This is a genomic window from Variovorax sp. M-6 (genome assembly GCF_052114385.1).
GTDB lineage: Bacteria > Pseudomonadota > Gammaproteobacteria > Burkholderiales > Burkholderiaceae_C > Variovorax.
Genome location: NZ_JBFREQ010000004.1, coordinates 221,645 through 278,485, shown reverse-complemented (window position 1 = coordinate 278,485; position 56,841 = coordinate 221,645). Strand labels below are relative to the sequence as shown.

At 69.5% G+C, this 56,841-nt stretch carries 49 protein-coding genes and 1 tRNA gene (1 of these 50 running past the window's edge); 37 read left to right on the top strand and 13 right to left on the bottom strand.

Annotated elements, in window-relative coordinates:
- From AB4Z46_RS07165 to AB4Z46_RS07140, 6 genes are all read right to left on the bottom strand, one after another.
- Positions 1–1,918: the 5' portion of an acylase gene (locus AB4Z46_RS07165; RefSeq protein ID WP_442282783.1), read on the bottom strand. 479 nt of this gene lie to the left of the window's left edge; the window shows 1,918 of its 2,397 coding nt (coding positions 1–1,918); it begins with the start codon at positions 1,916–1,918; its stop codon lies off the left edge, out of view.
- 76 nt (positions 1,919–1,994) lie between these two features.
- Positions 1,995–2,753 (bottom strand): glutamine amidotransferase, encoded by a 759-nt coding sequence (locus AB4Z46_RS07160; protein ID WP_442282782.1) that lies wholly within the window; start codon positions 2,751–2,753, stop codon positions 1,995–1,997.
- Positions 2,754–2,783: 30 nt separating this feature from the next.
- On the bottom strand, positions 2,784–4,184 hold the full coding sequence (locus tag AB4Z46_RS07155; protein WP_442282781.1) for a GTPase/DUF3482 domain-containing protein: 1,401 nt from the start codon (positions 4,182–4,184) through the stop codon (positions 2,784–2,786).
- Positions 4,181–5,563: a DUF2868 domain-containing protein gene (locus AB4Z46_RS07150; RefSeq protein ID WP_442282780.1), complete on the bottom strand. Its 1,383-nt coding sequence runs from the start codon at positions 5,561–5,563 to the stop codon at positions 4,181–4,183. Before AB4Z46_RS07150 ends, AB4Z46_RS07155 begins: the two co-directional genes overlap by 4 nt.
- Before the next feature lie 320 nt (positions 5,564–5,883).
- On the bottom strand, positions 5,884–7,755 hold the full coding sequence (locus tag AB4Z46_RS07145) for an ABC transporter ATP-binding protein (protein ID WP_442282779.1): 1,872 nt from the start codon (positions 7,753–7,755) through the stop codon (positions 5,884–5,886).
- Positions 7,756–7,844: 89 nt separating this feature from the next.
- Positions 7,845–8,732 carry a LysR family transcriptional regulator gene (locus tag AB4Z46_RS07140; protein ID WP_442282778.1) on the bottom strand — a complete coding sequence of 296 codons (888 nt, stop codon included), beginning with the start codon at positions 8,730–8,732 and terminating at the stop codon, positions 7,845–7,847.
- Positions 8,733–8,823: 91 nt separating this feature from the next.
- On the opposite strand from AB4Z46_RS07140, the gene AB4Z46_RS07135 reads away from it, so the two are divergent.
- Both AB4Z46_RS07135 and AB4Z46_RS07130 read left to right on the top strand, forming a co-directional pair.
- On the top strand, positions 8,824–9,645 hold the full coding sequence (locus AB4Z46_RS07135) for a DODA-type extradiol aromatic ring-opening family dioxygenase (RefSeq protein ID WP_442282777.1): 822 nt from the start codon (positions 8,824–8,826) through the stop codon (positions 9,643–9,645).
- A gap of 57 nt (positions 9,646–9,702) precedes the next feature.
- Positions 9,703–10,581 (top strand): alpha/beta fold hydrolase, encoded by an 879-nt coding sequence (locus AB4Z46_RS07130; RefSeq protein WP_442282776.1) that lies wholly within the window; start codon positions 9,703–9,705, stop codon positions 10,579–10,581.
- Here the strand turns inward: AB4Z46_RS07130 and AB4Z46_RS07125 are convergent.
- The gene (locus AB4Z46_RS07125; RefSeq protein ID WP_442282775.1) at positions 10,578–11,513 is read right to left on the bottom strand and encodes an aldo/keto reductase; all 936 of its coding nucleotides are present in this window, start codon (positions 11,511–11,513) and stop codon (positions 10,578–10,580) included. The genes AB4Z46_RS07130 and AB4Z46_RS07125 overlap by 4 nt on opposite strands.
- A gap of 154 nt (positions 11,514–11,667) precedes the next feature.
- Here AB4Z46_RS07125 and imuA point away from each other — a divergent pair, with 154 nt between their 5' ends.
- From imuA to AB4Z46_RS07110, 3 genes are all read left to right on the top strand, one after another.
- A complete protein-coding gene (imuA, locus tag AB4Z46_RS07120) occupies positions 11,668–12,468 on the top strand; it encodes a translesion DNA synthesis-associated protein ImuA (RefSeq protein ID WP_442282774.1) in 801 nt (266 codons plus the stop codon).
- 184 nt (positions 12,469–12,652) lie between these two features.
- On the top strand, positions 12,653–13,930 hold the full coding sequence (locus AB4Z46_RS07115) for a DNA polymerase Y family protein (protein WP_442282773.1): 1,278 nt from the start codon (positions 12,653–12,655) through the stop codon (positions 13,928–13,930).
- The gene (locus tag AB4Z46_RS07110; RefSeq protein ID WP_442282772.1) at positions 13,923–17,288 is read left to right on the top strand and encodes an error-prone DNA polymerase; all 3,366 of its coding nucleotides are present in this window, start codon (positions 13,923–13,925) and stop codon (positions 17,286–17,288) included. Before AB4Z46_RS07115 ends, AB4Z46_RS07110 begins: the two co-directional genes overlap by 8 nt.
- 23 nt (positions 17,289–17,311) lie before the next feature.
- Here AB4Z46_RS07110 and AB4Z46_RS07105 read toward each other — a convergent pair whose 3' ends face one another.
- Positions 17,312–17,872, bottom strand: a complete 561-nt coding sequence (locus tag AB4Z46_RS07105; protein WP_442282771.1) for a methyltransferase family protein — start codon at positions 17,870–17,872, stop codon at positions 17,312–17,314.
- 57 nt (positions 17,873–17,929) lie between these two features.
- On the opposite strand from AB4Z46_RS07105, the gene AB4Z46_RS07100 reads away from it, so the two are divergent.
- The 11 genes from AB4Z46_RS07100 to AB4Z46_RS07050 all read left to right on the top strand — a co-directional run bounded on the left by AB4Z46_RS07100 (position 17,930) and on the right by AB4Z46_RS07050 (position 26,821).
- On the top strand, positions 17,930–18,973 hold the full coding sequence (locus tag AB4Z46_RS07100) for a dialkylrecorsinol condensing enzyme (RefSeq protein ID WP_442282770.1): 1,044 nt from the start codon (positions 17,930–17,932) through the stop codon (positions 18,971–18,973).
- Positions 18,963–20,099: a beta-ketoacyl-ACP synthase III gene (locus tag AB4Z46_RS07095; protein ID WP_442282769.1), complete on the top strand. Its 1,137-nt coding sequence runs from the start codon at positions 18,963–18,965 to the stop codon at positions 20,097–20,099. The genes AB4Z46_RS07100 and AB4Z46_RS07095 overlap by 11 nt, the downstream gene beginning before the upstream one ends.
- A 2-nt stretch (positions 20,100–20,101) precedes the next feature.
- Positions 20,102–20,497, top strand: coding sequence for a hypothetical protein (locus tag AB4Z46_RS07090; RefSeq protein ID WP_442282768.1), 396 nt, complete (start codon positions 20,102–20,104; stop codon positions 20,495–20,497).
- Positions 20,494–21,474, top strand: a complete 981-nt coding sequence (locus AB4Z46_RS07085; protein WP_442282767.1) for a BtrH N-terminal domain-containing protein — start codon at positions 20,494–20,496, stop codon at positions 21,472–21,474. The genes AB4Z46_RS07090 and AB4Z46_RS07085 overlap by 4 nt, the downstream gene beginning before the upstream one ends.
- 10 nt (positions 21,475–21,484) lie before the next feature.
- The gene (locus AB4Z46_RS07080) at positions 21,485–22,396 is read left to right on the top strand and encodes an ABC transporter ATP-binding protein (protein WP_442282766.1); all 912 of its coding nucleotides are present in this window, start codon (positions 21,485–21,487) and stop codon (positions 22,394–22,396) included.
- A 39-nt stretch (positions 22,397–22,435) separates the two neighbouring features.
- Positions 22,436–23,563, top strand: coding sequence for an ABC transporter permease (locus tag AB4Z46_RS07075; RefSeq protein WP_442282765.1), 1,128 nt, complete (start codon positions 22,436–22,438; stop codon positions 23,561–23,563).
- On the top strand, positions 23,560–23,835 hold the full coding sequence (locus AB4Z46_RS07070; protein ID WP_442282764.1) for an acyl carrier protein: 276 nt from the start codon (positions 23,560–23,562) through the stop codon (positions 23,833–23,835). Before AB4Z46_RS07075 ends, AB4Z46_RS07070 begins: the two co-directional genes overlap by 4 nt.
- Entirely contained in the window at positions 23,832–24,917 is a 1,086-nt protein-coding gene (locus AB4Z46_RS07065; RefSeq protein WP_442282763.1) for a beta-ketoacyl synthase N-terminal-like domain-containing protein, read from the top strand. The genes AB4Z46_RS07070 and AB4Z46_RS07065 overlap by 4 nt, the downstream gene beginning before the upstream one ends.
- Positions 24,914–25,432: a hypothetical protein gene (locus AB4Z46_RS07060; RefSeq protein WP_442282762.1), complete on the top strand. Its 519-nt coding sequence runs from the start codon at positions 24,914–24,916 to the stop codon at positions 25,430–25,432. The genes AB4Z46_RS07065 and AB4Z46_RS07060 overlap by 4 nt, the downstream gene beginning before the upstream one ends.
- A gap of 119 nt (positions 25,433–25,551) precedes the next feature.
- Positions 25,552–25,812 (top strand): hypothetical protein, encoded by a 261-nt coding sequence (locus AB4Z46_RS07055; RefSeq protein ID WP_442282761.1) that lies wholly within the window; start codon positions 25,552–25,554, stop codon positions 25,810–25,812.
- A gap of 94 nt (positions 25,813–25,906) precedes the next feature.
- Entirely contained in the window at positions 25,907–26,821 is a 915-nt protein-coding gene (locus tag AB4Z46_RS07050) for a hypothetical protein (protein ID WP_442282760.1), read from the top strand.
- Positions 26,822–26,860: 39 nt separating this feature from the next.
- Here the strand turns inward: AB4Z46_RS07050 and AB4Z46_RS07045 are convergent, their stop codons facing one another.
- The 3 genes from AB4Z46_RS07045 to AB4Z46_RS07035 form a co-directional block, all read right to left on the bottom strand.
- Entirely contained in the window at positions 26,861–27,436 is a 576-nt protein-coding gene (locus AB4Z46_RS07045) for a hypothetical protein (RefSeq protein WP_442282759.1), read from the bottom strand.
- Positions 27,417–27,818 carry a GreA/GreB family elongation factor gene (locus AB4Z46_RS07040; protein WP_442282758.1) on the bottom strand — a complete coding sequence of 134 codons (402 nt, stop codon included), beginning with the start codon at positions 27,816–27,818 and terminating at the stop codon, positions 27,417–27,419. The genes AB4Z46_RS07045 and AB4Z46_RS07040 overlap by 20 nt, the downstream gene beginning before the upstream one ends.
- 328 nt (positions 27,819–28,146) lie before the next feature.
- Positions 28,147–29,250: a glycosyltransferase gene (locus AB4Z46_RS07035; protein WP_442282757.1), complete on the bottom strand. Its 1,104-nt coding sequence runs from the start codon at positions 29,248–29,250 to the stop codon at positions 28,147–28,149.
- A 462-nt stretch (positions 29,251–29,712) separates the two neighbouring features.
- On the opposite strand from AB4Z46_RS07035, the gene AB4Z46_RS07030 reads away from it, so the two are divergent.
- The 5 genes from AB4Z46_RS07030 (at position 29,713) to AB4Z46_RS07010 (ending at position 38,676) form a co-directional block, all read left to right on the top strand.
- Positions 29,713–29,786 (top strand) — tRNA-Gly (locus AB4Z46_RS07030).
- Between the two features lie 61 nt (positions 29,787–29,847).
- Positions 29,848–30,831: a response regulator gene (locus AB4Z46_RS07025; RefSeq protein ID WP_442282756.1), complete on the top strand. Its 984-nt coding sequence runs from the start codon at positions 29,848–29,850 to the stop codon at positions 30,829–30,831.
- A complete protein-coding gene (locus AB4Z46_RS07020; protein WP_442282755.1) occupies positions 30,828–34,943 on the top strand; it encodes a PAS domain S-box protein in 4,116 nt (1,371 codons plus the stop codon). The genes AB4Z46_RS07025 and AB4Z46_RS07020 overlap by 4 nt, the downstream gene beginning before the upstream one ends.
- An 89-nt stretch (positions 34,944–35,032) precedes the next feature.
- Entirely contained in the window at positions 35,033–37,657 is a 2,625-nt protein-coding gene (alaS, locus tag AB4Z46_RS07015; protein WP_442282754.1) for an alanine--tRNA ligase, read from the top strand.
- 35 nt (positions 37,658–37,692) lie between these two features.
- The gene (locus tag AB4Z46_RS07010) at positions 37,693–38,676 is read left to right on the top strand and encodes a 2-dehydropantoate 2-reductase (protein ID WP_442282826.1); all 984 of its coding nucleotides are present in this window, start codon (positions 37,693–37,695) and stop codon (positions 38,674–38,676) included.
- Here the strand turns inward: AB4Z46_RS07010 and AB4Z46_RS07005 are convergent.
- Both AB4Z46_RS07005 and AB4Z46_RS07000 read right to left on the bottom strand, forming a co-directional pair.
- Complete coding sequence (locus AB4Z46_RS07005) at positions 38,673–39,425, bottom strand: transporter substrate-binding domain-containing protein (RefSeq protein ID WP_442282753.1); 753 nt, start codon at positions 39,423–39,425, stop codon at positions 38,673–38,675. The two genes, AB4Z46_RS07010 and AB4Z46_RS07005, sit on opposite strands and share 4 nt — an antisense overlap.
- Before the next feature lie 41 nt (positions 39,426–39,466).
- Complete coding sequence (locus tag AB4Z46_RS07000; protein ID WP_442282752.1) at positions 39,467–40,774, bottom strand: MFS transporter; 1,308 nt, start codon at positions 40,772–40,774, stop codon at positions 39,467–39,469.
- A gap of 292 nt (positions 40,775–41,066) precedes the next feature.
- Between AB4Z46_RS07000 and AB4Z46_RS06995 the strand changes: the two genes are divergently transcribed.
- From AB4Z46_RS06995 to AB4Z46_RS06920, 16 genes are all read left to right on the top strand, one after another.
- Complete coding sequence (locus tag AB4Z46_RS06995) at positions 41,067–42,050, top strand: Bug family tripartite tricarboxylate transporter substrate binding protein (RefSeq protein ID WP_442282825.1); 984 nt, start codon at positions 41,067–41,069, stop codon at positions 42,048–42,050.
- A gap of 9 nt (positions 42,051–42,059) precedes the next feature.
- Entirely contained in the window at positions 42,060–42,875 is an 816-nt protein-coding gene (locus AB4Z46_RS06990) for an SDR family oxidoreductase (protein WP_442282751.1), read from the top strand.
- A 25-nt stretch (positions 42,876–42,900) separates the two neighbouring features.
- Positions 42,901–43,446, top strand: a complete 546-nt coding sequence (locus AB4Z46_RS06985) for a cupin domain-containing protein (RefSeq protein WP_442282750.1) — start codon at positions 42,901–42,903, stop codon at positions 43,444–43,446.
- 106 nt (positions 43,447–43,552) lie between these two features.
- Positions 43,553–44,425 (top strand): alpha/beta fold hydrolase, encoded by an 873-nt coding sequence (locus tag AB4Z46_RS06980; protein ID WP_442282749.1) that lies wholly within the window; start codon positions 43,553–43,555, stop codon positions 44,423–44,425.
- Between the two features lie 31 nt (positions 44,426–44,456).
- Positions 44,457–45,302: an IclR family transcriptional regulator gene (locus AB4Z46_RS06975; RefSeq protein WP_442282748.1), complete on the top strand. Its 846-nt coding sequence runs from the start codon at positions 44,457–44,459 to the stop codon at positions 45,300–45,302.
- A 24-nt stretch (positions 45,303–45,326) separates the two neighbouring features.
- Positions 45,327–46,160 carry an SDR family oxidoreductase gene (locus AB4Z46_RS06970; protein ID WP_442282747.1) on the top strand — a complete coding sequence of 278 codons (834 nt, stop codon included), beginning with the start codon at positions 45,327–45,329 and terminating at the stop codon, positions 46,158–46,160.
- On the top strand, positions 46,153–47,850 hold the full coding sequence (locus AB4Z46_RS06965; RefSeq protein WP_442282746.1) for a thiamine pyrophosphate-binding protein: 1,698 nt from the start codon (positions 46,153–46,155) through the stop codon (positions 47,848–47,850). Before AB4Z46_RS06970 ends, AB4Z46_RS06965 begins: the two co-directional genes overlap by 8 nt.
- Before the next feature lie 14 nt (positions 47,851–47,864).
- The gene (locus AB4Z46_RS06960; RefSeq protein ID WP_442282745.1) at positions 47,865–48,674 is read left to right on the top strand and encodes an aspartate dehydrogenase; all 810 of its coding nucleotides are present in this window, start codon (positions 47,865–47,867) and stop codon (positions 48,672–48,674) included.
- Positions 48,675–48,688: 14 nt separating this feature from the next.
- Complete coding sequence (locus AB4Z46_RS06955; protein ID WP_442282744.1) at positions 48,689–50,164, top strand: aldehyde dehydrogenase; 1,476 nt, start codon at positions 48,689–48,691, stop codon at positions 50,162–50,164.
- 14 nt (positions 50,165–50,178) lie between these two features.
- Positions 50,179–51,150: a VOC family protein gene (locus AB4Z46_RS06950; RefSeq protein ID WP_442282743.1), complete on the top strand. Its 972-nt coding sequence runs from the start codon at positions 50,179–50,181 to the stop codon at positions 51,148–51,150.
- 11 nt (positions 51,151–51,161) lie between these two features.
- Positions 51,162–52,157, top strand: coding sequence for a Bug family tripartite tricarboxylate transporter substrate binding protein (locus tag AB4Z46_RS06945; RefSeq protein WP_442282742.1), 996 nt, complete (start codon positions 51,162–51,164; stop codon positions 52,155–52,157).
- Positions 52,158–52,174: 17 nt separating this feature from the next.
- Entirely contained in the window at positions 52,175–53,323 is a 1,149-nt protein-coding gene (locus tag AB4Z46_RS06940) for an FAD-dependent monooxygenase (protein ID WP_442282741.1), read from the top strand.
- A 59-nt stretch (positions 53,324–53,382) separates the two neighbouring features.
- Positions 53,383–53,601: a recombinase-like helix-turn-helix domain-containing protein gene (locus AB4Z46_RS06935; RefSeq protein WP_286531539.1), complete on the top strand. Its 219-nt coding sequence runs from the start codon at positions 53,383–53,385 to the stop codon at positions 53,599–53,601.
- A 23-nt stretch (positions 53,602–53,624) separates the two neighbouring features.
- A complete protein-coding gene (locus AB4Z46_RS06930; RefSeq protein WP_442282740.1) occupies positions 53,625–54,647 on the top strand; it encodes a Rieske 2Fe-2S domain-containing protein in 1,023 nt (340 codons plus the stop codon).
- Positions 54,648–54,713: 66 nt separating this feature from the next.
- Entirely contained in the window at positions 54,714–55,682 is a 969-nt protein-coding gene (locus AB4Z46_RS06925; protein WP_442282739.1) for a PDR/VanB family oxidoreductase, read from the top strand.
- Between the two features lie 34 nt (positions 55,683–55,716).
- Positions 55,717–56,823: a porin gene (locus tag AB4Z46_RS06920; RefSeq protein WP_442282738.1), complete on the top strand. Its 1,107-nt coding sequence runs from the start codon at positions 55,717–55,719 to the stop codon at positions 56,821–56,823.
- The last annotated feature ends 18 nt before the right edge of the window (positions 56,824–56,841 follow it).

The window sequence follows — 56,841 nt, the reverse complement described above, 5'->3', positions numbered from 1 at the left end:
CGAAGGGCACGCGCCAGACCTTCGGCACCTCCTTGGCCTTGCGCCAGAACTCGCGGAACAGCGGTGCGCCCTTCGACGCGCTGTTGCTGGTGCGATCCCAGGATGCCAGCACGCGGCAGCCCTGCGCCTGGTCCGGCGCCAGCGCCGCGGCGTTGGCGCTGCAGGCCGCGGCGAGGTCGTCCATCACCAGCATGCCGGCCAGGTTCTTGTCGCGGAAGATCACGCTGCGCAGCTCGGCGCCGCCCATCCTGTTGCCCGGAAGGCCGTCGCTGCCGGCCAGCCGGCCCTCGATTTCCATGATGCCGCTGCGGGTGCGCAGCCGCTGCGTCGTGCCGGTGAAGCCGACCAGCGGCGAGATGCCGGCCGGCGGCGCGATCCGCGGGTTGCTGAGCCAGAAGCTGTCGTTGCTGTTCTGCACCCAGTCCGGCGTCACGATCACCGGCATGCGCGCCGGCGGGATCGCGCCGGGCATCGCGGCGGCGCTGTCGCGCGTCCAGGCGCAGGCCGAACGCGAGCCGTCGAGCACCGGCAGGCCGGCCGCGGCGAGCAGCGCGGCGGCGGCCGGCGAGGGTGCGCAGGACTTGAGCAGCTCGGCCGACACGTCGGGCACCACGGACAGGTCGGCGTACATCGCATTGCCCTCGCGGTCGGCCGCGAGGGTGTTGATCCACGGAATGCCCTGGTTGCCCATCGCGGCGCGCAGCTCGGCCACGTTGCGGGCCAGCGCCATCTGCATCCAGCTCTGGGCCGAGCGCGTGTTGAGGGTGTTGACGTCGCGGATCGCATAGGCCTTGGTGGCGCTCCAGTCGAGGCCGGCGCGCGGCATCGAGATCACCGGACCCCACTCGGTGGAATAGAAGGTCTTCTGCGCCGGCGGCGTGCCGGCCTTGGCGGAAGCGGCCGGAAGCACGATGGTCCTGGCGGTCATCTTGCGCGGCTGGCCATCCACGAGGTAGACGGTCGGGTCGGCCGGGTCGAGCTTCAGCTCATAGAGCGTGAAGCGCTTGCCGGTCGAGACGGTGTGGGTCCAGGCCACGTCCTTGTTGAAGCCGATCGACACCACCGGGCTCAGGCCGCCGGTCGCGCCCATCACGTCGAGCTTGCCCGGGATCGTGAGGTGCAGTTCCCAGAAGCGGTTGGTGCCGGTCCACGGGAAGTGCGGATTGCCGAGCAGCAGCCCGCGGCCGTCGGGCGTGGCGTTGCGGCCGAAGGCCCAGCCGTTGGAGCCGAACTCGCCGCCCTCGGGGTTGGCGTTGAAGCTGTGGCGCGAGATTTCCGCCACGGCCTGCGGCAGGTCGACCGGGGCGGCCGAGGTCTTGGTTCCCGGCGCGGGCGGCGCCGCAGCGAGCACCGCGCCGGCCAGCGCGCCGATGCCGCCCTGGATCATCGACATCTCGGTGGTGCGCGCCAGGTCGGCCTGCGTCATCGGCCGCACCCAGGGCTTGCCGCGGCAGGCCTCGGGCAGGCCGTTCGGACCGGCGTCCTGCAGATAGCGGTTGTAGCCGGCGACATAGCCGCGCAGCGAGGCGCGCACGTCGGGCTTGAGATCGGCGGCGGCGCGCGCGAGCGCGGCGTCGTCCATGTGCGCGCGGATGAACAGGTCGATCTGCGCATTCGGCGCGCGGCCCAGGCCGAGCTCGCCCGTGCCTTCGGCGCCGAGGAATTGCGAGCGCTCGCCGCGCACGGTCAGCAGGTGCTCGGCGGTCTGGCAGACGTTGTCCTGCGCATGGGCGTAGCCCACGCCGTAGGCGACGCCTTCGTAGTCGGGCGCGGTGATGTGGGCGATGCCGTAGGTCGTGCGTTCGATCGTCACGCTGCGCGTGCCGGGGGCCGGCGTGCTGGCGCAACCGGCGAGCAGGGCGGCGAGCGCGAGGGCAACGGCGCTGGAGGCGCCCGGGGCGCGGCGCGGGCTTGTCATGGCATTCATGTATCGAGGCTTCGGAGTGGAAACGAGCCGTCGATTACATGTTGCGGGCCCTGGACTGCGATGCGTGCTAACCCGGGGGCGCTGTCGCCAAGGCGTCGTGTTCTTCGGCGATCCGGGCGAAGCGGCCGAGCAGCTGCGCCGCCGCCGCGGTGGCGGCCACGCGTTCGCGCAGCGCCGCCGGGTCGCTGCCCTCGGCGCGCAGCGCATCAGCCAGATGGTCGACGTAGCCGCGCATGATCTCGGCGTCGAACTCGGGGTGGAACTGCAGGCCCCAGGCGTTCTCGCCGACCCGGAAGGCCTGGGTCGGCTCGAAGGCATTGCCCGCGAGCCGGACGGCGCCCTCGGGCAGCCGCAGCGCGCTTTGCCGATGTACGACGTGGGCCTCGAAGCGGGCCGGCAGGTCGTGCATCAGCGCGTCGGCGGCGGCTTCGGGCCGGAGCTCGACCTCGACCGTGCCGATCTCGAGGCCGCCCGGGTGATCGCCGGCTTCGCCGCCCAGCGCATCGGCCAGCAACTGGTGGCCGAAACAGATGCCCAGCGTCGGCGTGCCGTGGGCGACCAGTTGCGCGAGCCAGGCGCCCGTGGCCTCGCTCCAGGGCTCGCGGTGCGAGACCATCGCATGCGAGCCGGTCACGATGGCGCCCGAGATCTCGGTCGGCGAGGGCAGCTGGTCGCCGCGGCGCGGGTCGAGCACCACCACCGGCAACCGGGTGTCGCCGAGGCCGGCCGCCATCCAGTGCTCGAAGTCGCCGCGCTGTTCGCGCAGGGCGTCGAAGGTTTCGCCGACCTTGATGATCGCGAGCGGGCGGGGAGGGATGTTTTCCATTCCGCGATGATGCCGGATTCCGTCCGTGCGTCAGGGCGCATCGATGGCGGGCGGAACGCGCCGCGCGACCTCCGCCACCAGCGCCTGCCGCTGTGGCGCCTCGCGCCAGCGCAGGCGCGTGCCGGTTTCCCATTCCGGGTGGCTGCGCGCCGGCTGCGCGGCGCGCACCAGGTCCGCGAGCGCGCGCTGGGCCGCCGCCGCCGGTTCGCCGGCGCCGGCGGCGATGCGGTCGACCGCGGCATGGCCGCGCTGCTCGAGCGCGCGCAGCAGTTGCAGCTGCCAGGCCGCGAGCACGAACAGCACGCGGTCCTCGACCGTCAGCTCGTGGAGGTCGCGCAGCTTGTTGGCCAGCTTGCGGCCCAGAGGCCCGAGGCCCTGGGAGACCGCGCCGCCGATGGCGCCGCCCAGCGCCGCACCGGCGCCGAGAGAGAGGCCGGCCAGCGCGAGGTCCGCCACCACCCCGACCGCGGCGCCCACCGCCACACCTTTGCCGAGCAGGATCCCGGCATCCTTCATCGCCTCGGGATGGAAGAAGTCCATCGCCCACCGTCCTTCCACCAGCGGCAGCGGCGACTCGTCGGCGTCGCCTTCGCGGAAACCGTAGAGTGCCAGCAGGTCGTCGGCGCAGCGCTGGGCCTTGTCGAAGACGGTCTTCTGCAATGCCACGATGAGCCGCTGACGTGTCGACGGGTCGGCGAACTCGCCGGCCGAGACGGTGCGCCGCATCGATGCGGCGTCGACCAGCAGTTCGGCGATGCGCCGGCCCGCGGCGGCGCGGCGCTGCGCGAACTCCGCTTCGAGGAAGGCCGCCACGCGGTCGAGGGCAGCCCGCCGGTCGCGCAGCAGGGTCGCGAGGTCGCGGTAGAGCTCGCGCTCGGCGCCGACGAAGGGCGCCGCCGCATCGAATCGCACCACCACGTGCAGCCCGTAGGCCGACAGCAGTTCCTTCCACCCGGCCTCGCGGCTGGCGCCATCGCGCACGAAGTTCAGCACCGGCAGCACCGGCCGCGCGCAGGCGTTCAGCAGTTCGATCTCGGCGCGGAACTTGGGCAGCACCGGCTCGCGTGCATCGATCACCAGGAAGGCGGCATCGACCTCGAGCAGGGCGCGCAGCACCTTCGCTTCCTGCTCGAACACGCCATGCGCTTCGGGTCCCCCCAGGAACAGGCGGATGCGCTCGGGCGGCGTCGCGGCCTTGTCGAGCGCGTCGATGTGTTCGCGCAGCGCGACGGCATCCTCGAGGCCCGGCGTGTCGAGGAAGCGCACGGCCGCCGCGCCATCGACCTGCAGGTCGACGGCTTCGACATGCCGCGTGGTGCCGGGGCGTTCCGAGACCTCGCCGAAGTCCACCCGGCGCGTCAGCGTGCGCAGCAGCGAGGTCTTGCCGGCGTTGGCATGCCCGACCACGGCGATGCGGATCGGCGTCGTCATGCCCAGCCGTGCAGCACGGCCTCCGGTGCATCGTCGGCGCACAGGCCGTCCAGGCCGACGTCGGCGAGCCAGGCCTGCCAGCGCAGGCGGGCCGCATCGTCCGCCGCGGTGCCGAGCAGCCACAGCCGGCATTCGCCGCACAGGGCCATCACCTCGCGCACGAAGCGCTCGGTGCCGCGGTCCGGACTGGTCGCCGCGCGGCAGCCGATGAGGACGCGGCGTGGGCGCACGCGGGCCAGGGTGTCGAGCAGTTCGCGCCGCTGGGCCGCACTGCCGTCGATCCGCAGCGCGCGCGTGCCGGGGATGTCGAGCCCGGCGGGTGGCCAGTGCTGTTCCGGGTGGAGTTCGAACCCGATGGCGATCAGGGTGTCGGTGGTGTCGCCGGCCGACAGGTGCGCCGGCGCGCCGTGAGGGATGCTGCCGGGGTCGGCATCGACGATCTGCCTTGGCTCCAGGGCTTCGAAGCGCGCGAGCAGCCGATGGAAGTAGGGCTCCGACAGATCGGGCCGCAACGCCTTCCTGCGCGCCAGCCAGACGGCCGCGCTCAGCAGCGCGAAGGCCAGCCGCGGCAGCAGCCCGTAGACCACGAGGCAGCCCGTGAGCCAGAGCGCCCAGGCGCGCTGGCCCGACGCCGCGGCGAGCGGCGACAGCACGGCTTGCGCATCAGGCACCGGGAAGCCCAGCCAGGCCGGCGCCCGCCCCAGCCACTGCACGCCGTGCACGAAGAAGTCCGGATCGAGGATGGTGGTCTCCCAGTTCAGCGTGTAGCTGCGGAATGCGAGCGCGAACAGCATCGCCGCGAGCACCACGGCGAACGAGAGCGTCCAGATCGCATGGCTCACGAAGCCCAGTGCCCAGGGCAGCAGCCGGGCGCGGGCCAGCACCCGTGTCACGGCGCGCAGCAGCACCGGGGCCTGGCCGCGCCGGCCCCCGGCCACCCGGGCCGTGAGCGAGAGCCAGAGCCAGCCGAAGGAGCCCTGGAAGGCGCCGAGCGGCACGACGAGCCCGAGGAGCCACAGCAGCAAGGTGAGCAGGTGCAGGCCCAGCAGACTGGCCAGCGCCACCACGACGTTGATCCGCCGCTCGCCGCCACCCAGCACATTGCCCGCGAGGCTGAGGCCGGCGACGACGATCAGCGCCACCAGGCCCAGCAGCACCCACGGCGCCCAGGCGCGTGCGCGAGACAGCTCGCCCTGCAGCCCGATGCGCAGGCCCAGGATGCGCGCGCGTTCGGCGATGCGGCCCGCGGCGTCGGGTCGCAGGCGCATCGCCTCGCGCACGGCTTGCGCGTCGTCGAGCGGGCCGGACTCCTCGATCAGCTTCACCGCCTCGGTGATCGCCGCGTCCTGCAGCGAAGAGTGGGGCGCAACAGGATTCAACGGCTTCCTTCAGATCGGGGAACGGTCCGGCGCACCGGGGGGGAGCGCGAAATTATGCCCGGCGCTGCACGGCCCCCGCCCCATGAAGAACGGGGCCGCAAGCGACCCCGTGGACCCCCGCAGGAGAGCGGAAAAGAGGAAGCGGCGTTTTCAGCGCAGACCGAAGAACGAGAGTACGGCGACCACGACCACGACCAGACCGACGATGTAGATGATGGAATTCACGGTGGACACTCCTCTTGATTGAAGACCCGTTCACTGTGCCGGTTCGCCGCGATTTCGATGTCGGCGGCCGTCACGGCCCGCTGTAGGACTCCGGGTCAGACCGTCGACGGCTCCTCGATGGCGTCGCTTTCCTCATCGTCGCCGTCGCCCAGGAAACCCCCGCTCTGGTGTGCCCAGAGCCGTGCGTAGAGTCCGCCCTTGGCCAGCAGCGTCCGGTGATCGCCTTCCTCGACCACCCGGCCGTTGTCGAGCACGATCAGCCGGTCCATCGCCGCGATGGTCGACAGCCGGTGCGCGATCGCGATCACCGTCTTGCCCTCCATCAGGCGATAGAGGCTGGCCTGGATCGCGGCCTCGACCTCGGAGTCGAGCGCGCTGGTGGCCTCGTCGAGCAGCAGGATCGGCGCGTCCTTCAGCATCACCCGCGCGATCGCGATGCGCTGGCGCTGGCCGCCCGAGAGCTTGACGCCGCGCTCGCCCACGTGCGCCTGGTAGCCGCGCCGCCCGGTCGCGTCGCCCAGCGTCTGGACGAAGTCGTGCGCCTCCGCGCGCTCGGCGGCGGCGCGGATCGCGGCCTCGCCGGCATCGGGCCGGCCGTAGGCGATGTTGTCGGCCACCGAGCGGTGCATCAGCGAAGTGTCCTGCGTCACCATGCCGATGTGCGCGCGCAGGCTGTCCTGCGTGACGTGGGCGATGTCCTGGCCGTCGATCAGGATGCGGCCGCTCTCCAGGTCGTGGAAGCGCAGCAGCAGGTTGACCAGCGTCGACTTGCCGGCACCCGAGCGGCCGACCAGGCCGATCTTCTCGCCGGGCCTGACGGTAAGGCTCAGATCGTCGATCACGCGGCGGCCGGCGTCGCCGTAGCGAAAGCTGGCATGGTCGAAGCGAACTTCGCCGCGCGGCACCACGAGCGTCTTCGCATCCGGCGCGTCGAGCACGGTGCGCGGCCGCGACAGCGTGTTCATGCCGTCCTGCACGGTGCCGATGTTCTCGAACAGGCTGGTCATCTCCCACATGATCCAGTGCGACATGCCTTGCAGCCGCAAGGCCATCGCGGTGGCGGCGGCCACCGCGCCGACACCGACCGCGCCCTGCGACCAGAGCCACAGCGCCATGCCCGCCATGCCGGCGGTCAGCCCCATGCTCAGCGTGTGGTTGACGATCTCGAAGGCGCTCACGAGCCGCATCTGGGCATAGCCGGTGCCCATGAATTCCTTCATGGCCGAGCGCGCGAAGCCGGCCTCGCGCTGGGTGTGCGAGAACAGCTTGACGGTGGCGATGTTGGTGTAGGCGTCGGTGACGCGGCCGGTCATCGAGGCGCGTGCATCGGCCTGCGCCTTGCCGACCTTGCCGAGCCGCGGCACGAAGAAGACCAGCGAGCCGATGTAGAACACCAGCCAGACCAGGAAGGGCAGCATCAGCTGGCGGTCGAGCACGGCGGCCAGCACGATCATGGTCGCGACATAGACGATCATCGCGACCAGCACGTCGGCCAGCACGAAGATGGTCTCGCGCACCGCCAGCGCGGTCTGCATGACCTTGGCCGTGATGCGGCCCGCGAACTCGTCCTGGTAGAAGGCCATGCTCTGGCCGAGCATCAGGCGATGGAAGTTCCAGCGCAGCCGCATCGGCAGGTTCACCGCCAGCGTCTGGTGCTTGACGATGGTCTGCAGCCCCACCACGCCGATGCTCGCGACGAGCGCGATGCCGAGCCACATCAGCGTGGTGCCGCGCTCCTCCCAGAGCCGGTCCGGCACCTGGCCGCCGAGCCAGTCGACGATGCGCCCGAGCATCGCGAACAGCAGCGCCTCGAAGGCCGACATCGCGGCCGTGAGCGCGGCCATGGCGGCGATCTTGCCGCGCAGGCCCTGGGTGCAGGCCCAGAGAAAGGCGAAGAGGCCGCGCGGCGGCAGCGCGGGTTCGGCGGTGGGGTAGGCGGGAAGAAGTTTTTCGAAGTAGCGGAACAAGCGGGAAGTCTCCAGTGAGGCGTCACTGTACCGGCGGGCACCGCATTGCGCACAAAGAAGGGATTTGCGGCGCGCCCTTCCCGGTGGGTCTAGGAGGCGCCCAGCCGCTCGCTGACGAAGTCGATGAAGCTGCGCAGCTTGGGCGCCATGTACTGCCGGCTGGTGTAGACCGCGAACAGCGTCACGGCCGGGGCCGCGTAGTCCGGCACCAGCCGTACCAGCCGGCCCTGGGCCAGGTCCTCGTCGACCAGCCATTCGGGCAGGAAGGACATGCCGATGCCGGCCCGCACGGCATGCAGGGTCAGCGTGGTGTCGTCGGACCTCATCACCGGCTGCAGCCGCAGCGGCGCCTGGCGACCCTTGCCGTCCCTGAGTGCCAGGCCCTCGATGCTGACGTAGCTCGGCACGATGGCGTCGAGCTTCGCGAGATCGGCGGGCCCCGCGGGCATGCCGGCCCGCGCGATGCAGTCCGGCGATGCGACCAGATGGAACTGCAGGCGGCACAGCGGGCGGGCGATCAGCGCCGGGGAGGGCTCCTGCGTGGCGCGCAGCGCGAGGTCGTAGCCATCGGCGGCGAGATCGACCTTGCGGTTTTCCAGGTGCATGTCGACCAGCACCTCGGGACAGCGTTCGCGGTAGCCGGCCAACACGTCGGCGAAGCGCGGCGTGGCGCACCACACCGGCGCGCTGACCTTCAATTGCCCGCGCGGCGCGTCGTTCTTCTGGCCGATGGCGTTTTCCGCGGCATCGAGCAGGTCGAGCGCGCGGCGGCTCTGTTCGTACCAGGCCCGGCCGGCCTCGGTCAGGCTCAGGTGCCGGCTCGAGCGATGCAGCAAGCGTGCGCCCAAGGATTTTTCGAGCTGCGCCACATGCTTGCTGGCCATCGGTGCCGAGATCGCGAGCCGCTCGGCGGCGGCGACGAAGCTGCCCGACTCCACCACTTCCCTGAAGACGCGAAGACTGGTCAGGCGGTCCATCGATGATTTCCTCCTGGGAAATGAATCAATGAATCCTAGCTTATCGATTTCTTGAAGGGAAATCCTTAGACTGACGTTCAAGGAGCATCCCATGAGCACCATTTCCACCCTGCCCACCTATTTCATCTCGCACGGCGGCGGCCCCTGGCCGTGGATGAAGAAGGAGATGGGCCACGCCTACGACCAGCTCGAAGCCTCTCTGGCCGACATGCCGCGCCAGATCGGCCGCACGCCGGCCGCGATCCTGATGGTGTCGGCGCACTGGGAGGAGCCCGCGTTCACCGTGATGGGCAACCCGCGCCCGCCGATGATCTACGACTACGGCGGCTTCCCGGCGCACACCTACCAGGTGCACTACGACGCTCCCGGCTCGCCCGAACTCGCTCGCCGCGTGCAGTCGCTGATCGAGGCGGCGGGCCTGCCCGCGGGGCTCGATGCCGAGCGCGGCTTCGATCACGGCACCTTCTCGCCGATGGCTGCTATCTACCCGAAGGCCGAGGTGCCGGTGGTGCAGCTGTCGTTGCGGCGCGGGCTCGATCCGGCCGAGCACATCGCGCTGGGCCGTGCCATCGCGCCCTTGCGCGACGAGAACGTGCTGATCGTCGGCAGCGGCCTGAGCTATCACAACCTGCGCAACTTCGGTCCGCAGGCGCGCGATGTGTCGAAGGCCTTCGACGACTGGCTCGACGAGGCGGTGGTCGATGCGGCGCCCGGCGATCGCGTCGAGCGTCTGCTGCACTGGTCGGCGGCGCCCGCGGCGCGCATCGCGCATCCGCGCGAAGAGCACCTGATCCCTCTGATGGTCGCGGTCGGTGCCGCCGAAGGCGAGGCCGGCGAGCGCATCTATCACGAGGATGCGTTCATGGGCGGCATTTCGGTGTCGAGCTTCCGCTTCGGCAAAGCCGCAGCATGAGCCGCCCGGCCGCTTGCGAATGAACGCCGAGGGGGCGACGCGCGGCACAATCCGCGGGTGCCCTATTTCTCGACCTTCGATCCCCAGGCGGAAGCCGACGCTCTCGGCCTGATCGCGCGCATCGACGCGCTGTCCACCCACCACGATGCCGTGCACGACGGCGTGCGCGTGCGCTGGCGCCGCTTCGGCGACGACGCCACGCAGCCGCCGCTGGTGCTGCTGCATGGCGGCCACGGCAGCTGGATGCACTGGCTGCGCAACGTCGAGGCGCTGTCGGCCTCGCGCACGCTGTGGCTGCCCGACCTCCCGGGCTTCAATGAATCCGACGCGCCCTCAGAGCCGCTGGCAGGCCAGGCGGCGGTCGATCCGTTGCTCGACGCGCTGTCCGGAACGCTGGACGGCCTGGTCGGTGCGCAGGCCGAGATCGACCTTGGCGGCTTTTCGTTCGGCGGCCTGATCGCCGCCAGGTTCGGCCAGCGCCGCGGCCGCATCCGGCGCCTGGCGCTGGTCGGCAGCGGCGGTCACGGCACGCTGCGGCGCATGACGGTGGAGATGGTCAACTGGCGCGCCGCCGAGGACCGCGACCAGGAGCGCGCCGCGCTGCTGCACAACCTCGCCGCGCTGATGCTGCACGACCGGGCCGCGATCGATGCGCTGGCTTTCGCGATCCACGACATCTCCTGCCACGGCACGCGTTTTCGCAGCAAGGAAGTCTCGCTGGCCGGTGGGCTGCAGGCCGCGCTGGATGCGATCGGCGGGCGCCAGTTGCTGTTGTGGGGCGAGCACGACGTGACCGCCGAGGCGCGGTCGGTGGTGGCGCAGCTCGTCGCGGGTCATCCGGGGCGCGAAGGCGTGGTGATCGAGGGGGCGGGGCACTGGGCCCAATTCGAGCGGGCGGACGAGGTCAACGCGGCGTTGCTGCGATTCCTGGCTTAGGGTCGCAGCGAAGCTTCATGGCGCAGCCAGAAGGCCGCGTCCGGAAACGAACCTGATCCGGCCGCGGCGTTGTCCGCCATGTGCTCCGGCCGGCTGGTGCCGGGAATCGTGCAGGTCACGGCGGGGTGGCTCAGCACGAACTTGAGCAGCACCTGCGCCCAGCTCGTGCAGCCGATTTCGGCGGCCCAGCCGGGCAGGGGTTTGTCGCGCAGTTGGCGCAGCAGGCCGCCGCCGCCAAAGGGCAGGTTGACGACCACGGCCACGCCGCGCTCGGCCGCCAGCGGCAGCAAGCGCTGGGCCGCCTCGCGCTGATCGAGCGAATAGTTGATCTGCAGGAAGTCGAGCTTCTCGGCGCGCAGCACCGCCTCGACCTCGGCATAGGCCGATGCGGTGTAGTGCGTGACGCCGATGTAGCGCACGCGACCCTGGTCCTTCCAGCCGCGCAGGGTCTTGAGGTGGATGCGCCAGTCGAGCAGGTTGTGCACCTGCATCAGGTCGATGCGATCGGTGCGCAGGCGCTCGAAGGACTGTTCCATCTGCGCGATGCCGGCATCGTGGCCGGGCGTCCAGACCTTGGTGGCGAGGAAGGCCCTGGCGCGCCGGTGCGACGCGGCCAGCAAGTCGCCGGTCACGGCCTCGGAGCGGCCGTACATCGGCGAGCTGTCGAGCACCGTGCCGCCGGCGGCGAACAGTGCATCGAGCACGCCCGGAAGGCGCTGGTATTCGGCGCTGGCGGGCGGGACGTCGAAGCCGATCCAGGTGCCGCAGCCGACCACGGGCAGGGCTTCGCGGGTGGCGGGGATGGGGCGGGTGTTCATGCGCTTGGCCTCCTGGGTTTGCGCTGCTGCGCGCATCGGCAACGTGGCACAGAACGACAGCGCGACGCCCAGGCGCAGCAACTGGCTGCGGGTGAGGACGGGCGCGGTGGACATGGGGAAGGCTCGGGCCGGCTGACATCTGTGGGCGGACATGGTGACCGATTGACTGGAGACTCGCGCCAATGCCCCTGCGCGCAAGTCAGCATGAAATAAAAAACGCTGGCGGACCGCAAGAATACTGTATAAAAATACAGTTATCCGATCCATCATGGGCCTTCCTTCCCTCGACTCTTTTTCCTCTTCCGCGCGCCACAAGATATGGCGCGGGGATGAGCTGGGCGTGGCCGACGCGCAGGTCGTCGGCACCGGCCATGCCGCGCTCGATGCCCAGTTGCCCGGTGGCGGCTGGCCGGTCGGGGCGATGACCGAGCTGCTGCAGTCTTCTCCCGAGGCCCATTCGTGGCAACTGCTGCTGCCTGCGCTCGCACAAGCCGTGCAGGGCGCCAGCGGCCCCGTGGCGCTGATCGGCGCGCCCCACGAGCCCTTCGGCCCTTCGCTGGCGGCGGGCGGTCTCCCGGTCGAATCGCTGCTATGGATCCGCTGCGAGGCGTCGGCCGCGCGGCTCTGGGCCTGCGAACAGGCGCTGCGCTGCGCCGACGTCGCCGCCGTGCTGGCATGGCTGCCGCAGGCCCGGGTGGGCGAGTTGCGGCGGCTGCAGTTGGCGGCTGCGCAGCACGAGTCGCTGCTGTTCGTGTTCCGGCCTGCAACGGCGGCCGCGTCCACCTCGCCCGCACGATTGCGGCTGCAACTGGCCACCTGCGAGGAAGACCGCGCGCAGATCGACGTCCATATCCTCAAGCGCCGCGGCCCGCCGCTGGCCTCGCCGATTCAGCTGCCGGCGCGCAGCGAGCGCATGACGGCGCTGCTCGCCGCGAGCCAGTTGCGGCGCAAGCTGCGCCGGCTGCAGGAGGGCGTTCCGCAAGAGGTCGAAAGGGCAACGGTGGTGCGCATCGACTTCCAGCAGGAGGGAAAGCGACATGCACTGGATCGCATTGCAGTGGCCGCTTGAACTGGCCCCCACGCTCCCCACTGCGTGTGGTTCGCTGCCCCCCGAGGGGGGCGCAGACCGCCTTGGGGCGGCCCGGCGCCGGTCTGAGGCCCCCACGCTCCCCACTGAGTGTGGTTCGCTGCCCCCCGAGGGGGCCGCAGACCGCCTTGGGGCGGCCCGGCGCCGGTCTGACCCCGAGGCCGAGGTGCTGCCTCCGTCCGCTGAAGCGCTCGGCTGGTGGGCCCTGCAGTTCACGCCGCGCGTCGCCTGGGTCGACGAAGCCCTGCTGCTCGAGGTGTCCGCCTGCGAGCGGCTGTGGGGCGGCCGGCTCGGCTTGATGCGCCAGATCGCGAGCCTGAACCCCGCGCCGGTGCGCGTGCGGCAGGTGCAGGGCGCGACCAGCCTGGTGGCGCTCGCGCGGCTGCGGATGTTCGTGCGCGGCCAGCGGCCTCCGGCCGATCTGCCGGGAGGCCTGCCGCTCGACACGCTGAGCGCCGCGCGCGATCACCTCGATGTGCTGGCGCATCTGGGCTGCCGCAGTTGGGGCGAGGTGGCGGCGCTGCCGCGCGGCGGCCTCGCGCGCCGCTTCGGCAAGGAACTGCGCGCGGCGCTCGATGAGGCGTGGGGCTTGCGTCCCGAAAGCCATCGCTGGCTCACGCTGCCCGATGTGTTCGAGCAGAAGCTGGAGCTGCCGGCGCTGGCCGAGGGCGCCAGCGAACTCATGTGGTCGGCCAACCGGCTGCTCACGGCGCTGCAGATCTGGCTGCGCGCGCGGCAGCGCGGCGCGGTGTCGCTCGAACTGCAATGGACGCTCGACCTCAAGCGCTTCAACGGCATCGACCTGCCGCCGCACCAGCAGATCGTGGTGCGCACCGCCCAGCCGACGCAGGACATGGCGCACCTGCGCCGCCTGATGGCCGAGAAACTCGCGCTCACCACGCTGGCCGCGCCCGCGAGCTGGCTGCGCCTGCGCACGCTCGACACCACGCCCTGGGCCGGCGCGAGCACGAGCTTCCTGCCCGAGGACAACCGCAAGGGCGACAAGCTGCATGAACTGGTCGAGCGGCTCAGTGCGCGGCTCGGCCCGCACCAGGTGCTGGTGCCCGCGGCGCAGGCCGACCACCGCGCGGAGCGCATGCAGGCGTGGCGGCCTGCCTTGCACGGGAAGGAGGCCGCATCGGCATTGCCGTCGCAGCAGCAGCCCGATGCGCTCTATCCCGCATGGCTGCTGCCCGAACCCCTGCGCCTCGAAATGGACGGCGAGCGTCCCTGCTACCGGGGACCGCTACGCCGGCTGATCGGGCCTCAGCGGATAGAGGCCGGCTGGTGGGGCCATGTGCAGGATGGCGGCCGGCCTGCCGTGCGCGACTACTACATCGCTGAGAGCCCCGAGGCGGGCCTGGTCTGGATCTTTCGCGAACGCTCCGCCGTCCGCTTCGCTGCCGGCGAAGTACGCTGGTTCCTGCAGGGGCTCTATGCCTGAACTGAGCGACAAGCAACTCCGTGCCCGCATTCCTGCCAAGGTGCACGCGCTGCCGCAGCGCCCCAGGCCGGCGCCGGGCCTGCCGGGTTATGCCGAGCTGCATTGCCTCACGAACTTCAGCTTCCAGCGCGGCGCATCGACGCCCGAAGACCTGGTGGAGCGCGCCTACCAGCTGGGCTATGCGGCGCTCGCGATCACCGACGAGTGTTCGGTGGCCGGCGTGGTGCGTGCCTATGTCGGCTTGCGCGAACTGCCTGCCAAGCTGGACGTCTACGAGCGCGATCATCCCGAGGAGCCGCCGATCCCGCGCAATCCGGATTTCCGGCTGTTGTTCGGCAGCGAGTTCCGCTTCGAGCGCTTCCGGCTAGTGGTCATCGCCAATGACCTCGAAGGGTGGGGCAACCTCTGCGAGTTCATCACTGCGGCGCGCAACACCGAGTTGCCCAAGGGCGAGTACCGCGTGAGTTGGGCGCACAGCGACGTGGCCTCGCTGCAGCACTGCCAGATTCTCTTCGTGCCGGATCGCAAGCCCGGCGAGGCGGTCGATGCCGACGCGCTGCACGGCGACCTGATGGCCGCCAGGGCGCTGTTCGAAGGCAGCCTCTGGCTGGCCCTGGAGATGCTCAACGAACTCGACGACGACCTCTGGTTCGTCACGCTTTTCGAAGCCGGCCGGCGTGCCGGCGTGCCGCTCGTGGCGGCCGGCGACGTCCACATGCATTCGCGCAAGCGCAAGCCGCTGCACGACGTGCTGACCGCGGTGCGCGAAGGCAGGACCGTGGCCGAATGCGGCTTCGCATTGCAGTCCAATGCCGAGCGCTACCTGAGGCCGCGCGTGCGGCTGGCCGGGCTCTATATGCGCGACATGCTCGCGAACACCCTCGAGGTGGCCGATCGCTGCCGCTTCGATCCCAAGGTGATCCGCGAGAACTACAAGTACCCGCTCGAAAGCCTGGGCATCGACGAGACGCCGGCGCAGACGCTGGCGCGCAAGACCTGGGAAGGTGCACTCAAGAGATACCCGCTCGAAAGATTCGCCTCGGGAATTCCCGAGCGGGTGTGCCGCCAAGTCCAGCGAGAGCTCGCACTGATCCATGAACTCGAGTACGAGATGTTCTTTCTCACGGTGGAAAACATCGTGAGTTTCGCGCGTGAGCAGAAAATCCTCTGCCAGGGCCGCGGCTCATCGGCCAACTCTGCCGTCTGCTACTGCCTGGGCATCACCGCGATCCCGCCCGAAAAAGGCACCCTGCTGTTCGAGCGCTTCCTGAGCCGTCACCGCAACGAGCCGCCCGACATCGACGTCGACTTCGAGCACCAGCGGCGCGAAGTGGTCATCCAGTACATCTACGAGAGGTACGGCCGCGAGCGCGCCGCCATCGCCGCGGTCGTGATCTGCTATCGCTCGCGCAGCGCACTGCGCGACGTCGGCAAGGCGCTCGCGATCGACGCGCGGCTGGTCGACGAATTCGCCAAGGACCACTACTGGTTCGACGAGACCGTGCTCGGCGAGCAGTTGCAGGCGGCGTCCGAGCGCGCGGGCGTGCACGAAGACGCGCTCAAGCTGCGCCAGTGGATCGAGCTCACGCAAGCGCTCAAGGGTTTTCCGCGCCACCTGAGCCAGCATGTCGGCGGCTTCGTGCTCACTCACACCCGGCTCACGCGCCTGGTGCCGGTGGAAAAGGCGTCGATGAAGGACCGTTCCGTCATCCAGTGGGAAAAGGACGACCTCGAAGCCATGGGCATGCTCAAGGTCGACGTGCTCGCGCTGGGCATGCTCAGCGCCATCCGCCGCGGGCTCGATCTCATGAACCGCTGGCGCGGCACCGCGCTGCAGATGCACCAGATCCCCCACAACGACCCGGAAGTGTTCGAGATGATCTGCGACGCCGACACCGTCGGCGTGTTCCAGATCGAGAGCAGGGCCCAGATGTCGATGCTGCCGCGGCTCAAGCCGCGCACCTACGAAGACCTGGTGATCGAGGTCGCGATCGTGCGGCCCGGGCCGATCCAGGGCGGCATGGTGCACCCCTATCTGAAGCAGCGCGAGCGCTTGAACCAGGGGCTTGAGATCCGCTACGAGAAAGAGGAGTTGCGGCCGGCGCTGGAGCGCACGCTGGGCGTGCCGATCTTCCAGGAGCAGGTGATGCAGATCGCCATGATCGCGGCCGAGTTCACGGCCGACGAGGCCGACCAGCTGCGCCGTGCCATGGCCGCCTGGAAGCGCAAGGGCGGTCTAGAGAAGTTTCACGACAAGCTCGTGAAGGGCATGACCGGCAAGGGGTATCCCGCCGCCTTTGCCGAGGCGATCTTCAAGCAGATCCTCGGTTTCGGCGACTACGGTTTTCCCGAAAGCCATGCGGCCAGCTTTGCGCTGCTGGTCTGCGTCAGTGCCTGGCTCAAGCGCCACGAGCCCGCCTGCTTCCTGGCCGCGCTGCTCGATGCCCAGCCGATGGGCTTCTACAGCCCTTCGCAGCTCGTTCAGGATGCGCGGCGCCATGGCGTCGAGGTGCGGCCGGTCGATGTCATGGCGAGCGACATGGACAGCACGCTCGAAGCGCGCGCGCCCGATGCGCCGCGGGCACCGCCCGGCACCGAGGCGCGCCATGCCGAACGCCTGGGCAACGCAAACCCGCCCGCCGTGCGCCTGGGCCTGCGCCGCGTGTCGAGCCTCAGCGAGGCCGGCGCCAAGCGGCTGCTCGCCGCGCGCGCCCAGGCACCTTTCACCAGCACCGAGGACCTGGCGCTGCGCGCCGAACTCGACGGCAGGGACATGGCCGCGCTGGCCGCGGCCGATGCCTTGATGTCGCTCTCGGGGCATCGTCGCCAGCAGGTGTGGGATGCGACCGCGCAGCGCCGGGCGCCCGCCTTGCTCAAGGGCGTACCGATCGACGAGCCTTCATTGCAATTGCCCGCCGCCCCCGAGGGCGAGGAGATCGTCGGCGACTACGCCTCGCTCGGCCTCACGCTGCGCCGCCATCCGCTCGCGCTGCTGCGCTCGCGGCTGGCCCGCATGAACCTGATGAGCGCGGAGCAGTTGCGCCCGCTGCCCAGCGGCCGGACCGTGCGGGCCTGCGGCATCGTCAAGGGGCGCCAGCGTCCGCAGACCGCCAACGGCACCATCTTCGTCACGCTCGAGGACGAGACCGGCAACGTCAACGTGATCGTCTGGAGCCACGTGGTCGAGGCCTGGCGCGAGCCGCTGCTCAAGTCGCAGCTGCTGGCGGTGCAGGGCACCTGGCAGCGCGACGTCGACAGCGGCGGCGAGGTGCGCCACCTGGTGGCGACCGGGTTCAGGGACCTCACGCCACTGCTCGGGCGGCTGGCGCAGAGCAATACGAGTCGTGATTTCCACTAGCTGGCACGGCAATCACCTGACAGCTACACCACGAACGGAACAAAGCGCCGCGTGCCGCGCATATAGGCACGGTAGGCCTCTCCGAAATGCGTGAGGCACTCCTGCTCGTCACGCAGTGCGGTCAGGAACAACAGCGTCGTGGCGGCCAGTGCCAGCGCCAGGCCCAGCCAGGAAAACTGCTTCAGGAAGGCGCCCCACGCCAGGCAGATCAGCGCCGTGTACATCGGGTGGCGGATGTAGCGGAACGCTCCGCTGCTCACCAGCGCGCTTGTCTTTTCGAAATCGAACAGGGCGTCGTCGTTGCGCGCCTCGGTGGGTTTCCCGATCCGTTTGAGCAGCCGCACCGCGTGCAGGGGCAGCCACGCCGATACGACGAGCAGGAACCATGACGCCAGTTGATGAGGCGCCAGTGGTTCGTTGCCCCATACAGGCAGGTTGAGAAGTACCAGCCCGAGGATGCACTCCCACGCGAAGAAGCGATAGAAGCCGTGGGAGCCCGGCTGCCTCAACGCGCGGCGCGAGGCCAGGAACAGCGCGACAGAGATGGCGACGAAGGCAGCGATGCTGGCGATGGCGTGGAACATGGCGCCGAATCTACACGGGCTTGGCCCCTCGGCCGGCCAGGCGGCGCCGCGGGACCCGTGGCGGGTTCCTGGCTCGGGCGCGCCGTCTATACTCGAAAACTTTGCCCGCTCCTCGTTACCGTGACTTCATTCTCCCCGAGCACGATCGGGCCGCCCAAGCGCGTGCTCGTCGTTCGGTATTCCCAGACCGGGCAACTCGACGCCGTATCCGACCAGATCCTCGGGCCGCTTCTCGCAGATCCGCGCATCCACGTGCATGTCGAGACGCTTCGGCCGGCGCAGCCGTTTCCGTTTCCGTGGCCGTTTCTTGCCTTTCTCGATGCCTTTCCCGAGACGGCCCACATGCGCCCCCTGCCGCTGGCGCCGCTGTCGCTCAGGGGTGACGAAGACTTCGACCTCGTCGTCCTGCCGTACCAGGTCTGGTTTCTTGCGCCGTCGCAGCCCATCACGGCCTTCCTGCAACACCCTGTGGCGCTGCGACTGTTGAAAGACAAGCCGGTGGTGACCGTGATCGGCTGCCGCAACATGTGGTTGATGGCGCACGAAAAGCTCAAGGCCATGCTCGCTGCAGCCGGGGCGCGGCTGCTCGACAACGTGGTGCTGACGGATCCGGGTCCCACGTTCGCCACCTTCGTCACGACACCGGTGTGGTTGCTGTTCGGACGCAAGCGAGGGTTCTGGGGCATGCCGGATGCAGGGTTGGTTCCGGCTCAGATCTCGGGTGCGCGGCGCTTCGGGCTGGCATTGCGTGACGGCCTTCGCAGCGATGCCGAGCGGGGCACCGAACCCATGCTTGCCGGCCTCGGTGCCGTGGTGGCCGAGCCGCGTCTCTACTTTGGCGAGAAGGTAGGCACCCGCAGCTTTTTTCTCTGGGGCAAGCTGCTCATGGCGGTGGGACGGCCCGGCAGCGTCCAGCGCAAGCCGCTCCTGGTGACGTACGTGCTCTTCCTGTTCACCCTCATCGTGACGGTCCTGCCTGTCAGCCTCGGGCTGCAGGCTTTGCTGCGGCCCTTGTTCAGGCAACGGCTGACTAGAATCAAGGCCCGCTTCGAGTTGCCTTCCGGCTCGGCCCATGACCGACGCCATCGCTATGACCGTTGATGTTTTCCTGACGCGCTCCGCCGCATTCTTGCCCTATTCCCCGGTCAGCAACGAAGAAATCGAAGATGTCCTCGGCATGGTCGGTGGCCAGGCATCGCGGGCGCGTCGACTGATTCTGCGGAGCAACGGCATCCTGTCGCGGCACTATGCCATCGACCGCGCCACCGGCAAGGCAGGAATGACCAACGCGCAACTGACGGCGCGTGCGATTCGTGCGCTGGGGGATGACATCGGCGCGGTCGACTGCCTCGCGACCGGCACTTCGTTGCCCGACCAGCTCTTGCCCAACCACGCCGTGATGGTGCATGGCGAACTGGGTTGGCCGCGCCTCGAGGCCGTATCGTGCGCCGGCATCTGCCTTTCCGGCACGGCGGCCTTGAAGCACGCGTGGCTTTCGGTGCGTGCCGGCGAGGCGCAGCGCGCCGTGGCCACCGGCTCCGAGCTGGTGTCGCCGTTGCTGATGGCCTCGAACTTCGAGGCCGAGTTCGCGCACAAGGTCCAAGTGCTCGAACAGCGGCCCGAGATTGCCTTCGAGAAGGACTTTCTGCGCTGGATGCTGTCCGATGGCGCCGGCGCCGTGCTGCTGGAACGGCAGCCGCGCGGGCCGTCGTCCTTGCGGGTCGACTGGATCGACCTGTCGTCCGCCGCGCACGAACTGCCTGCCTGCATGTACGCCGGCACCGATCGCGATGCCCATGGGGCGCTTCAGGGCTGGATGCAGACCTCGCCCTCGCAGTGGCACACGCAGTCCACCTTCGCCATCAAGCAGGACGTGCGCCTGCTCAACGAGAACATCGCCCGCGCCACCCTCGGCGATCCGCTGCGGGAACTCATGGCAAGGCGCGACCTGAAGGCGAACGAGATCGATTGGTTCCTGCCGCACCTGTCTTCGTTCTACTTCGAGCAGCCGATGCGCGAGTGCCTGGAAGCGGTGGGCCTGCCGATTCCACGCGACCGCTGGTTCACCAACCTCGCGGAAAAGGGCAACACGGGCGCAGCCTCGCCGTTCATCATGCTCGACGAGCTCATTCGTTCGGGTCGTATCCGCACGGGGCACAAGCTGCTGATGTTCGTTCCTGAAAGCGGCCGTTTCTCCAGCGGCTTCATTCACCTGGAAGCCGTGTAGCGATGGACGTCGACGCAGTCCCGCAAGAGGGCAATGCCACGCTCGGCGGGCATCGAAAGCTCATGTACGCACGCGATGCCGACGGCCATACCGTCACGGTCGGCTCGCGCGGCTGGGAGGCCGAGGAGATCGTCACGGCCCATGCGGTCGATGCGCTCGCGGCGCAGGCCGAAAGCGCACGCGCGCGCGTGTTGGCGGGCGCCGCGTCGCCGCTCGAGTACTGGATGTATGAGCGTCGCATGGACGTGGCGCTGCTGTCGCAGGCCAGCGGATTCTGGCGCTGGCGCGTGCGGCGCCACTGTCGGCCGCGCGGCTTTGCGGCGCTTTCTTCCAGGCAACTGGCACGCTATGCCGACGCATTGGGCCTGTCGATTCCGATGCTCGAGCGCCTGCCATGAAGTTTGAGCACCAGCACGCGGCGCATTGCGAGAGCGGCGTCATCTCCGGCATGCTGCGACAGCACGGCGTGCCCATGACGGAAAGCCTCGCGTTCGGGCTCTCGTCGGCGCTGTCGTTTGCGTACCTGCCGTTCATCAAGATCTCGGGGATGCCGCTCGTCTCGTACCGTGCGCAGCCCAGGAGCATCATCAAGGGCTTGCTGGCGCCGCTGGCGGCGCGTTGTCGCTTCGAGACCTTCCGCAGCCCGCAAGCGGGGCAGGCACGGCTCGATGCCTTGCTGGCCGAGGGCCAGCTGGTCGGCTTGCAGACCTCGGTGTACTGGCTGCCGTACTTTCCGCCGAACATGCGCTTTCACTTCAATGCGCACAACCTGTTGGTGTACGGCAAGGAAGGCGACGACTACCTGATCAGCGACCCGGTGTTCGAAACACCGATGCGCTGCGCCAGCGCGGACCTCGCGCGCGCGCGCTTCGCCAAGGGCTTGCTGGCGCCCAAGGGGCTCCTGTATTGCATCCAGTCGATCGAACGCAAGACGATCGAAGCGCAAGCCATCCGCAACGCCATTCGCAGGAACATCCGCACCATGCTGGCGCCGGTGCCGATCGTCGGCGTGCGCGGCATGCGCATGCTGGCGAACAAGCTGGCATCCTTGCCGGTCGGGGATGCGCACACGGTGGACTACATCGGCCATGTGGTTCGCATGCAGGAAGAAATCGGCACCGGAGGCGCGGGATTCCGCTTCATCTACGCGGCTTTCCTGGAAGAAGCCGCGCAACTGGCGGCGCTGCCGCAACTGGTCGGATACGCCAGCCGCCTGACCGAGATCGGCGACGGTTGGCGCTTGTTTGCGCTCAAGGCCGCGCGCATGGTCAAGGGACGCGAGGCCGTCGAACCGCCCGCGCTGGCCGGGATGCTGCGCATTCAGGCCGATCACGAGGAAGCCTTCTTCCGCGATCTGAAGCGCGCCGTGGCATAAGGACGCGCAAATGCTGTCCTTAGAGCAGGTGAGCTACCGCTATCCGGGCACCGTGCAGCCCGCGCTGAACGGCGTGTCGCTGGCCGCTCGACGCGGCAGCGTCCTGGGGTTGCTCGGCCCGAACGGCGCGGGCAAGACCACGCTGATCTCTCACCTGTCGGGTGCGCTGGCCGTGCAGAGTGGCCGCGTGCTGATCGACGGCGAGCCCTTGCATGCGGTGCGTGCGCGCACGCCCACGCGCATCGCCGTGGCGCCGCAGGAGCACGCCTTCTATCCCATGCTGACCGTGGCGGAGAACCTGGCCTGCTTTGCGGCAGCGGGCCGGCTTGCCGGTGCGCGCAGGCAAGCCCGCGTGGCGGCATGCATGCACTTCGCGCAACTCGGCGCATTTGCCGCGACGCGGGCGGAGCGATTGTCGGGCGGGCTGAAGCGGCGGCTCAACCTTGCCATCGCCTTGCTGGCAGAGCCCGAATTCCTGTTGTTCGACGAACCGACCGTCGGGGTCGATCCCCAATCGCGTGCCTTCGTGCTCGAGGCCATCAAGACCCTGGCCGCCGAAGGCGCCGCCGTGATCTATGCGTCGCACTACATGGAGGAGATCGAAGCCATCGCGGACCGCGTCGTCATCCTCGATCACGGCCGGGTCATGCGGGATGGCACCCTGGAGGCTCTTCTGTCCGAAGGCGCCACGGTGCTGACGGTGCGTGTCGATGGTGGCGACGCGGGCCTGCTCGCACGCTTTGGCGCGGTGCTGCAGGACGCCGACCTCTGGCGCGTGCGCCTGGCCGCAGGCATTCGTCCCGCCGAGGTCCTGGCGGCGCTCGACACTGCCGGAGTGACGGTGCGGCACGCCGATTTCGGTCGCCAGAACCTCGAGCAGCTGTTCATGGCGCTGACGCATCGCTCCCTGCGCGATCTCTGAGGACCCAGATTGCTGTCGGCGCTTGTCAAGAAAGAACTGTTGGCCCTCGCGCGTGATCTGCACGGGCTGGCCGCGCTGTTTCTGATGCCTTTGATCTTCATCGTCTTGATGTCGCTGGCGCTCAAGGACTACTACAACCCGTCGCTCGCTGCCTTGCACTATGCCGTGGATTCGCGCGATGGCGGCGCGCCCGCACAGATGCTGCTCACGGCATGGACGCGTACCCACGGCACGCCCCAGCCGCTGCCGGGCGACTGGCGAACGCAGTTGCTTTCCGGAAAGCTCAAGTATGTGATCGTGCTGCAGCCCGGCTTGTCGGATGCGCTGGACATGCCGTCGTTGCCGATCGCGCCCCACGTGCAATTGCTGACCGAGCCCGGCGTCGACGGCAACCTGTTCAATGCACTGCGCGCCGAATTGATGAGCACGGCCGGAGAGGTCAAAGGCCGGCTGGCCTTCGCCGTCGCAGGCGGGCCTCCGCCGCCGCCCGATGCGTCGATGGCCGCGCTGGTGCAGGCCGAGCGCTTCGCGCCGGCCGGACCCCGGCCCACGGCCGTCCAGCAGAGCGTGCCGGCCTGGCTGGTGTTCGGCATGTTCTTTGTCGTCGCGTCGATGTCCAGTCTCTTCATTCAGGAGCGTGCCTCCGGCACGCTGGGGAGGCTGCAGGGCCTGGGCGTCTCGACCGGCATCCTGCTGCTCTCCAAGGGCCTGCCTTACCTCGGCGTCAACGCCGTGCAGGCCGCGCTGATGCTGGCCGCCGGGGTGTGGCTCATGCCCCTGCTGGGCGGCGATGCCCTGTCGCTCGCCGGAGTGCACTGGGGAACGCTGGCCATTGCGCTGGCAGCCATCAGCCTCGCGGCCGTGAGCCTGTCGCTGGCACTGGCATGCGCGGTGCGCACCCACGCCCAGGCTGCGACGGTCGGTCCTGTCGCCAATGTGCTGATGGCGGCCGTCGGCGGCATCATGGTTCCGACGTTCGTGATGCCCGTGTTCATGCAGAAAGTGGCCGCATGGTCTCCGATGAACTGGGGGCTGGAAGCGCTGCTCACGGTGCTGCTGCGCGGTGGCGGCGTGGCGGGCGTGATGCCTGAAGTCCTTCGCCTGATTGCTTTCTCCGCGGCCATGCTCGCGCTGGCCGCCCTGTTGTTCAGAAGACCCGCCGCATGAACGAACGGACCTCGCTGCCTGAACTGATCGCGGCGTTGACGGCACTCGTGCTCGATGCCGTCGAGCAGCCCGCACCCGACGGCGGCTTGAGCCCCGACGAGCCCCTGTTCGGCCCTGACGCCCGGCTCGACCTCGACTCGCTCGATGCGCTGCAGCTGTCGATGGCGATTCAGCAGCAATACGGTGTGCGCATGCCCGACAGCAAGGAAACGCGCCGCGCGCTCACGTCGATCGCGCACCTGGCGGCGTATCTCGGCGCCAGGCGATCGTGAGCGACGTCCCGGTGTACATGGCAGGGAGCGGACTGGCCTGTGCGCTGGGGCGCGACCGGCAGGAATCCCTGGCCGCGATGCGGCGCGGCGGCGTCGCCCCGACGCCTGTGACGGCGGTGGAGGGCTTCGCCTGGCCTGTTCATGTGCTGCCGCCCGATGAGGGCGACTGGTGGCAGCGGCTGCGCCGCACCGTGTGCGACGTGGTTGCCCAATGCGGCCTTCCGGACGCGCAGGCAACGGCGGAGATGCCGCTTTTCGTGGCATCGTCCTCGCTCGATGTGGGCCATGAGGAAGAAGCCCGTCGCCTGGCCGGCGACATGCAGGTCTTTGCCGACGCGGTGGGCGACGCCATCGGTTGGCGCGGGCCGGTGTTCACCGTCTCGACGGCTTGCACGTCGGCAGTCAATGCGGTGCTTGCGGCGGCGGAACTGATTCGCGACGGTGCTGTGCCGCGGGCGATGGTGCTGGGCATCGAGTTCAGCAACCGCCTCACGCTGGCCGGGTTCGGCGGCATGCAGCTGCTGTCGCCGGACCGTGCCTTGCCTTTCGGTGCCGATCGAAACGGTCTGGTTCTTGGCGAAGCGGTGGCTGCGATGTACCTGAGCGCCGCACCGGCACGCTGGTGCCTGATCGGCGGTGCCAACGTGGTCGCGGGCACGACGCCGACCGGCGCCCACGCCGGCGCCATCGGCGCAGCCTGCCGGGCCGCGTTGCAGCAAGGCGGCCTGCGTGCGCAGGACATCGACCTCATCAAGCCGCAAGCCGCCGGAAGTCTCAACAACGACGCCATCGAGGCGGCCGCTTTGGCGACGGTGTTCGACACATTGCCGCCCATGGTCGCGTTCAAGTCGCTGATCGGCCATACGCTCGGCGCTTCGGGCGCGGCGGAACTGGTGCTGCTCACCGCCTGCATCGAAGCAGGGGTGTGGCCGGTCGCGAATCACGCCCTGGACCCGGCGCTGGGCGTGGTGCTCGCCGAGCGGGCGCCGACGAATCTGCAGCACATCCTGGTCAACGCCATCGGATTCGGCGGCGGCCATGCGGCCTTGCTGCTGAAGGATTGCGGCGCGCCATCGGCATGACCATGCCATCTGTTCCGGGCTGGCGGCTTGCCGCGCATTGGGTGGCCGATCCTCCGCCGCCCGATTGGCGCAATGCGCTGGCTGTGCGGCTCGGTGCGCGACCGCGCCGGATCGGCGTATGGGCGGAGCTGGCGCTGTACGGCGCATGGCAGTGCCTGGATGCGTCGGGCGAATCCTCTCTGCCATCGGACGCCCGCCTGCGGGTGGCAAGCCTGAGCGGCTCCGCCGGTGCCATCCGCGCCAGCCTGGAGCGATTGCCCACCGGTCTGCCGATGCCCTTCGATTTCATGCAAAGCCAGCCCGCATTGCTGCTCGCGGCGCTTGCCAAGGGCTTGGCATGGCAAGGCGACGCGAGCTTCATGTCAGGCCGCAACGTGCCGTTGCTCATGCGCATGGCATTGCACGGCGCCGGGCCGGGGGGGCTGTTGCAGGGATGCGTCGACGAAAGCCCCGACGCGCTGCGCAGCGAGTGGTGGCGCTGGGTGCCGGACTCGCGGTGCGCGAGCGCCTTCTGACGGACGGGACGGAATGCCGCATTGCAAGGCATTCATGCGGAAGTTGCATCAATTCCAGTCGCTGATTTCATCGAGGGCCGAGCCGTTGCAGGCATAGCATTGATGCAAGAGGTGCACTGATGATCGCGAACCTTCAACGACTGGACTTCGATGCCATCACAGCGGCGACGCTGCCCGGCAGGGCCGCGAAGCCCGGCGCGACGCATGAGGCGATCGTCGACGCACCACCCGCCGCGAGGATCGATCCGATCGCCGAGTTCTTCGAGCGCAGCGTCGAAGACCGATACCGCGACTGGGATCTTTGCGCCAACGTCGCCCATTGGGCGAGCGTGTCGGCGGGTGTCGCGCTGATGGTCGTCGCTGGCCTGGATCTGTTCTAGCCGGGGTGGGCATGCGGCGCAGTGCAGTGAGAAATAATGTCTGGAAACGCAACGCGGGCTGCGTTCCGTGCCTGCTTGTCGCTAACCTAGCGCGATGACCGCTTTCGCCTTGCAGGGCGTCGGCGCCGGCGCCCCCATCGGACCGCCGCCGCCTGCGCCCGATCTGCCGACACCGCCACCGTCGACGCCGCCGCCGGCCCCCGCGGTGGACCCGCCGCCTTCGAACCCGCCGCAGGTCGAACCCGGCGCGCCGCCGCCGGTCGCCGACCCGCCGCCCGGCGCCTTGGCGCCCGGCCGGCTGCATGCGCGGCGGCTGCGGGAGATCCATCGCTCGGCGGGCTGGCCGTGTGGCGATGCCATCGAGGTCGACCTGCTCGCCGCGGGGCTGCTCGCTCGCATGCGTTCGGCGCAGGGCCACGAGACCCTGCGCCTGACCGATGCGGGCATCGCGCAGCTCGCGCGCACGCTGGTCGTCAACCGGGCCGCGATGTCGCGCCACGAAGCGCTGGTCGAACAGGTCGCGCGCGAGATGACGCGCGCCGGTCGCGTGGCCTGGCGCGGCCTGAGCCTGCGGGCCCGGCTGCCCGGCGCGGCCGAGGGCGACAAGCCGCGCTGGTGCGTGGCCCGCCCCGATGTCTTCTCGATCCGCAACACCAGCGTCGAGGCCTACGCGCAGCCGATCGTGCACGAGGTCAAGGTCAACCGGGCCGACCTGCTGAGCGACCTGCGCAAGCCCGACAAGCGGGCGGCCTACCTCGACCTCGGCGGCGAATGCTGGTACGTGCTGGGCTGCGACGCCAAGGGCCGCCCGATCGGCGAGCCGGACGAGATCCCCCTGGAATGCGGCGTGCTGGTCGCGCAGCAGGGGCGGCTGGTGGTGGCGCGCCCGGCCGTGCACCGTGCCCTGCCGCGGCTGCCGTTCCCGGTCTGGATGGCGCTGGCCAAGGCGCAACCCGTGGCGGGCTTCGACGACGACCTGCAGGAGTTGCTGACCGGCTTCGACGAGTGAGCCGGCGTCTGCCGACCGCGGGGTCCGGCCGGCCCGGGCTCAGGCTCGCCCGGGTGCGTAGCGCAACAGCCAGATCCACAACGCCGCGGTACCGCCCGTGAGTTCGCGCAGGAACACGGGGTAGCCCAGCAGGTCGGCCAGGCGCACTTCGGCGCGCAGCACGACGCAGTCGGTTTGCAGGTCGTTTTCCAGGACGTTCGCGTGCCGGCGGACCAGCTCTTCGAGCGCCTGCGCCGCATGCGCCCGCGGCACCTGGGCGCGCACGAACATGAGGGGCTGCAGTGGCCCGCCGCCTTGGTGGTCGGGCACGCCGTGCACCTGCGGCGCGTCGAGCTTCACCGACGCGCCGTGCGCCTGCATGATGAACGCCACCGCCTGTTCCAGCGCGTCTTCGTGCGCGGCGCAGATCGTGATGCGGTCCTCGTCGTCCACCAGCAGGCAGCACTCCGGCTTGGTGAGCCACTCGAGCAGGCCGCTCCGCCGCAGCGCCGCCAATGTCTCGGGCGCCGCGGTGAGCGACTGGCGCAGGGGATAGCGCGCCAGCTCGTCGTCATCGCGGGCGCGTCGCGCGCTCGCCGCCGGAAGACCTGCCCGTTCAGGTCGTGTAGTCGCCATGGGCCTCTGGCTGGAAGAGGATCTCGGCCACCCGGGCGCCGCCTTCGTCGCCGCCGGGCATCTGCCATTTCGCGGTGGCGCCGGCCCGCAGGCCGATCAGGCCGGTGCCCACCGGCGACAGCACCGAGACGAAGCCGGCGGCGGGTGCGGCGTCGCGCGGATAGCAGAGCGTCAGCTCCTGGCGCTGCCCCGAATGGGCGTCGACGATCGAGAACTGCGAATACATCGTGATGACGTCCGGCGCGACGTCGCACGAGCGCACCACATCGGTCGTGTCCAGCAGGTCCTCGAGTTCGGGAAGGGATTTCCCGTCGATCAGTTTGGCAAGGCGAACGTGATCGAGTTCGGTGAGCATGCGCTCGCCGTGAATCTTTGCAGGCATGAAGCACTCCAGTCGAATGCGGCCGGCCCCGATGGTTGGGGTGGTCGCGGCAGCGCGGGGCAGAGGCCCGGCGATCGATGGTTGCGCTAGAAAAGGGTAAGGGGGGATCGCCGGGCTGAGGAGTCTGCGGCCGGCTCGCGCGGTTCCAGCAGCGTCGCCCCGTTGCCGAACGCGGGCGTGCGAAGGCCTGCCGCAAAAGCGGAAGGCGCTGCGGCGCGGCAGGCGGTGGGATGGGGGACCGGGAAGACCATGGGGTGGATTGTAGGCGGCGATGAGCGATTGGGGCGCGGGGGCTTTCTGCCGCGCTGGCGTCGGTATGCGCAGTCGTTCACGAACCGGCAGGAAGCCGGGCGCCGCGCTGGCGCTCGATCGTGTGCTCGATCGCCTTTCTGATCCGCTGAAAAACCTTCGGGTTGCTGAATGCCTCCACCGAGGCGCGGATCGTGCCGGGCGGCGGCAGCAGCGAGCGGTCGTCGACCAGGGCCTGGATGCGGGCGGTCAGTGCCGCGTTGTCGCCCACCGGGTAGAGCCAGCCGTTGTGCCCGGTCCGGATGATGTCCGACGGACCGGACGAACAGTCGCTGCTGACGCACGGGATGCCGCGGGCCATCGCCTCGATCAGCACCATCGGAAAGCCTTCGAAGGCGGAGCACAGGACGAGAAGGTCGGCCTCGTCGAGCGCGGCCCAGGGATCCGGTTGCCAGCCCGACCATTCGATGCGCTCGGCAATGCCCAGTTCGACCGCGAGCGCTTTCAGCTGGGGGCCGTCGCTGTCGTGGAAGCTGGCCCCGACCAGTTGCAGCCGCCAGTCTCCCCGGACCTCGGCGAGCGCACGCAGCAGGTCGTCGGTGCGCTTCTGTTCGCCCACCATGAGACGGCCGATGTGGGTGATCCGCAGCGGACCTCGCGTCGAGCGCGCGATCGCTGCAACCGATTCCATGCGGGTGCCGTTGTTGACCAGGTGGACGCTGTCGGGCCGGATGCCGTCGAGCGCGGAGATCGACTCCGCGATCTGGCGGCTGATGCAGATATGGCCGTGCGCATGCCGAAACAGGCGCGTCTGCTGCTTGAGCACGTTCGAGAAATGTACCCAGGCCATGACCGGCCGCCGCAGACCGGCCAACGCGAGCGCCACCCTGACCAGCGCAATGGTGGAGCCATAGATCACGACCACCGCGTCGGGCGGATGCTGTCGGCAGGCGCGGATCACCGCCGGCAGGCCCTGGATCATCTGCCGCTTGAGGGAGGTCGGCCCGTTCTTGATTTCGGTGTAGGCCAGCCCCTGGTGCCAGCTGCCGTCGACCGTGCTGGCGCAGAGAGCGAGAACCCGGACGTGATCCCCGTTGGCCCGGGCTTCCTCGGCCAGCGATCGCACGCAGGTTTCGATGCCACCTCGGCCGGACAGGGTGCCGACGACGACAAGAATGTCCATGCGTTACTTCCGGTTCATGTCCAAGTGTGCAATAGGGATCCGGGCGCCGGGCTGCTCGCGCCGGCCTCGCGCTTCATTGGTTCAGGCTGCACTCCCAACCCTCCTCGGCTGGCTATTGGTTATCCTTACATTCTGTGTCCTGATGCCGAAGTAGGTAAAGAGAAAGTTCTCTTACTTGTCATGAATTCTAAGGCGAGGGCGATGCAGCCCTTGACGCCGAAGGCCGACCACAGGTGCCGCAGCCAGGCGGATGGGTCAGGGTCGCCGCAGTGCCTCTTTTTGAGGCATCGCGTCGGATGGCCAGTCTGGAGTCGATCCCCGGCGTTTCGCATGCGGTTTTCCACAGGGCTGTCCACGGGCCTGGTGGAGAACCCTGATCGGGCCCTGGCGCGGACATCGAAGAACATGGACCTATACTCCGGACTGTCGTCGGGCGCACGCCAATGCGCTCGATCGGCCGATGCGGGTGTAGTTCAATGGTAGAACGGCAGCTTCCCAAGCTTCATACGAGGGTTCGATTCCCTTCACCCGCTCCATCCACACCGAAGCCCGTCACGTTCGCGTGATCGACGGCTCGGCTTCCGGCAGAATGCCGCGATGAAAAAATCAGCGGTCGAGGGGAGCCTCCTTCTCGTCGACGACGACCCCACCATCATCCAGCTGTTGAGCCGGATGCTCTCGAACTACCCGACCGTCCGCTTCGCGACCAGCGGCGTCGACGCGCTGCGCCTTTGCAAGGAGGCTCAGCCCGACCTGATCCTGCTCGATGCGCAGATGGGCGACATGAGCGGCCTGCAGGTTTGCGAGGCCCTCAAGGCCGACGTCGCACTGGCCGATGTGCCGGTCATCTTCGTGAGCAGCCACCAGGAGTCCGAGCTCGAGGTGGCCGTGCTCGAGATGGGCGCGGTCGACTTCATCCGCAAGCCTTTCGACGCACCGCAGGTGCTGGCGCGCGTGGCCACCCAACTGAAGCTCAAGCGCCTGGCCGACGACCTGCGACGGCTCTCCAGGATCGACGCGGCGACCGGGCTCGGCAACGACAGCGCGCATGCGGAGCAACTGCAGCGCGAGATCCTGCGCGCTGCCGAGTCCGCCGGGCCTGTCGCGCTGGTGCTGCTCGAGCTGGATTTCTTCGCTTCCTATGAAGCGCTCTACGACCGCAAGGCCGCCGAGGCCTGCCTGGTTGCGGTCGCCGACGCACTGCGGCGCAGCATCCGCCGGCCCGGCGACTTCGCTGCGCGCCTCGGGCGCGACCGCTTCGCGCTGATCCTCGCCGACACGGCGGCCGACGATGCGCTCCATGTCGCCAATCGGGCGCTGCGGGCCGTGGAGGCGCTGGACATCGGACACCAGGGCTCCGCCGTGTCGCGCCACGTGACTTGCAGCGCCGGCGTCGCCTGTCTCGATGCTGCCGTCCAGGGCGCGCCCGATGCGCGGGCCGTGGACGACCGGCGCGCGGCGCTCGAACGCGCCGCCGACGCGGGCCTGGCCCAGGCGGTGCAGGCGGGTCGGGCCCAGGCCTGCCTGGCACTCCCCGTGTTTGCCGAGGCAGGGACGGACGCGGTCGGCGAGCCCGATTGAGCATTTCCACGTCGCTGCGGGCGTCCGCGCGTTCGCTCGTGTGGCTGGCCCTCGGCCTCGGCGCGGCCGCCGGCGCCGCATTCCTGCAAGTCGGCTACAACGAGTCGCTGGCACGCACGCGCTTCGAGGCCCTGTCGCGGCGGGCCGTCGATCAGGTGGCCGCGCGCATGCACGCTTTCGAATCCGGATTGCGCGGTGCGCGCGGTGCGGTGATCGCCGCCGGCGGGGACGCCGGCATCACGCGGCTGCGCTTCGCGCAATACAGCGCCTCGCAGGACATCGAGCGCGAGTTTCCCGGCTCGAACGGCTTCGGCTTCATTCGCCGCGTGCCGGTCGACCAGGAGGCCGCATTCGTCGCCGCCGCCCGGCTCGACGGCAAGCCCGATTTCCGGGTCCACCAGCTCGGCCCCAACGACGGCGAGCGCTACGTCATCCAGTACTTCGAACCCTCCGATTCCAGCATTCCCGCGATCGGGCTCGACATGGCCTCCGAGCCGCGCCGGCGCGCCGCCGCCGAACGCGCCATGGCGACCGGCGAGATCGTGATGTCGGCGCCGATCACGCTGCTGCGGCGCGGCGATGCGCCGAGGTCCGTGCTGCTGCTGCTGCCGGTCTACCAGGTCGAATCGCAACTCGCGGCGCTGAAGCAGCGCCACCGCCGGTCGGCGCCGACGCGCGGGACGCGCGCCGAGACGATCGGCTGGATCTACACGCCGCTGGTCCTCGACGAGGTGCTGAAGGGTTTCGACTTCCAGGACGGCCAGTTCGCCATGGCGCTGGCCGATGCGGGGGACGACGGCAAGCCCGATCGCTTCTTCGTGTCGCCCCAGTTCCCGGCCGCCGGCGCCGGCGGGCTCCGCAACGTGCTGCCGCTGGCGCTCTATGGGCGCAGCTGGCAGGTGGAGATCGTCGCCAAGCCGCTGTTCCTGAAGCAGCTCAACCTTCGCAGCCCCTGGGCGGTGTTCCTGATCGGCGCGACGCTGGCGACGCTGTTGGCGCTGCTGTCCTTCATCGAGCAGGTGACCCAGCGCCGCAAGCAGCGCGAGAGCGAGCAGCGCTCGCGGCTGGCCGCGATCGTGACCAGCTCCAACGACGCCATCATCGGCTGCGGGCTGGACGGCAAGATCACCGAATGGAACGACGCAGCGGCCAAGATCTTCGGCTACTCCGCCGACCAGGCCCTCGCGCACCCCACCCATGCGCTGCTGCTGCCGCCGGAGTACCTGGACGAGGAAGAGGCGCTGCTGCGGCATGTCGCTGAAGGCAGAGCGGTCGCCGCCTTAGAGACCTTCCGGCGCCACCGCGACGGCTCGCCGGTGGCGGTCTCGGTGGCGGCCGCGCCGATCCGGTCGGCCGACGGCCGGGTGGTGGGCGTGGCGCAGACCGTGCGCGACATCACGCACGAGAAGGCGACCAAGGCGCGCATCCTCGAACTCAATGCCACGCTCGAGCAGCAGGTGAGCGAGCGCACGGCGCAGCTGGCGGCCCTGTCGATGCGTGAGCGGGCGATCCTGGCCGATGCGGCGAGCGCCATCATCGCGACCGATGTCGACGGCGTGGTCCGGCTGTTCAATCCCGCCGCCGAGGCCTTGCTGGGCTATCCGGCGGCCGAGGTCGTGGACCGGGCGGAGATGATCCGCTTCCACGACGCGGCCGAAGTCCATGCCCGTGCCGAGGCGCTCAGCGCCGAGCTGGGCCGTCCGCTCGAGGTCTGCGAGGTCTTCGCCCGGGCGCCGGGCGCTGCCCGCGGAGATCCCCGCGAGTGGACCTACGTGCGCAAGGACGGCAGTCGCGTCGCGGTGCACCTCAACGTGAGTCCGCTGCGCGACGCCGCGAACGCGGTGATCGGCTTCATCGCCATCGGCTCCGACCTGACGGAGCGAAAACTGGCCGAAGAAAAGCTGCGCAGCAACGAGCGCTTCATGCGCATCGTCACCGACAACATCCCGGGGATCGTCGCCTACTGGACGCCCGACATGCGCTGCACCTTCGCCAACAGCGCCTACCGGCGCTGGCGGGGGCTCGCGCCCGAACAGATGGTCGGCACCACGCAGCGGGAGCTGCTGGGCCCCGAGCAGTTCCGTATCAGCGAGCCCTACATCCGCGCGGCCCTCGCCGGCAAGGACCAGCGCGTGATGCGCACGCGCGTCCTGGCCGACGGATCGACGGCGCACTACTGGCTGCACTACATTCCCGATCGTGACGAGCAGGGCGTCGTGCAGGGCTACATCTCGGTGGCGGTGGACGTCACGGACATGCGACGGGCGCAGGATCAGCTCGAATCCCTGAATCTGGCGCTCAAGGAACGCAGCGCGCAGGCGGAGTCGGCGAGCCGGGCCAAGAGCGAGTTCCTGGCCAACATGAGCCACGAGATCCGCTCGCCGCTGAATGCGGTCATCGGCCTGGCCTACCTGTTGCGCCAGACCTCGCTGGACGAGACGCAGCGAGACTTCCTGCAAAAGATCGACGCCTCCAGCAACGCGCTGCTGGGCGTCATCAACGACATCCTCGACATCTCGAAGATCGAAGCCGGAGAGATGGCGCTCGACGAATCCGGATTCGATTTGCGCGAGCTGCTCGACGGCGTCATGGCCATGGCCTCCGTGAACGCCCTCGGCAAGGGCATCGCGCTCCGGCTGGAAACCGGAGACGGGTTGCCGGCGCAGCTGCGCGGCGACCAGACGCGGCTGCGCCAGATCCTCGTCAACCTGATGAGCAACGCGGTCAAGTTCACGGCCGAGGGGTCGGTCTGCCTCAGCGTGACGGCCGAGAAGCGGCAAGACCGGCATGTGCAGATGTGCTTTGCCGTGCTCGACACCGGCATCGGCATCGAATCCGAGCTGCTGGGCCGCGTCTTCGCGCCGTTCACCCAGGCCGATTCGTCGACCACGCGGCGCTTCGGCGGCACCGGGCTGGGGCTCACGATCGTCAAGCAGCTCACCGAGCTGATGGGCGGTGAACTCGGGGTCGCCAGCACGCCGGGCAGCGGCAGCGAATTCTGGGTCGTGCTGCCGCTGGAGATCGCCGCCGATGCCGTGGCGCCGGGCGCCGCCTCTCCCGATCAGGACCTGTCGCGGATCCGGGTGCTGGTGGTGGACGACAGCCCGGTCAATCTGCTGGTCTGCCAGAACATCCTTGGGCGCGCGGGCGCGGAGGTCCGCCTGGCGAAGGATGGCCGCGAGGCGGTCGAGATGCTGCGGGCGGGCCCCGGGTCGTTCGACCTGGTGCTGATGGACGTCCACATGCCGGTGCTCGACGGCAACGAAGCGACGCGGCGGATTCGCGGCGAGCTCGGCCTCGCGGCCTTGCCGGTGATCGCGTTGACCGCGAGTGCCCTGGTGGCCGAGCGCGAGCGGGCCTTCGAGGCCGGCATGAACGACTTCGTGAGCAAGCCCTTCGATGCCGAGGCGCTGGTGCGGACCGTGCGGCGCTGGGTGGAGCGGGCGCGCGGCGGCGAGGCGCCCGCTGCACCGGTGAAGCCGATGGCCGAACCTCGGCTGCCGGCGGACTGGCCGGTCATCGAAGGCATCGACGCCGTGGATTCGTTCCGGCGGCTGCAGGGCGATCGCGGGCTGCTGGCCAGCGCGCTGCGCCGGCTGCTCGCCGAATTCGCCGATCTGGCGCAGGAGGAGGGCGCTGCTGCCTGTGCGGACTCGGTCGTGGCGCTGGCCGCGCGGCTGCACAAGCTGCAAGGCAGTGCCCGCACCCTTGGCATCCACGCGGTGGGGCGCCACGCGGCAGAGGCCGAAGCAGGGCTCCAGCGGGGCGGCCGCCAGGCGCCGCAAACGCAGGCGGCATTGGGCGCGCTGGCCGGGGCGCTGCGTCGGCTGCAGGTGGCGGTGCAGCCGTTCCTCGAGGCCGCCGCCGGCGGGACGCAGGCCCGCGGCGCCGCGCCGCCCGGCCCCGAAGACCTTGCCGACTGGATCGGCGAGCTGCGGCAGCAGAGCGTTTCCGCCATGTCCCGCTTCGACGAACTCGGCCCGTCGTTGCGGACCCGCCTCGGGGCGGAGCGCTTCGAAGCGCTGGAACGCGCGATGCAGCAGCTTCGATTCCAGCGCGCGGTCGAGATCCTGGAGGAGGCCGAAGCGGCCCTCCAGCCCCCAAACCTATAATCGAAGGCTCCAGCAGATCAAGCAGTCAGGTGGGTTCGATGCAGGGGCTGCCCCCAACCGGCCGCCTTCGCACAAGCCAAGAACCCAAGATGAGCCAGCCCACCTTCAGCGTCGCCGACATCCGCAAGTCGTTCCTCGATTTCTTTGCGACCAAGGGCCACACCGTCGTGCCCTCCAGTTCGCTGGTGCCGGCCAACGATCCGACCCTGATGTTCACCAACTCCGGGATGGTGCAGTTCAAGGACGTGTTCCTCGGCAGCGACCGCCGCCCCTACGTGCGCGCAGCCTCGGTGCAGGCCTGCCTCAGGGCCGGCGGCAAGCACAACGACCTCGAGAACGTCGGTTACACCGCGCGCCACCACACCTTCTTCGAGATGCTGGGCAACTGGAGCTTCGGCGACTACTTCAAGCGCGAGTCGCTCAAGTGGGCCTTCGAACTGCTGACCGAGGTCTACAAGCTGCCGGCCGAAAAGCTCTGGGCCACGGTCTACATCGAGGACGACGAGGCCTACGACATCTGGACCAAGGAGATCGGCCTGCCGCCCGAGCGCGTGGTGCGCATCGGCGACAACAAGGGCGGCCGCTACATGTCCGACAACTTCTGGATGATGGCGGACACCGGCCCCTGCGGCCCGTGCAGCGAGATCTTCTACGACCACGGCCCCGGGATCGCGGGCGGCCCGCCCGGCAGCCCCGATGAAGACGGCGACCGCTACATCGAGATCTGGAACAACGTGTTCATGCAGTTCGACATGCAGCCCGACGGCAGCGTGAAGCCGCTGCCCGCGCCCTGCGTCGACACCGGCATGGGCCTGGAGCGGCTGGCCGCGATCCTGCAGCACGTGCACAGCAACTACGAGATCGACCTGTTCGCGGCCCTGGTCAAGGCCGCGTCGCGCGAGACCGGCGAGCCGGACCTGGGCAACAAGAGCCTGCGCGTGATCGCCGACCACATCCGCGCCACCGCCTTCCTGGTGGCCGACGGCGTGATTCCGTCGAACGAAGGGCGCGGCTACGTGCAGCGCCGCATCGTGCGCCGCGCGATCCGCCACGGCTACAAGCTGGGCCAGAAGAAGCCCTTCTTCCACAAGCTGGTGCCCGACCTGGTGGCGCTGATGGGCGACGCCTATCCCAAGCTTCGCGCCGACGAGAAGCGCATCACCGAGACGCTGAAGGCCGAGGAGGAGCGCTTCTTCGAGACCCTGGCCAACGGCATGGAAATCCTCGATGCGGCTTTGGCCGGCGACGCCAAGGTGCTGCCGGGCGACGTCGCCTTCAAGCTGCACGACACCTACGGCTTCCCGCTCGATCTGTCGGCCGACGTCTGCCGCGAGCGCAGCGTGGCGGTCGACGAGGTGGGCTTCCATGCCGCGATGGAGAAGCAGAAGGCCGCGGGTCGCGCCGCGGGCAAGTTCAAGATGGAACGCGCGGTCGAGTACAGCGGCGCGGGCAACATGTTCACGGGCTACGAACTGCTCGAAGAAAAGGCGACGGTGGTCGCGCTCTACTTCGAAGGCGCGCCGGTGCCGCAGCTGGCCGAGGGCCAGCCCGGCATCGTGGTGCTCGACACCACGCCCTTCTATGCCGAGAGCGGCGGCCAGGTCGGCGACCAGGGCGTGCTCGTTGCCGAGGGCGTGCAGTTCGGCGTCGAGGACACGCAGAAGATCAAGGCCGATGTCTACGGCCACCACGGCACGCAGACCCAGGGCACGCTGAAGGTCGGCGACGCCGTCACGGCCCGGGTCGACACCGAACGCCGCGCCGCCACCATGCGCAACCACAGCGTCACCCACCTGATGCACAAGGCATTGCGCGAAGTGCTGGGCGAGCACGTGCAGCAGAAGGGCTCGCTGGTCGATGCCGACAAGACGCGCTTCGACTTCGCGCACAACGCCGCCGTCACGCCCGAGCAGATCCTCGAGATCGAGCGCCGCGTGAACGCCGAGATTCTGGCCAATCAGGCGACCCAGGCGCGCCTGATGGACATGGAGTCGGCGCAGAAGACCGGCGCGATGATGCTGTTCGGCGAGAAGTACGGCGACACGGTGCGGGTGCTCGACATCGGCAGCAGCCGCGAGCTCTGCGGCGGCACGCACGTTTCGCGCACCGGCGACATCGGGCTCTTCAAGATCACCAGCGAAGGCGGCGTGGCCGCCGGCGTGCGCCGCATCGAGGCCGTGACCGGCGCCAACGCGCTGGCCTACCTGCAGCAGCTCGAGGCCACGGTGCACAGCGTGGCCGCGACGCTCAAGACGCCGGCCTCCGAACTGCAGGGCCGGCTCACGCAGGTGCTGGAGCAGGTGAGGGCGCTGGAGCGCGAGGTCGGCTCGCTCAAGGGCAAGCTGGCCTCGTCCAAGGGCGACGAACTGCTGGCGCAGGCGGTCGACGTCAAGGGTGTCAAGGTGCTGGCGGCCAAGCTCGACGGCGCCGACGCCAAGACGCTGCGCGACACCATGGACAAGCTCAAGGACAAGCTCAAGACCGCGGCCATCGTGCTGGCGGCGGTCGAGGGCGGCAAGGTGCAGATCGCGGCCGGCGTCACGGCCGACACCATGGGCCGCGTGAAGGCCGGCGAGCTGGTCAACTTCGTCGCCCAGCAGGTCGGCGGCAAGGGCGGCGGCAAGGCCGACATGGCGATGGCCGGCGGCACCGATGCGGCGGGCGTGCCGGCGGCGCTGAAGTCGGTGCAGGGCTGGGTCGCGGAACGCGTCTAGCCGTGGCGGACGACGTGGCGGTCGACATCCTCGTGATGGGCGCCGGCACCATCGGCTCGTTCATCGGCGGCCGGCTGGCGGCGGCGAAGGTCCGCGTGACCTTCGTGGGCCGGCCGCGCGTGCTGGGCGAACTGGCGCAGCACGGCCTCACGCTCACCGACCTCGACGGCCGAAAGAGCCACGTGCCACCGGCCGAGTTGCATCTGTCCGATGTCGTGCCCGCGGGCATCAGGCCCGCGCTGGTGCTGCTGACCGTCAAGAGCGGCGCGACCGCCGAAGCCGCGGCCGAGCTCGCCGCGGTTCTGCCGGCCGGCACCACCGTGCTGTCGCTGCAGAACGGCGTCTCGAATGCGCGGGTCGCCGCCGAGGCCGGGCCGGGCCTGCATGTGCTGCCGGGCATGGTGCCCTACAACGTCGCCGAGATCGGTCCGGGCGCCTTCCATCGCGGCACCGAGGGCCGGCTGGCGGCCCAGGACCACCCGGCGCTGCGGCCCTGGGTAGCCGTGTTCGAGCGTGCCGGCGTCCCGATCGATCTCCATGCCGATCTTCTGCCGGTCCAGTGGGGCAAGCTGCTGTTCAATCTCAACAATCCGGTCAATGCACTGTCGGGACTGCCGCTGCGCGACGAGCTGCTGCAGCGCGGCTACCGGCGCTGCTTCGCGGCGCTGATCGACGAGGCGCTGGCCGTGCTCGAGCGGGCCGGCATCGCGCCGGCCCAGCTCGGTGCGGTGCCGGCGGCGCGGATCCCGTCGATCCTGCGGCTGCCGACCCCGCTGTTCCGGCTGGTCGCGGCGCGCATGCTGCGCATCGACGCCAAGGCGCGCTCGAGCATGGCGGACGACCTGGCGCGAGGCCGTCGCACCGAGATCGACGTGCTCAGCGGCGAGGTGGTGCGGCTGGCGCAGGACCACGGCATGCAGGCGCCGCTCAATGCGCGGATGGCCGAACTGGTTCAGGCCTGGCCGGCACGCCGCGAGCGCTGGCCGGCGCGGCAGTTGCTGACCCAGCTGGGGCTCTAGGCAGGCAGGCCACCGGCCGGCGCCACGCTGGCGCCCTGGATCCGGTGCCGGGCCAGCGCATCGGCCACGAAGCCGCTGGCCTTCATCTCCTCGACGAAGGCGGCCAGGGCGGCGGCGGCTTCGGGCCCACGCGAAGCGGGCGTTCCCATGGCCTGCTGGATCACCATGAAGCGACCCGGCAAAAGGCGCAGGCCGGCGTCGCGCGCGGCCTCGGCTTCGAGCACCTGGCGGATGCCTGCCGCCACCTCGGCCTGGCCGGCACGCAGGCACTCCATCACGCCCTGGGCACCCTGCACGCGCACGATCCGCGCCTGCCTGATCTCGCGCGTGAGGAACAGGTCGTAGGCGCTGCCGCTGCCGACCGCGATGCGCTGCCCGTCGCGATCCACCTCGTCGTTGTCGCGGATCGCAGAACCCGCCGGCACCAGGTAGCTGCCTTCGATCAGCACATAGGGCGCGGTGAAACGCAGCCCTTCGCTGCGTGCCGGGTCGATGGCGAAGAAGCCGATGTCGGCCTTGTCGTTGCGCACCGCATCGACGGAGGCGGCCGCCTTCTCGAACACGACCAACTCGACCGCGACGCCCAGCCGATCGGCGAAGGCACGCGCCAGGTCGATCGAGACGCCGACCGGCTCGCCGGTGGCGGCGTCGCGGCCGGCGAGGATCGGGTTGCCGAGGTTGATGGAGGCGCGCAGCGCGCCGGTCGGCGTGAAGGCCGAAACCACGGTCGGGGACAGGGGGGTGCTCATGGCCCCGGATTCTGCCGCAGCGGGGTCCGCGTTTCGAGGCCTCAGGCGACCGCCGCCTTGCGCCCCTTGCGGTAGAGGATCAGCGTCGCCGCCAGCCCGCAGACCGCCGCCACACTGAGCCACAAGGCCGGCGCCGCCTTGTCGCCGGTCGCCTCGATCAGCCAGGTCGAGATCGCCGGCGTGAAGCCTCCGAACACGGCGGTCGCCAGGCTGTAGGCGAGCGAGAAGCCGACCACGCGGACCTCCACCGGCATCACCTCGGTCAGGGCCACGACCATGGCGCCGTTGTACATGCCGAACAGGAACGAGAACCACAGCAGCACGTCGAGCATGCGGCCGAAGCTGGGCGCCGCCGCCAGCCAGTGCATTGCCGGATAGGCCGTGAAGATGGCCAGCAGCGTGACGGCCAGCAGCAGCGGCTTGCGGCCGATGCGGTCCGACAGCGCGCCGCCGATCGGCAGCCAGATGAAATTGGTGACCGCCACCAGCAGGGTCACGACCAGACTGTCGCGCGCGCTCAGGTGCAGCACGGTGCGCCCGAAGGTCGGCGTGTAGACCGTGATCAGGTAGAAGGTGGTGGTGGTCATCGCGACCAGCAGCATCCCGCACAGCACCACGCGCCAGTTGCGCGCCATCGACTGGAACACCTCGCGCGTCGTCGGATGGTGCTTGCGAGCCTGGAAAGCCTCGGTCTCCTGCAGCGAGCGGCGCAGCACGAAGATGCACGGGATGATCAGGCAGCCGACGAAGAACGGGATCCGCCAGCCCCAGTCGGACAGCGTGGCCGGCGCCATCATCTCGTTGAGCGCGAAGCCCAGCGCGGCGGCCAGCACGATCGCGACCTGCTGGCTGGCCGATTGCCAGGCGGTGTAGAAGCCCTTGTGGCCCGGCGTCGCCATCTCCGACAGATAGACCGAGACGCCGCCGAGCTCGGCGCCTGCCGAGAAACCCTGCAGCAGCCGGCCCAGCAGGACCAGCACCGGCGCGACGACGCCGATCGTGGCGTAGCCGGGAACGAAGGCGATCAGCACCGTGCCGCTGGCCATGATGGCCAGCGTGACGATCAGCCCCTTGCGCCGGCCCACTTCGTCGATGTAGGCGCCCAGGATGATGGCGCCCAGGGGCCGCATCAGGAAGCCGGCGCCGAAGACCGCGAAGGTCAGCATCAGGGAGGCGAAGTCGCTGCTGGCGGGGAAGAAGGCCTTGGAGATGTAGGTGGCGTAGAAGCCGAACAGGAAGAAGTCGAACTGCTCGAGGAAGTTGCCGCTCGTGACGCGCAGCACGGCGCCGAGCTTGGAAGTTCTGGCCGTGGGCGCCGGGTGGCCGCTGGCGAGGGTGGCTGTGCTCATGGAGGTCTCCTGCGAATGTGCGGCACGCGGCTGCACGGTGCGTCCATCGTAGGAAGGCAAGCTGTCGATCAGCCGTCGGCGCGCTCGGGGTATGTCCGGCCCCCGGAAGTCAGGCCTTGCTCAGCGCAGGAGGTGTATGGCGCGCCGTTCTCGCAGTGAGGCATAGGGTTTTTACCTATATTTCACAGGCATTTCACCTACTATTCTCCATCCCACCGTTTCATTACTAAATCAGTGTTTTATTGGTGAAACAAAGCGAGTTCTCCCTCCCTCCAAGGAAGCGCCTCCCATGATGAAGAAGACACGTCGCCAAGCCCTGGCCCTCGCGCTCTGCACCGCCGCCGCCTGCCTGGCCGGCCCGACCTGGGCCCAGGCCTGGCCGACCAAGCCGATCACGCTGGTGGTGGCCTATCCGGCCGGTGGCGATACCGATGCACTGGCGCGGCTCTTCGCGGAGAAACTTTCGACCCGCCTCGGCCAGCCGGTGGTGGTCGACAACCGGCCCGGCGCCAGCGGCGTGATCGGCAGCAGCTATGTGGCCAAGGCGCCGGCCGACGGCTACACGCTGCTGGTGGCGCCGAGCACCTTCTCGATCGCACAGATCGTGCTCAAGACCGGCGCGGGCGCCGGCTACGACGTGGTGAACGGCTTCACGCCCATCATCCAGACCGCGATGATGCCGCTGTTCCTGGTCTCGGGCCCGGGCAGCGGCGCCAAGAGCCTGAAGGACATGGTGGCCACCGCGAAGAGCAGCCAGGCGCTGTCCTATGCCAGCCCGGGCAGCGGTTCGCCGATGCACATCCTGGGCGAGATGTTCAACAAGACGGCCGGCGTGAACATCAAGCACGTGCCGTACAAGGGCGTGGCGCCGGCGATCAACGATGTGCTCGGCGGCCACGTGCCGCTGACCGTGGTCACCTACGGGCCGATCGCGCCCTACCTGTCGAGCGGCAAGCTGGTGCCGCTGGCGGTCGCCGACCGCGCCCGCTCGCCGCTCGCGCCCAATGTGCCGACGCTGCAGGAGCTGGGCTACAAGGATGTCGAGGTGGTTGCCTGGAACGGGATCTTCGGTCCCAAGGGCCTGCCGCCCGAGATCGTGAAGACGCTCAACGCCCACTTCAACGAGATCCTCAAGATGCCGGACGTCGCTTCCAGGATGGCGACGCTGGGCGCGCTGCCCCTGGGCGGCACGCCCGAGACCCTGGCCAAGACCAATGCCGCCGATTTCGAGCGCTTCGGCCGCGTCATCAAAGACCTCGGCATCCAGGCCGACTGAGAAGAACCCATGACCCAACCCAGCGTGACCCCCGACCACCAGAGCCTGCAAGCCCTGCTTGCGGAACTGCCCGCCAACCTGCTCGCCGGCCGCAAGGTCCTGGTGACGGGGGCCGCGCGCGGCCTGGGCCTCGCGTTCGCCAAGTGCATCGCCGCCGCCGGCGCCGGCGTGGTGATGGCCGACATTCTTTCGGACCTGGCCCAGACCGAGGCCGCGGCGCTGCGCGAGGCCGGCTTCACGGCCCACGCGCTGGCGGTCGACCTGTCGGACCCGGCCTCGATCGAAGCCTGCGCCGCCGCGGCGACCACGGCGCTCGGCGGTCTCGACGGCCTGGTCAACAACGCCGCCATCACCAACTCGGGCGGCCGCGATGCGCAGGCGCTCGACGTCGACACCTGGGACCGCGTGATGAACGTCAACGTGCGCGGCACTTGGCTCATGAGCCGGGCCTGCCGCGCCGCGCTCGCCGCCGGCGGCCGCGGCGCGATCGTCAACCTGGCGTCCGACACCGCGCTGTGGGGCGCGCCGAACCTGCTGGCCTACGCCTCGAGCAAGGGCGCCGTGATCTCGATGACGCGCTCGCTGGCGCGCGAGTGGGGCGGCGAGGGCATCACGGTGAACGCCGTGGCGCCCGGCCTCACGCTGGTCGAGGCGACCGAATACGTGCCGCTGGCCCGCCACCAGAAATACCTCGAAGGCCGCGCGATCCCGCGCGAGCAGCAGGCCGCCGACGTCTGCGGCGCGATGCTCTTCTCCCTCTCGGGCCTGTCGCGCTTCGTGACCGGCCAGTTGCTCGCCGTCAACGGCGGCTTCGTGATGCATTGATTTTTTCCGACCAAGGAGTTTCCCGATGAGCGATTTGTCCGAACAACAGAAGATCGACGCCGCCGCCAATACCCTGGCGCAGCCTGAAGGCAGCAGCCTCCAGCAATGGATGGAAACGCGCATCGCGCGCTACTCGACCCGCAAGTACGACTGGGACGCGCTCAAGTTCCAGGCCGACTTCGACCCCAAGTTCCGCCGCGCCCAGATGCGCTACGTGGGCACCGGCGGCACCGGCGTCGCCAAGGACGTCAACACCGTGCCGGCCGAGAACTTCACCTTCTCGACCATGGTGATCCCCGCCGGCCACGAAGGCCCGCCGCACCTGCACACCGACGTGGAAGAAGTGTTCTTCCTGATCCGCGGCAAGCTCAAGGTCATCATCGAGAAGGACGGCGAGCGCTTCGAGACCATCATGACCGACCGCGACCTGATCTCGGTGCCGCCGGGCGTCTACCGCGAGGAGATCAACATCGGCGACGAGGACGCGCTGATGTGCGTGATGCTGGGCGCCAAGAAGCCGGTGACGCCGACCTATCCCGCGGACCATCCGCTGGCCAAGATCAAGAGGTAAGGCACACCCCCAGGTTGGCTCACTTCGTGTAGCCGCCCACCCCCTCGCCGGGGGCAATACCAGCGGCCCGGCAAAGCCGGTTCCGCGGTATTTCTGGAACAACCCCATGACCAATGCCCTTTCCATCGAACTGCAGACCCTTCCGCCGACCGAGCTGGAGCGCCTCGAGGCGCGCTTCCCGGCGCGGCCGGTCGCGCTGCGCGATGGGGGCGTGGTGTCGGTGCGCGAGTGCGGCGCGGGGCCGGTGCTGGTCTGCCTGCACGGCATCGGATCGGGCGCCGCTTCCTGGCTCGACACCGCGCTGCTGCTCGCGCCGCAGGCGCGCGTGATCGCCTGGGATGCGCCGGGCTACGGCGAGTCGACGCCGCTGGCGTCCGCGGCGCCGAAGGCCGGCGACTATGCCGCCCGGCTGGGGGCGATGCTCGATGCCCTCGGCGTCGACCGCTGCACGCTGGTCGGCCATTCGCTCGGCGCGCTCACCGCGGCGTCCGCCGCGCGGCCCGGGTCGGCGCTCGCCGCGCGCATCGAGCGGCTGGTGCTGATCAGCCCGGCCGGCGGCTATGGCGCCCCCGAACGCGCCGAAGCCAGCCAGCGGGTGCGCGCGCAGCGGCTCGACACGCTGGCGCAAGCCGGCATCGCGGGCATGGCCGCGCAGAGCGCAGGCCGGCTGCTGTCCGCCGGCGCGAGCGAACTGTCGCGCCAGTGGGTGCGCTGGAACATGGCCCGCCTGAACGAGGGCGGCTACCGCCAGGCCGTCGAGTTGCTGTGCGGCGGCGACCTGTTGGCCGACCTGCCGCCGGCGATGCCGGTGCGCGTGGCCTGCGGCGCGCTCGACGTCGTCACGCCGCCTGCGGGCTGCGCCGAGGCGGCCGCCAAGTGCGGCGTGGCGCTCGAACTGCTGGCCGATGCCGGCCATGCGAGCTACGTCGAGCAGCCGGCCGCGGTCGCCGCGCTGCTGCGCGACGTGCTGGCGTCCTGAAACGACCCGACAACAACAACGAGGAGTCCCCATGGCCACCAACGAAGTCGATGCGATCGAAGACGGTGCGGACCGCTACAACGTTCCCGCGCTCGAGCGCGGGCTGCGCCTGCTGTGCGAGTTCAGCCGCGAGAACCGTTCGCTCTCGGCGCCCGAACTGGCGCGCCGCTTCGACCTGCCGCGCTCGACCGTGTTCCGGCTCCTGACCACGCTCGAGAACATGGGTTTCCTCGAGCGCGCCGAGGGCGGGCGCGACTATCGCCTAGGGCTGTCGGTGCTGCGCCTCGGCTTCGAATACCTGGCCTCGCTGGAGCTCACGCAGCTCGGGACGCCGCTCCTGCAGCGCCTGTGCGACGAACTGCGCACGCCGTGCAACCTGGTGGTGCGCGACGGCCGCTCGATCGTCTACGTGGCGAAGGTCGCGCCGCCCACGCCCTTCGCGAGTTCGGTGACCGTCGGCACGCGGCTGCCCGCGCACGCCACGGTGCTCGGCCGCATCCTGCTCGAGGACCTGACGCTGCTGCAGTTGCGCGCGCTCTATCCCGAAGGCCGGCTCGAGTCCTTCTCGCCGAGCACCCCGGTCTCGGTCGACCAGTTGTTCGACATGGTCCAGGCCGACCGCCAGCGCGGCTACGTGCTGGGCGAAGGCTTCTTCGAATCCAACATCTCCACCATCGCCGCGCCGGTGCGTGACCACAGCGGCCACATCGTGGCGGCGCTGGGCGTGACCATCACCTCGGGCCACATCGAGGAAAGCCGCATGGACGAGATGGTGCAGCGCGTGCGCCAGACGGCCGACGAGATCTCCGGCCTGCTGAACTATTCGCCGGCCCCCGCGGGCCGGGTGATTCCGCTGCGCGGCACCGACCGCGCCTGAGCGCGGCAGACCAAAGAAATGACGATGTCCCACCTTTCCTCGAACTTCTTCGCCGCCGATGCGCTGGCCGGCCGCGTGGCCGTGGTCACCGGCGGCTCCTCCGGCATCGGCCTCGCGACCGTCGAGCTGTTGCTGGACTGCGGCGCCGCGGTGGCGCTGTGCGGCCGCAACGCCGAGCGGCTCGACCGGGCGGTGGCCGGCCTGCGCGCCACGCGCCCCGAGGCCCGCCTCTTGGCCCGCACCTGCGACGTGCTCGACGCGACCTCGGTGAAGCGTTTCGCCGCCGAGAGCGAAGCCGCGCTCGGCCCGGCCTCGATGCTGATCAACAACGCGGGGCAGGGGCGGGTGTCCACCTTCGCCGACACCGACGACCAGGCCTGGAGCGACGAGCTGCACCTGAAGTTCTTCTCGGTGATCCATCCGACGCGCGCCTTCCTGCCGCAACTCGCGGCGCAGCGCGCCGTGCTCGGCGATGCGGCCATCGTCTGCGCCAACTCCCTGCTCGCGCGCCAGCCCGAGCCGCACATGGTCGCCACCTCGGCGGCCCGCGCCGGCCTGCTGAGCCTGGTGCGTTCGATGGCCACCGAGTTCGCGCCGCAGGGCGTGCGGGTCAACGGCATCCTGATCGGCCTGGTCGAGTCGGGCCAGTGGCGCCGCCGCTTCGAGGCCCGCGTGCAGACCGAACTCGACTGGGCCGCCTGGAGCAGCCAGCTCGCGCACGACAAACACATCCCGCTGGGTCGCCTGGGGCTTCCGATCGAAGCCGCGCGCGCGATTCTCTTCCTCGCTTCACCGCTCGCGTCCTATACGACGGGCAGCCACATCGATATTTCCGGAGGCCATTCCCGCCATGCATAACCCCAACCAGACCGTCACGGTCGGCGCCGTCGTCGCCGCCTTCCTCGAGCAATGCGGCGTCAAGGCGGCGTTCGGCGTCATCTCGATCCACAACATGCCGATCCTCGACGCCTTCGCGCAGCGCGGCGCGATCCGCTTCATCTCGTCGCGGGGCGAGGCGGGCGCGGGCAACATGGCCGACGCATATGCGCGCTCCACCGCCAGCCTGGGCGTGTGCATCACCAGCACCGGCCCGGCCGCGGGCAACATCGCCGGCAGCATGGTCGAGGCGCTGACCGCCGGCGCGCCGCTGCTGCACATCACGGGTCAGATCGAGACGCCGTACATCGACCGCGGCATGTCTTACATCCACGAGGCCCCGGACCAGCTCACGATGCTGAAGGCCATCTCCAAGGCCGCCTTCCGCGTACGCAGCGTCGAGACCGTGCTCGGCACCCTCAAGCGCGCGGTGCAGGTCGCGATGACCGCGCCCACCGGCCCCGTCAGCGTCGAGATTCCGATCGACATCCAGTCCGCGCTCACCACGATGCCGGCCGATCTGTCGCCGCTGCCGATCGAGTCCGCCGTGCCGTCCAAAGCCGGCCTCGACGCGCTGGCCGCGAGCCTGGCCAAGGCCAAACGCCCGATGCTGTGGGTCGGCGGCGGTGCGCGCCACGCCCGTGCCGCCATCCAGCGCCTGCAGAAGCTGGGCTTCGGCGTGGTCACCACGACGCAAGGCCGCGGCACGGTGCCCGAGGACGATGCCGGCTCGCTCGGCGCCTACAACATCCAGAAGCCGGTCGAGGCCCTGTACCAGACCTGCGACGCGATGCTGGTGGTCGGCTCGCGCCTGCGCGGCAACGAGACGCTCAAGTACGAACTGAAGCTGCCGCGTCCGCTGTACCGCATCGACGCCGATGCCGCCGCCGAAGGCCGCTGCTATGCCTCCGAAGCCTTCGTCTGCGGCGATTCCGCGCTGGCCCTCGAAGGCCTGGCGGATCGCCTCGAAGCCGTGAAGTACAAGGCCGACCCCAAGCTGCTGGCCGACCTGCGCGCCGCGCACGACCAGGCGGTCGCGACGCTGCGCGACGGCCTCGGCCCGTACGCCGAACTGGTTCGCCAGATCCAGGCGGTGGCCGGCCGCAATTTCAACTGGGTGCGCGACGTGACCGTCTCCAACAGCACCTGGGGCAACCGCGAGCTGCGCATCTTCGAACCCAGCGCCGGCGTGCACGCCACCGGCGGCGGCATCGGGCAGGGCATGCCGATGGCCATCGGCGCGGCCATCGGCGCGGTGGTGACGGGYTCGGGTCGCAAGACCTTCTGCCTGGCCGGCGACGGCGGCTTCATCCTGAACCTGGGCGAGCTGGCCTGCATGGTGCAGGAGAAGGCTCCCATGGTCATCGTGCTGATGAACGACAAGAGCTACGGCGTCATCAAGAACATCCAGGACGCGCAGTACGGCGGCCGCCAGTGCTACGCCGAGCTGCACACGCCCGACTACGACCTGCTGTGCAAGTCGATCGCACTGCCGCACGCCCGCGTGCGGAACCTGGACGACCTGCCGGCCCGCCTGGACGAAGCGTTGTCGGCCGCCGGCCCCTTCCTGCTCGAGATCGACATGCTGTCCATCGGCGGCTTCAAGAGCACCTTCGCGGGTCCGCCGACCAACACGATCACGCAGATTCCTGCGCTCGGCGCGGCCAAGTGAGCGGAGCCCCTCGCATGTCCGCCATCACGCGCATTGCACTCGTCGGCTGCGGCGCCATCGGTGCCTCGATGCTCGAACTGCTCCAGGCCGACACGGCCCTGGAGATCAGGGCCATCGTCGTGCCGGCCGACGCCTTCGCTTCGGCGCAGGCCACGGCCCGGCGGCTCGCGCCGGGCGCGCAGCTCGTGTCGTCCGTTCCGGCCGAAGGCATCGACCTGGTCGTCGAGGCCGCGGGCCATGCCGCGATCGAAGAGCATGTGCTGGCGGCGCTGAAGCGCGGCCTGCCCTGCATCGTCGCTTCCGTCGGCGCGCTGTCGGCGCCCGGCCTGGCCGAGAAGCTCGAGGCCGCTGCCGCCGAGGGCCGCACCCAGGTGCAACTGATCGCCGGAGCGATCGGCGCCATCGACGCGCTGGCCGCGGCCCGCATCGGCGGCCTCGACGTGGTGCACTACACCGGCCGCAAGCCGCCGCGCGCCTGGAAGGGAACGCCGGCCGAGCAGAGCCACGACCTCGAAGCGCTGACGCGCGAGACCGTGATCTTCGAAGGCAGTGCGCGCGAAGCCGCGACGCTCTATCCGAAGAACGCCAACGTCGCCGCCACCGTGTCGCTCGCCGGCCTCGGATTGGACCGGACGCTGGTGCGCCTGATCGCTGATCCTGCGGTGGCCGACAACGTCCACGTGGTCGAGGCCCAAGGCGCCTTTGGCAGCTTCGAGCTCACGATGCGCAACAAGCCGCTGGCGGCCAATCCCAAGACCTCCGCGCTGACCGTGTACAGCGCCGTGCGCGCACTGCGCAACCGCGTCGCGGCGCTGGCGATCTGAAACGAGAGAACCCGATGATTTCCTCCGAACTCCTTCCCCTCAACATCGCCGGTGAATGGCGCCTGGGCGGCGGCGACGTCTACGAGAGCCTCTATCCGGCCACCGGCGAGCCGATCGCGCGGCTGCGGGCCGCGAGCCTGGCCGACGTCGACGAGGCCATCACGCGTGCGCACCACGCTTTCCTCACGAGCGGCTGGGCGCAGATGCTGCCGCACCAGCGCGCCACGGTGCTGCACCGCGTGGCGCAGCTGATCCGCGAGCAGTCCGAAGCGCTGGCGCAGAAGCAGCGCCTCGACAACGGCAAGCCGATCAGCGAGACCCGCAACCTGGTGGCCAGCGCTGCCGGCACCTTCCAGTTCTTCGCCGCTGCGCTGGAGACGCTCGAGGACACCATCACGCCTTCGCGCGGCCCCTTCGTCACGATGAGCGTGCACGAGCCGATGGGCGTGGTCGCCGCGATCACGCCGTGGAATTCGCCGATCGCGAGCGAGGCGCAGAAGCTGGCGCCGGCGCTCGCCGCGGGCAACGCGGTGGTGGTCAAGCCGGCCGAGGTGACGCCGCTGATGGCGCTCGAACTGGCCCGCATCTGCGAGGAGGCCGGCGTGCCCAAGGGCATCGTCAGCGTGCTGCCCGGAAGGGGCTCGGTGATCGGCGACGCCATCACCAAGCATCCGCTGGTCAAGCGCGTGTCCTTCACCGGCGGCACCACCACGGGCCGGCACATCGCCCACATCGCGGCCGACAAGATGATGCCGGTCTCGCTGGAGCTCGGCGGCAAGTCGCCGACCATGGTGCTGGAGGACGCCGACCTCGACCATGCGGTCAATGGCGTGCTCTACGGCATCTTCAGCTCTTCGGGTGAATCCTGCATCGCGGGCTCGCGCCTCTTCGTCGCGCGTTCGATCTACGACGAGTTCCTGACCCGCCTGGCCGAAGGCGCCAATGCGCTGCGCGTGGGCGACCCGGCGGCCGAGAACACGCAGATGGGTCCGCTGATCACGGCGAAGCACCGCGAAGGCATCGAGCGCTATGTGGAGCTCGGCGTGTCCGAAGGCGGGCGCATCCGTACCGGCGGCGTGCGGCCGCACGGCAACGGCCTGGACCGCGGCTACTTCTACACCCCGACGATCCTCGAAGGCCTCACCAACAGCGCGCGCATCAGCCAGGAGGAGATCTTCGGCCCGGTGCTGGTGGCGATGCCCTTCGACAACGAGGAGGAACTCATCAAGCAGGCCAACGACAGCGTCTACGCGCTGGCCGCGGGCGTCTGGAGCCGCGACTTCAAGCGCGCCTGGCGCCTCGGCCGCGCGGTGCAGGCCGGCACGGTCTGGGTCAACACCTACAAGCAGTTCTCGGTCTCGACGCCGTTCGGCGGCTGGCGCGACAGCGGCCTGGGCCGCGAGAAGGGCCGCGAGGGCATCTTCCAGTACATGGAGCAGAAGAGTATGTACTGGGGCACCAACGAGCAGCCGCTCCCTTGGGCCAACTGAAAGGAACACGAAAAATGAGCGTACTGGGCATCGACCAGATCACCTACGCGGCGGACGACCTCGCGACCTGCCGTACCTTCTTCCAGGACTGGGGCCTCACGCTGAAGAGCGAGGCCGCCGATGAACTCGTCTTCGAATGCCTGAACGGCTGCAAGGTGGTCGTCGCGGCGCTGGACAAGCCGGGCCTGCCGCCGGCGATGGAAGAGGGCCCGACCCTGCGCGAAGTGGTGTGGGGCGTCGAGAGCGACGCCGACCTCGCGCGCTACGCCGCGGCCATCGCCAAGGACCCGGGCTTCGTCGACGGTACGGTCGACGGCGCGCGCCGCATCGGCTGCATCGACCCGAACGGCCTGGCCGTGCGGCTTCAGGTCAGCCGCAAGCACGCGGTCGCGATCGACTGCGCGGCGATGAACACCTGGAACGCCAAGCCTCGCGTGAACCAGGCCGCGCCGGTGTACGAGCGGGCGACGCCGATCGAGGTGGGCCACGTGGTGTTCTTCGTCAGCGACGTCATTGCCACCGGCGCCTTCTATGCGAGCCGCTTCGGCTTCGTCGCCTCCGACAGCTACCCGAACCGCGGCGCCTTCATGCGCTGCGCGCCGGAAGGCGGCCACCACGATCTGTTCCTGCTGCAGCTGCCCTCGGGCAAGCGCGGGCTCAACCACGTGGCCTTCACGGTGCGCGACATCCACGAGGTGTTCGGCGGCGGCCTGCATTTCTCGCGCAAGGGCTGGGAGACGCAATTGGGCCCGGGCCGCCACCCGGTGTCCTCGGCCTACTTCTGGTACTTCAAGAATCCGGCCGGGGGCCTGATCGAGTACTACGCCGACGAGGACCAGCTGACCGCCGACTGGCAGCCGCGCGAGTTCGAACCGGGCCCGACCGTGTTCGCCGAATGGGCGGTCGACGGCGGACTCGACGGCCATACGCGTCGGCAGAAGAACGCCGAAGGCCCCAAGGGCGCCTTCCTGACCGAAAAGAAATGAGTTCACGCCCGATGACACGACGCACTTCCATCCCGCGCCTCTTCGGCACCGCCGTGCTGGCGTTCGCGGCCATCACGTCCGCGCATGCGCAGAGCGATGCCCAGAAGCAGTTGGCCGCGGAACGCTTCACCATCGTCTCGCCGTTCCCGCCCGGCGGCCCGGTCGACACGCTGGCGCGGGTGCTCTCCGAAGGACTCGCGAAGCGCTACGGCCAGCCGGCCGTGGTCGAGAACCTCGCGGGCGCAGCCGGCAACATCGGCATCGACAAGGTCAAGCGCGCCAAGGGCGACGGCCACACGCTGCTGGTGGTGCCGGCCGGCAACCTGACGATCAACCCGACCCTGATGCCGAACTTCCCGTTCAGCATCGAGCGCGACTTCGTGCCGGTGACGATGCTCGCGACCGCCCCCAACGTGCTGGTGGCCGCGCCCGCGTCCGGCTTCAAGGACGTGAAGCAGGTCGTCGCCCAGGCCAAGGCCAAGCCCGGCACCTTGTCGTACGCGTCGCCCGGCGTGGGCAGCGGCCTGCACCTGGCGGGCGAGCTGTTCAAGCAGCAGGCCGGTGTCGACCTGCTGCATGTGCCTTACAAGGGCACGGCGCCGGCACTCAACGACGTGCTCGGCGGCGTGGTGCCGCTGATGTTCAGCAACCTGCCGGCCACGCTGCCCTTCATCAAGAGCGGCAAGCTGGTCGCGCTCGGCGTGACCGAGGCCAAGCGCAGCCCGGTCGCGCCCGAGATCCCGACGCTGGCGGAGCAGGGCATCCAGGGCGTGAACGTGACCTCCTGGTATGGCTTGCTGGCACCCGCCGGCACGTCGCCGGCAGTCGCCGAGCAGCTCGCCAAGGACGCCGCCGAGATCCTCGCCACGCCCGAGGTGCGCGAGCGCCTGAAGGCGCAGGGCATGACCGACGCGGCGATGAAGCCGGCCGAGTTCGCCACGGCCATCCGCGACGAGACCGCGGTGTGGGCCAGGATCATCAAGGCCCGCAACATCGTGGCCGAATAGATCAAGGGGAGACGGACATGCAATGCAATGAATCCACCATCGGCATCGTCGGTGCCGGCATCGGTGGCCTGGTGGCCGGCATCGCGCTGCAGCGCGCCGGCCACGATGTGGTCGTGTTCGAGCAGGCGAAGCAGTTCGCGCGCGTCGGTGCCGACATCAACCTGACGCCCAACGCGGTGCGCGCGCTCGACGGGCTGGGTGTCGGCGAGGCCGCCCGCGTGACGGCCGCCCGGCCGACGCACCGCATCAGCCGTACCTACGACAGCGGGGAGGAGACCTCGCGCCTCGAGATGGCCGACTCGGCCGAGGCGAAGTACGGCGCGCCGCAGCTCACGATCCACCGCGCCGACCTGCTGGCGGCGCTGGCCGACATGTTCCCGGCCGAGCGCGTGGCGCTGGGCAAGCGCGCGCAGTCCATCGTGGCGGACGACGCGGGCGTGAACCTGGGCTTCGAGGACGGCAGCAGCGTCCGCGTGGGCGCGCTGATCGGTGCCGACGGCATCCACTCGGCGGTGCGCACCGCGATGTTCGGCGCCGAGAGCCCGCGCTTCACCGGCATCGTGGCCTACCGCGCGGTGGTGCCGGCCGAGCGCGTGGCGGGCGTGCCGAACCTCGGCGCCTTCACCAAGTGGTGGGGGCCGAATCCGCAGAGCCAGATCGTGACCTTCCCGCTCAACCGCGGCCGCGACATCTTCATCTTCGCCACCACGCCCCAGGACACCTGGCACCTGGAGTCGTGGACCGCTCCCGGCAGCGTCGACGAGCTGCGCGAGCAGTACGTGGCCTACCACCCCGATGCGCGCGCGCTGCTCGACGCCTGCGACACGGTGCTCAAGACCGCGCTGTACGAGCGCGATCCGATGCCCGCCTGGGCCCGGGGCCGGATGGCTTTGCTCGGCGATGCCGCCCACCCGATGCTGCCTTTCATGGCGCAGGGCGCCGGCATGGCGATCGAGGACGCCGTCGTCCTGGCCCGCCACCTGGAAGGCGTCGCGATGCGCGATGCCGCCGGCGCCCTGCAGCGCTACGAGCAGGCCCGCATCGAGCGCGCCAGCCAGGTCCAGCTCGGTTCGCGCGGCAACAACTGGCTGCGCGAGGGCGGCAACGCCGACTGGGTGTATGGCTACGACGCCTGGGCCGTGCCCGTGGCGGCGCAGGCGGCCTGAAGCCGCGACCGCGATCCGCCCGATTCCCGAATCACTCTTTTTCTTCGATGGAGCGAACCATGACCGACCGTTATCTCGATCCCCACCAGGCGCGCCAGCGCACTCCCACCACCTACGAAGACCTGCTCGGCGATGCGATCGAGCGCGCCTTCGCGGCCGGCGTCCACGACCTCGCAGGCCTGGTCGAACGGCTCAACGACAGCGGCCTGGCCAGCCCCAGCGGCAAGGCCTGGACCGAGGCCATCTACCGCGAAGAGATGGCGACCCTCGGCGCCTGAGCACCCATTCGAAAGGACCCATCATGACCACCCCCCACGCTGAACCGGTCGACCAACTGCTCGAGATCGGCCTGAAGGATCTCTGGTATCCGATCTGCCCCTCGGGCTTCATCAAGGAATCGCCGGTTTCGCTGCGCCGGCTGGGCCGCAAGTTCGCGTTCTGGCGCGACCACGGCGGCAAGCTGCACGCGCTCGAAGACCGCTGCCCGCACCGCGGCGCGCCGCTGTCGCAGGGCGTGATCCTGGGCGACCGGCTCTCCTGCCCGTACCACGGCGTCGAGGTGCGCTGTGACGGCGTCGCCGTCCGCGTGCCGGGCAGCCCCGGCTGCAAGCTCGAGGGATCGCAGTCCACGCGCTTCTTCCACGTCGAGGAGCGCGCCGGCGCGGTCTGGCTCTACAACTCGAAGGAGTCGGTCGAGACGCCGCCGCCGCTGGTGCTGCCCGAGCAGCTGAGCGACGACGCGCAGTACTCGGGCTTCCTCTGCTACACCGAGTGGAAGGGCGACTACCGCTACGTGCTGGACAACGTCATGGACCCGATGCACGGCACCTACCTGCACAAGCAGTCGCACTCGATGGCCGAAGGCGACTCGAGCGCCAAGTTCGGCATTCGGGCGACCGACACCGGCTTCGTGTTCGAGAAGGAAGGCCAGCGCAACGTCAACTTCGACTGGACCGAGTGGGCCGACACCGGCGTGCACTGGATGCGGCTCGAGATCCCGTACCCCAAGACCGGCGGCCCGGGCGGCAACTTCATCATCATCGGCAGCTACACGCCGATCTCGCCGACGCTGTCATGCGCCTTCCATTGGCGCGTGCGCAAGCTGCCGGTGGGCTGGGAGCGCGATACCTGGCGCTTCCTCTACAAGAACCGGCTCGAGGCGCGCCACTGGCACGTGCTCGAACAGGATCGCGTTCTGATCGAGAACATGGAGCCCGACGCCAACCAGCACGAGCAGCTCTACCAGCACGACCTCGGCATCGTGCGCCTGCGGCGCCACATGCGCGGGCTGGCCCAGCAGCAGCTCGAAGGCGCGGCCGGCTGATCCACGCATCGGCCGTCGCGCCGGTGCGCGCGGCCCACTGAAAAAACCCTTCTTCGAGGTTCCGTCATGTCTTCCCCCACGCTGAACGCCCTGGTGCACACGATGCGCTACGAAGCGGACGGCATCGTCAGCGTCGAGTTCCGCCCGGCCACGCCGGCGGTGGACTTCCCCGCCTTCGAGGCCGGCTCCCACATCGACCTGCACCTGCCCAACGGGCTGGTGCGCAGCTACTCGCTGTGCAACCCGGCCAGCGACCGCCAGCGCTATGTCGTCGGCGTGCTGAACGACCGCAAGAGCCGCGGCGGATCGCGCTACGTGCACCAGCAGCTGCGCGTCGGCATGACGCTCGCGATCTCGGAGCCGCGCAACAACTTCAGGCTCGAAGAGAGCGCCGGCCGCTCGGTGCTGGTGGCGGGCGGCATCGGCGTGACGCCGATCTGGTGCATGCTGCAGCGGCTGGCTGCCATCGGCAAGCCGGTCGAGCTGATCTATTGCGCGCGCTCGCGCAAGGAGTCCGCCTTCTGCGAGGCCATCGCAGCCCTGGCGGCCGAGGCGTCGATCCCGCTGACCTGGCATTTCGACGAGGAGAAGGGCGGGCCGCCCGATCTCGCGGCGCTGCTCGGCGGCAAGGGAAGCGACAGCCACTACTACTGCTGCGGCCCGACGCCGATGCTCGACAACTTCGAGAAGACCTGCGAGCAGCTCGGCTTCGCGAACGTGCACATCGAACGCTTCGCGGCCGTCCACGTCGAGGCGCCGAGCGCGACCCAGAGCTACATGGTCGAGTGCGCGAAGAGCGGCAAGACGGTCGAGGTGCCGCCCGGCAAGTCGATCCTCGACAGCCTGATCGACGCCGGCCTGAACCCCGACCACAGCTGCAAGGAAGGCGTCTGCGGCGCCTGCGAAACCAGGGTGCTCGAAGGCGAGGTCGACCACCACGACGGCATCCTGACCAAGCTGGAACGGGCATCGAACAAGACCATGATGATCTGCGTTTCGGGCTGCAAGCGCGGCCCGCTGGTGCTCGACATCTGAGGTCAAGAAGAACCATCGACCGAGGGGGGAAGACATGAAGAGATCTCTTGTGGCCATGGCCGCATGCGCAGCCACGACCTGGGCCGGCGCGCAATCGAGCGTGACCCTGTTCGGCGTCGTCGATGCCGCCGTCACCTACACCACGGGTTCGGGCCCGGTGTCCTCGAGCAAGTGGCAGTTGACCAACAGCGCCAACACCTTCAGCCGGCTCGGCTTCCGCGGCACCGAAGACCTCGGCGGCGGCCTGGCCGCGAGCTTCTGGATCGAGTCGGGCCTGCAGAACGACACCGGCGCCAGCTACGGCAGCAACACCAACAACCAACGCAACGGCAACGTCGGCGATGGCGGCCTGATCTTCGGGCGCCGTTCGACCGTGAGCCTGTCGGGCGTCTTCGGCGAACTGCGGCTGGGCCGCGACTACACGCCGACCTTCTGGAACACCGCCCTGTTCGACCCCTTCGGCACCGGCGGCGGCATCGGCGCCAACCAGATCTACTTCACGGCCCTCGGCGGCCTGAGCGCGCCCACCGGCACCCGGGCCTCGAACAGCGTCGGCTACTTCCTGCCGCCCACGCTCGGCGGCTTCTATGGCCAGGTGATGGCGGCGCTGGGCGAAAACGCCTCGAACGCGGTGCTGCCGGGGCCGTTGCCACTGTCGATCGAGGACGACGGCGATTACACCGGGGTGCGCGTGGGCTATCTCAACGGACCGTTCAACGTGGCGATCTCGACCGGCCGGACCCAGTATGTCACCGGCGACCTGCGGGTCTCGAACATCGGCGCTTCCTACACCTTCGCCGCGCTCATGAACCTCCGGCTGATGGGCGAGTACTACACCGAGTCGCTCGGCGAGGTCGACGGCAAGGGCGCGCTGCTGGGTTTCATCCTGCCGATCGGTGCCAGCGAGATCAAGGCCTCGTACGCGCGCTACCGGCGCGAACCCGGAGCCAACCTGCCGCGACCGACGACGGCCAAGTTCGCGCTCGGCTACGTCTACAACCTGTCGAAGCGCAGCGCGGTCTATGCGACCGCCGCGTGGCTGACCAACAGCAACGGCGCGGCACAGACCCTCGGCGGCGTGCTCACTTCGCCGAACCACGGTTCGACCGGCACGGAGTTCGGGTTGCGCCACGCCTTCTAGCCCCCCATCCGCAGGAAC

What these genes read in the sequence shown, in the direction of transcription:
- AB4Z46_RS07000 (WP_442282752.1), bottom strand. Translation starts at nt 40,774, where the DNA reads ATGAGCACAGCCACCCTCGCCAGCGGCCACCCGGCGCCCACGGCCAGA.
- AB4Z46_RS06930 (WP_442282740.1), top strand. Translation starts at nt 53,625, where the DNA reads ATGACCACCCCCCACGCTGAACCGGTCGACCAACTGCTCGAGATCGGC.
- AB4Z46_RS06985 (WP_442282750.1), top strand. Translation starts at nt 42,901, where the DNA reads ATGAGCGATTTGTCCGAACAACAGAAGATCGACGCCGCCGCCAATACC.
- AB4Z46_RS06945 (WP_442282742.1), top strand. Translation starts at nt 51,162, where the DNA reads ATGACACGACGCACTTCCATCCCGCGCCTCTTCGGCACCGCCGTGCTG.
- AB4Z46_RS07105 (WP_442282771.1), bottom strand. Translation starts at nt 17,872, where the DNA reads ATGTTCCACGCCATCGCCAGCATCGCTGCCTTCGTCGCCATCTCTGTC.
- AB4Z46_RS07050 (WP_442282760.1), top strand. Translation starts at nt 25,907, where the DNA reads ATGACCGCTTTCGCCTTGCAGGGCGTCGGCGCCGGCGCCCCCATCGGA.
- AB4Z46_RS06955 (WP_442282744.1), top strand. Translation starts at nt 48,689, where the DNA reads ATGATTTCCTCCGAACTCCTTCCCCTCAACATCGCCGGTGAATGGCGC.
- AB4Z46_RS07135 (WP_442282777.1), top strand. Translation starts at nt 8,824, where the DNA reads ATGAGCACCATTTCCACCCTGCCCACCTATTTCATCTCGCACGGCGGC.
- AB4Z46_RS07005 (WP_442282753.1), bottom strand. Translation starts at nt 39,425, where the DNA reads ATGAGCACCCCCCTGTCCCCGACCGTGGTTTCGGCCTTCACGCCGACC.
- AB4Z46_RS07090 (WP_442282768.1), top strand. Translation starts at nt 20,102, where the DNA reads ATGGACGTCGACGCAGTCCCGCAAGAGGGCAATGCCACGCTCGGCGGG.
- AB4Z46_RS07110 (WP_442282772.1), top strand. Translation starts at nt 13,923, where the DNA reads ATGCCTGAACTGAGCGACAAGCAACTCCGTGCCCGCATTCCTGCCAAG.
- AB4Z46_RS06995 (WP_442282825.1), top strand. Translation starts at nt 41,067, where the DNA reads ATGAAGAAGACACGTCGCCAAGCCCTGGCCCTCGCGCTCTGCACCGCC.
- AB4Z46_RS07035 (WP_442282757.1), bottom strand. Translation starts at nt 29,250, where the DNA reads ATGGACATTCTTGTCGTCGTCGGCACCCTGTCCGGCCGAGGTGGCATC.
- imuA (WP_442282774.1), top strand. Translation starts at nt 11,668, where the DNA reads ATGGGCCTTCCTTCCCTCGACTCTTTTTCCTCTTCCGCGCGCCACAAG.
- AB4Z46_RS06920 (WP_442282738.1), top strand. Translation starts at nt 55,717, where the DNA reads ATGAAGAGATCTCTTGTGGCCATGGCCGCATGCGCAGCCACGACCTGG.
- AB4Z46_RS07140 (WP_442282778.1), bottom strand. Translation starts at nt 8,732, where the DNA reads ATGGACCGCCTGACCAGTCTTCGCGTCTTCAGGGAAGTGGTGGAGTCG.
- AB4Z46_RS06950 (WP_442282743.1), top strand. Translation starts at nt 50,179, where the DNA reads ATGAGCGTACTGGGCATCGACCAGATCACCTACGCGGCGGACGACCTC.
- AB4Z46_RS06935 (WP_286531539.1), top strand. Translation starts at nt 53,383, where the DNA reads ATGACCGACCGTTATCTCGATCCCCACCAGGCGCGCCAGCGCACTCCC.
- AB4Z46_RS07010 (WP_442282826.1), top strand. Translation starts at nt 37,693, where the DNA reads ATGGGCGCCGGCACCATCGGCTCGTTCATCGGCGGCCGGCTGGCGGCG.
- AB4Z46_RS07085 (WP_442282767.1), top strand. Translation starts at nt 20,494, where the DNA reads ATGAAGTTTGAGCACCAGCACGCGGCGCATTGCGAGAGCGGCGTCATC.
- AB4Z46_RS06970 (WP_442282747.1), top strand. Translation starts at nt 45,327, where the DNA reads ATGTCCCACCTTTCCTCGAACTTCTTCGCCGCCGATGCGCTGGCCGGC.
- AB4Z46_RS07040 (WP_442282758.1), bottom strand. Translation starts at nt 27,818, where the DNA reads ATGCCTGCAAAGATTCACGGCGAGCGCATGCTCACCGAACTCGATCAC.
- AB4Z46_RS07155 (WP_442282781.1), bottom strand. Translation starts at nt 4,184, where the DNA reads ATGACGACGCCGATCCGCATCGCCGTGGTCGGGCATGCCAACGCCGGC.
- AB4Z46_RS06940 (WP_442282741.1), top strand. Translation starts at nt 52,175, where the DNA reads ATGCAATGCAATGAATCCACCATCGGCATCGTCGGTGCCGGCATCGGT.
- AB4Z46_RS07080 (WP_442282766.1), top strand. Translation starts at nt 21,485, where the DNA reads ATGCTGTCCTTAGAGCAGGTGAGCTACCGCTATCCGGGCACCGTGCAG.
- AB4Z46_RS07060 (WP_442282762.1), top strand. Translation starts at nt 24,914, where the DNA reads ATGACCATGCCATCTGTTCCGGGCTGGCGGCTTGCCGCGCATTGGGTG.
- AB4Z46_RS07045 (WP_442282759.1), bottom strand. Translation starts at nt 27,436, where the DNA reads ATGGCGACTACACGACCTGAACGGGCAGGTCTTCCGGCGGCGAGCGCG.
- AB4Z46_RS06990 (WP_442282751.1), top strand. Translation starts at nt 42,060, where the DNA reads ATGACCCAACCCAGCGTGACCCCCGACCACCAGAGCCTGCAAGCCCTG.
- AB4Z46_RS06980 (WP_442282749.1), top strand. Translation starts at nt 43,553, where the DNA reads ATGACCAATGCCCTTTCCATCGAACTGCAGACCCTTCCGCCGACCGAG.
- AB4Z46_RS07055 (WP_442282761.1), top strand. Translation starts at nt 25,552, where the DNA reads ATGATCGCGAACCTTCAACGACTGGACTTCGATGCCATCACAGCGGCG.
- AB4Z46_RS07095 (WP_442282769.1), top strand. Translation starts at nt 18,963, where the DNA reads ATGACCGTTGATGTTTTCCTGACGCGCTCCGCCGCATTCTTGCCCTAT.
- alaS (WP_442282754.1), top strand. Translation starts at nt 35,033, where the DNA reads ATGAGCCAGCCCACCTTCAGCGTCGCCGACATCCGCAAGTCGTTCCTC.
- AB4Z46_RS06975 (WP_442282748.1), top strand. Translation starts at nt 44,457, where the DNA reads ATGGCCACCAACGAAGTCGATGCGATCGAAGACGGTGCGGACCGCTAC.
- AB4Z46_RS06925 (WP_442282739.1), top strand. Translation starts at nt 54,714, where the DNA reads ATGTCTTCCCCCACGCTGAACGCCCTGGTGCACACGATGCGCTACGAA.
- AB4Z46_RS07025 (WP_442282756.1), top strand. Translation starts at nt 29,848, where the DNA reads ATGAAAAAATCAGCGGTCGAGGGGAGCCTCCTTCTCGTCGACGACGAC.
- AB4Z46_RS07070 (WP_442282764.1), top strand. Translation starts at nt 23,560, where the DNA reads ATGAACGAACGGACCTCGCTGCCTGAACTGATCGCGGCGTTGACGGCA.
- AB4Z46_RS07125 (WP_442282775.1), bottom strand. Translation starts at nt 11,513, where the DNA reads ATGTCCACCGCGCCCGTCCTCACCCGCAGCCAGTTGCTGCGCCTGGGC.
- AB4Z46_RS07160 (WP_442282782.1), bottom strand. Translation starts at nt 2,753, where the DNA reads ATGGAAAACATCCCTCCCCGCCCGCTCGCGATCATCAAGGTCGGCGAA.
- AB4Z46_RS06960 (WP_442282745.1), top strand. Translation starts at nt 47,865, where the DNA reads ATGTCCGCCATCACGCGCATTGCACTCGTCGGCTGCGGCGCCATCGGT.